Source organism: Chryseobacterium sp. JK1, from assembly GCF_050632815.1.
GTDB lineage: Bacteria > Bacteroidota > Bacteroidia > Flavobacteriales > Weeksellaceae > Chryseobacterium.
In genome coordinates, this window is sequence record NZ_JBODRU010000001.1 from 1,728,132 (window position 1) to 1,785,802 (window position 57,671).

Here is a 57,671-nt window from a genome sequence, read left to right on the forward strand (position 1 = left end):
AAGCTATTTTTTATTGATCCTCCACTATTATCATTAGACAGGTTTGATATTCCTAAACTGTATCTTGCATCAAAGAAAAGTCCATTTTCCAAAGCATATTCAACACCTAAGAAAGGTGCAAGGTTCAAGGTTTTAATAGACTTTTTAATATCACCATCTTTATAGTCACTATCTTCTGCTTCAAATTCTACATCAAAAAGATCAGATCCAATTACAGTCTTCTGTTTTGCTGTAAGAATAATTCCAACGTTAAGACCTGCAGCAACAGAGAATCCTTCAGTAATAAAGTATTTTGCAGAAACTGGCACTAGAATAGTTCCGAAAGTAACTTTAGTTTTCTCTCCAACAAATAATCCACCTGCGTTAACTCCGTCTATCTTTTCATTTGCTCCAAGTGGTGAATATAGCACCTCCCCCTGAATAGCAAAGTTATCGTTCAATTTATATTCAGCCATACCTCCTACATAGAACGTATATTTTGGATCCATTTTTCTTCCTTTTAAATCGTCCTGCTTATCATCTAATTTAATAGTTGACATAGCAAAACCAGCTTTTGGACCAAATCGAAATTCTTGTGCGTTGGCAGAGATTCCCATAACAGCGACTGCTGCAACAAGTAAAAGTTTTTTCATGTTTAATAGTTTTTTTTAATTAAATCGGTGGCAAAAATAGTGTTTTTTTTTAAATAAGGAAATTTGTGGTATGTTTTTATTCGCAGATTAAAGAAAATATAATATTATAAATGATTCAACTTAGAAACTTAACTTATTAAATTTAAAGCCTATTCCAATCTGAAGTGAGTTACTTTTCAATGTATTATAACCTTCTCCATTCATATTTTTTGCAATATTGGATACTCCAAAAATATAACGCCCGTCTATGAATATTTTTTTACTCAAATGAAATTCTACCCCAAAGAAAGGGTTTACTTCAAAGGTTTTTACGTTTTTCTTAATATCCTCAGACTCTCTCAATAAGTTGGTATATAATTCAAAACCGTCTTTGCCATTTGTTCTGTATTTGCTTTCTGCTGCTACAACAAAAGCCATATTGGCTCCGGCATTAATATTCAATTTTTCATTGAAATAATATTTAACCATCAAAGGAATATTGAGTTTTCCTAGAGAAATAGCATTGGTAACATCATAATTACGAAATTCATCTACCTGATAGTTCCAGCTATTTCTTCCGCCAGCTCTTGCAAATCCCAATTCTGTCTGTAAGGCAAGGTTTTCATTGAATTGATGTTCGAGAAAAACAGCAACGTGGGCAGTTATCATGCCTTTAGATGAAAAATCGAAATCAGAATCGGCATAGTCCGTCTTTAAAGTAGAACGTCCAACTCCGGCTCTGATTCCGACTGTATTTTTTTGAGCATGTAAACTCATTCCTATTAAAGAAATTACGGTGATCGACAAAAGTTTTTTCATGGTTATGTTTAAAATTTCCTACGAATATATTCCCAATTTTTCTAGGATTGATCCGTCATATTTTAAATTTCACCTAAATATAAACTTTTGGTAACAAAAAATTAATCGTTTCTCTGTCTCTTATCTTCGTCGTTATAGGCAAGAATAATTTTCTTTACCACAGGGTGTCGTACAACATCTTCTTCCGTTAAGTGCACAAATCCTATTTCTTTTACATCTTTCAGGATTCTCATAGCTTCTCTTAATCCGGATTGTTGTTTTGGTGGCAGATCGACCTGGGTAGGATCTCCTGTGATAATAAATTTCGCATTCATCCCCATTCTGGTTAAAAACATTTTCATCTGAGAATGGGTTGTATTTTGGGCTTCATCTAAAATTACAAAAGCATCATCCAGCGTTCTTCCTCTCATGAAAGCCAATGGTGCTACTTCAATTACTTTTTTCTCCATAAAACCTTCCAGTTTTTCATGAGGAATCATATCTCGAAGTGCGTCATATAAAGGTTGCAAATACGGATCCAGCTTTTCTTTAAGGTCACCAGGTAAAAACCCAAGGCTCTCCCCTGCCTCTACAGCAGGTCTTGTAAGAATAATTCTTTTTACTTCTTTATCTCTCAAAGCTCTTGCTGCCAAAGCAACACTGGTATATGTTTTTCCCGTTCCTGCAGGGCCAATGGCAAAAACCATATCTTTTTTCTCTGTTTCCTTAACCAGCTTTTTAAGATTGGTGGTTTTAGCTTTAATTATTTTACCGTTTACCCCTTTTACAATAATATCCTGGTCAAAGATCAGATGTTTCTCATTTTCATCCTTAATATTCAGGATATTTTCTACGTCTTTGAGCTCTATTGAGTTATTTTTAGAGATGAACTTTACGATATCATCCAGTTTTGTTTTCAATATGTCTAAAGCCTCCTGATTCCCCATGGCAAAGATAAAATGATCTCTTCCTGTAATTTTAATGGTTGGAAAGCTTGATTTTAGTAGGTTGAAATATTGGTTATTAACTCCATAGAAGATTTTTTTATCAAGATCTTCCAAATCATACGTTAATTCAAACATGTAGTATTTTTATTTTTAGATTTTAAAATTAAAGCTTTTTTTCAAATTTATATCAAATTCTTTTCAACAATCTTTCGGGCTTTCTTTTTATTTTAAATAACTTTGCAAGACTACACACTATTCTATAAATTGCTCATGTCAATTATTACCCTTACTTCGGATTTCGGAAATTTAGATTACAGAGTTGCCGCTGTGAAAGGCAAAATTCTGTCTCTAAACCCTGAGGTTAATATTATTGATATAACCCACGATATCCAGGCATTCAACCTTATACAGACTTCGTATATCGTAAGAAATGCTTATAAATATTTCCCCAAAGGAAGCATTCACATCCTTTCGGTAGACAGTTTTTACCACAAATCAAGAAGAAATATTCTTTATAAAGCCGACGGTTCTTACTTTCTGGCAGCAGATAACGGACTTATGAGTCTTATATTTTTTGATATTAAACCTGAAGCCATCTATGAGCTTACGCTGAACAACCGCTTTGATGATATCATTAATTTCACTTCCACAGATATTTTTGTTCCCGCCGCAGTACATCTTGCCAACGGAGGACTTCCGGAAGTAATAGGACGAAAAATAGAAACTACCAAACAGCTCATGTTCTCCAAACCCGTACACAACGAGTCTGAAGGGATGATTATTGGTGAAGTTACCTATATTGATAATTTCGGAAACATAATTTCAAATATCCATAAAGATTTCTTTGAGAATATAAGTAAAGGCTATGACGGTTTTACTATAAAATTCAGGAACCTGAGTCTTTCCCGGATATTTTCCAGCCATACAGAGGTGGTTTCGGACTGGGAAAGGGAGACGGAATTCCACGGACAGTCTGCTGCAATCTTCAATGATAGTCAGTTTTTGGAGCTTACTATTTACAAAGGAAGCAAGAAAAACGGGGCTAAAAGCCTGTTTGGACTGAATGTAGGTGAAAATATTTATATCGAATTCAGCTAAGATTATATATTTCATAAAAAAACCGATTTTTTTTATATATTTGTCAAAATCTAAAAATCAAAAATGGCAGAATACAAATTATTGCTTCCTTCCATGGGAGAAGGTGTTATGGAAGCGACAATTATCACTTGGTTGTTCAATGAAGGGGATACCGTAAAAGAGGATGACTCCGTAGTAGAAATTGCAACAGATAAAGTAGATTCAGACGTACCGACACCAGTTTCGGGGAAAATTGTAAAAATTTTAAAGCAAAAAGATGAAGTTGCAAAAGTAGGCGAAGCTATTGCGATTTTAGAAATTGAAGGAGAAAGCGCAGCTTCTGAGGACGCAGCAACAGAAATTCCTGCTGCTCCAGACACTGAAACTTTGAATGCTATTGAACAGCCTTTACAAGTAGCTGCTGCTTCCAATACAGAATTCTCAGGAGACCTTTATTTATCTCCACTTGTAAAATCAATTGCACAACAGGAAAATATTTCTGAAGCTGAACTGAAATCTATCAAAGGAAGCGGTTTAGAAGGAAGAATCACTAAAGAAGATATACTAGGATATGTTGCTAACAGAGGAAATCAGCCTGCTCAACAAGCAGCTCCTGTACAGCCAGCTTCTACTCCGAAACCTGCCGTTACAGCTCCTGCAGCTACAGTTCCGGTAAGTGCAGGTGATGAGATCATTCCTATGGACAGAATGAGAAAGATCATCGCTGAAAACATGGTGAAAGCAAAACAAATTGCTCCACACGTAACTTCTTTCATTGAAACTGACGTTACCAACGTTGTAAAATGGAGAAACAAAAACAAAGCGATCTTCGAAAAACGCGAAGGTGAAAAGCTTACTTTTATGCCTATTTTCGTAAAAGCTGTAGTGAAAGCTATTCAGGATTTCCCAATGATCAATGTTTCTATAAGTGGTGAAAATATCATCAAAAAGAAAAACATCAATATCGGTATGGCCACTGCCCTTCCGGACGGAAACCTTATCGTTCCTGTAATCAAAAATGCAGATCAGTTATCACTTTCAGGTCTTGCAAAAGCGATCAACGACTTAGCCTACAGAGCAAGAAACAAAAAACTGAGACCAGAAGACACACAGGGAGCAACCTATACTATTTCTAACGTAGGAAGCTTTGGAAACCTTATGGGAACCCCAATTATTCCTCAGCCTCAGGTTGCGATTTTAGCAATCGGAGCTATCGTTAAGAAGCCTGCAGTTCTTGAAACAGCAGACGGTGATGTGATTGCTATCAGAAACTTAATGTTCATGTCTCACTCTTACGACCATAGAGTTGTAGACGGCTCTTTAGGAGGAATGATGCTGAAGCACGTTCACGACTACCTTGAAAACTGGGATCTGAACACAGAAATATAAGTAATGAGTAACCAGCAATAAGTAGTTTGCTGATTTTAAATACTAAACCTTCGAATTTTCGGAGGTTTTTTTATTAGAAAAAACTGTAACCTTTTATACAAATATTCAACAGAACATGTAACAGAGCAGACTTCTCAATTGTTTTATATTAAAAAGTAATAACTTAGAATAACACCTCTATGAAAAACATCCTTCTGGCAGCACTTGCACTCTCTATTTCTACAGTAGCTTTTTCACAACAAACTCATCAGGTTAAAATGATTGACAGCTATGTAAAAGAGGCAATGAAAAATAATAAAATTCCTGGACTGGCCCTTGGAGTGATCAAAGACGGAAAAGTAATTTTTGAGCAATACTATGGAACGGAAAATCTGGAAGACTTAAAAAAAGTAAGCCCAACCTCAATGTTCAGAGTATACTCTACGTCAAAACTATTAACCAATGTTGGCATTTTTCAATTGATTGAACAGGGAAAATTATCTTTAGAAGACAAGGTCTCAAAGTATGTTGAAAATCTGCCCAAAGAATGGCAGGAGATAAAAGTAAAAAACCTGCTGACCCATTCTTCAGGAGCACCAGATGTTATAGCTTTTAATGATATTTCAACGGACGATTCTAATGCAAAAGTGATAGAGCGTCTGGGCAAAGAGAAAATGGATTTTACAACAGGAAATGAATTCAGATATAATCAAACGAATTATTTGCTCCTTACCATGATTATCGAAAAGATTACAGGACAGTCTTTTGATAATTACATTATTAACAATCAGATTTCTGATGTAAAAGATCAGGTCTATTTCTCTTCAAATCCTCTTGAAAAAATCCCCAACAGAGTTCAGAAATACAATTATAACAATTCAATAAAGCAATATGAAAAAATCACATTCAATGATGGCGTGAGGGCACATTCAGGAAATGGATTGGCTATTACTCTTCCCGCTTTTCTAAAATGGAGCAGTCATCTTAGCAATAATGATCTATTGACTCAGAAAACGAAAGAAATGATGTGGAAACCATTTGATTATGGAAACAAAAAAGATGTTTTTGCTTACGGTTGGGAGATTAATAAATCGAATGGCATTCTGTCTTATGGATTTTCCGGTGGAAACGTTAGTGCTTACAGAATTTTCCCACAGAATAACATGGCTATTATTATGATGTCAAACGGATATAATTTTTTCCCTGCACAGTACCATATGGTCAATCATATTGCTTCTATCATGGATAAAAATCTTACCGATGCTTATTCCATCGCCGAAGAATCCATTATTACGGACTTTGCTAAAGCCAACAATCCAAATGCTGAAAAAAATTACTTTGCGATCAGAGCGAAAAATCCAAAATGGGACTTTGAAGGGACATTAAATAATCTTGGCTATATTTTAATGAGAAACTCAAGAACTGACGATGCAATTAAAGTTTTTGAACTCAACGTGAAGGAACATCCACAATCCGGAAATGCCTTTGACAGCTTGGGTGAGAGTTATTTTTCCGCTAAAAACTATCCTTTAGCATTAAAAAATTATAAGAAATCTTTTGAACTGAATCCGGAAAACACGAATGCGTCCCATATGATTACTACAATTGAAAACCTGATGACTAAGAAAAATTAATTAAAAACTACATTCTCTATCTCAAAAATCCTGGCAAAAGTCAGGTTTTTTCATTCAACGTAAATCCTATATAAACTATTACAAACTGACAAAATTAAATTTTATAAATTAAAAATAATCTAAACAAAATATCAATACATTAAATAATTAATAATTCAATGAGATTCATTTTACATTATAATGACTTTCTTGGAAGTTTAAGTTATTAGTATTAATTTTAAAACAAACAATTTACTCCCATCAAACTTATAGTAAGATATGATAACCAAGCTTTTTGATTTTTCGAATGAAGAAGAGAAATTAATTTCCAAAGTGTATGATAAGCTCTTTGAAATGTATGATATTTCTGTGATTGATATTGAAAATTCCCCTTATAACCTGTTCAAATCCGAGCAGGATGATCTGTCTCCATTATTTACCCCTAAGATTTGTTATTTCATAACAGATAAAAATAAGGCTCATTCTTTTTATCTTTTTATTGTCAATAAAGGAGAAACCACTTTCAGAGGAGCGCGTGCAGACAACCAACTTGATATTCTTCAGATTTGGGGATTAAAAAAGCTGGAGGACGATTTTGGATTCATTTCTGTCAACAAAAAGAGTCTTGCAGATAAAGTTGCCGGTATTTTCAGTCATTTTAATGTTAATTTTAAGGAAAATAAAGATTTTAAAGATTTTTATGTACTGGGAAGTGATCCGTACAAAACCATGTCATTTTTAGACAATAGAAGAAAAGACCTGATAAAGTCCTTTCCTGATGAAGATTTTAAACTTAGCGTTAAAAACAATATTATCAGTTTCGGTTTGCCCAAAGAACTTACCGTTGAAAATGCTGAAATAGTCTCAAAGTTTCTGAAAGAAATATAAATACTGCAAAAATCACGTACTTTTACATCCCGAAATTAACAAATGCTGAAAATTTTCACCCTTATAAAAAAATCCCTCAAAAATTCCTTTGATAATATCCGGAATGAACAGCTTAAGAATAATCTTCTACAAGCTATTCCTTTTTGGATAGGATCTGTGATTACAGGTTTTTTTGCCGTTATGTATGCGCAGGTCTTTGCCTGGGGTGAGCATTTGATGAATTTTATTTTTGATTGGCACGCCTGGATGATTTTCATTATTGCACCTATCGGATTTGTAGTATCCTGGTGGCTGGTGAAAGAATTTGCGCCTAACGCTAAAGGAAGTGGTATTCCACAGGTGATGGCCGCGGTAGAACTCGCCAATCCAAAAGAACACCGAAAAATCCGGAGCCTTTTAAGCATTAAAATCATCTTTTTCAAAATTCTTTCTTCCGTTATTCTGGTCATTGGAGGTGGTGCTGTAGGACGGGAAGGTCCCACGATTCAGATTGCAGGTTCGGTTTTCAGAAAAGTGAATGAATATCTTCCTGAATGGTGGCCGAAGATTTCGAAGAAAAACATGATTATGACGGGTGCCGCCGCCGGACTTGCAGCAGCATTCAATACTCCGCTTGGGGGAATTGTTTTCGCTGTGGAGGAACTTTCAAAAACACATATCAATTATTTCAAAACAGCTTTGTTTACGGCTGTGATTATTGCGGGGTTAACAGCGCAGACTTTAGCCGGATCTTATTTATATTTAGGGTATCCCAAAACAAATGATGTTGCTTTAACGGTAATGTTTCCTATTATCCTTGTGGCTGGGGTGGCTGGTATTCTCGCCAGTCAGCTTTCTGTGATGATGCTCAAAATCAACAACTGGAAAAAGAAAACACTGAAAACAGATAGAGCAAACGTAGTATTCTTAGTGATTTGTGCTCTATTTATTGCTTCAATTGCTTACTTTATCAACAGAGAAATTCTGGGTTCCGGAAAGGAGATTATGGAACGAGTTCTTTTTACCAAAGATAAACATGAAGACTGGTATGTTCCTATCTTAAGAATGCTTGGTCCTGCCCTATCTTTTACTTCCGGAGGTGCAGGAGGTATCTTTGCTCCAGCTCTTACTGCAGGGGCCAGTATCGGTTCTGTGATTTCGGGAGCAATTCATTTAACGCCTCATGAAACCAATGTGGTGATTCTTGCCGGAATGGTCGCTTTTCTTACGGGCATTACCCGAGCTCCGTTTACCTCCGCCATTATTGTACTGGAAATGACAGACAGACATTCTCTGATATTTCATTTGATGCTTGCCGGGATGGTTTCTTCTATTGCTTCAATTCTGGTAAGCAGACATTCTTTGTATGACCTGCTGAAAGTGAATTTTTTGAAGGAAATAAGAGAAAAAGATCATTGATTGGTTATTCAGCGTTTACTCTTTTTTCAGCATAGTTTTCAAATCCTTCATGGCTTCCAGAATGGCTTCGGCAACCTCGTAATCTGTTATTTTAATGACCAATTTGCCTAGCTCTCTTTTAGAGGATGTGATTTTGTATGTTACAATATTCAAATACGCAATATTATCTTTTCTTTTCGAAATATTATGAAAAGCGACCACTTTGCTTAGATCCCACAGATCACCTTCATGAATAATCTTACCTTTTTTGTTCAAAGAATTGATCTTAATATCATCTCCTTCAAACGATGCGTCCAATGAAAGGTCATTTCTGTCCCTGTCAATTCCATACTCATTAAGCTTGGATATAATAAGAGCTTTGGCTTCATCAGCCGTTTTATATTTCCCCAACACTTCTGTCTTACCGTTATTATAGGTGATCTGATACACTTCAGATTTCTCAAGAGAATGCATTGGGCCATCAAGATTATCCAATTCTTTATAAGTTATATTGGAAGGTCCTATTTCTATCAGTTTAACTTCCAGCTCGGTTCCGTTTTTCTTTGAGATTTTATCCTGTGCATAATGAAATGTCCCCAACAGTAATAAGGGTACAATGTAGATTCCCGCTTTCATGATATTTACAATTATTTTCTATGAAAATTTCATCACGAAAGTACAAAAAACAACCGGTATCTTTCAAGTATTATCCCATAACTACTAACTATTTCACTCCATACTATTGCATATAAGAAATATATTCTCTACTTTTGCACCTCGAAATAATTAACAAATTCATTTAACATTATGAACAATTACGAAACTGTTTTCATTTTAACTCCCGTTCTATCTGAGTCACAGGTAGAGGAAGCAGTGAACAAGTATGTAGATCTTATCAAAGAAAAGAACTGCGAAATCGTTGCTAAAGAAAACTGGGGATTAAAAAAATTAGCTTACCCTATCCAATTGAAAAAGAATGGGTTCTACACTTTAATCGAATTCAAAGGTGAAGGTACTGTAGTAGCTGACTTAGAATTAGCATTTAAGCGTGACGAGAGAGTAATCCGTTACCTTACTACAAAACTTGACAAGCATGCTGTTGAGTACGCTGTAACTAGAAGAACTAAAGTAAAAGCGGCTAAAGCTTAATTAATTAACCCTATTTTTTAAAAAAGACAAGACATGGCAATAGATGAAATGGCTAAACAAGCCTCAGCTGGAGGAGAATCAGAAGTAAAATTCCTTACTCCGCTTGATATCAATACAAAATCTGAAAAGAAATATTGTAGATTCAAAAAATACGGAATTAAGCACGTTGATTACAAAGATGCTGATTTCTTATTACAGTTCGTTAACGAGCAAGGTAAAATCTTACCAAGAAGATACACTGGAACTTCTTTAAAATACCAAAGAAAAGTTTCTGCTGCTATCAAAAGAGCAAGACACCTTGCGTTACTACCTTACGTAGCTGACTTATTGAAATAAGACAAAAAATAAATAAAAGAAGAGGGCAACCTCTTCTTTTGTTGCTGAATACATTATTAATTCTAACTTGATTTTAGATCACAAAACTAAAATCTAAAAAAGGACAACAACAATGGAAATTATCCTAAAAAAAGACGTAGAAAACTTAGGACTTGAGTTTGATACAGTAAACGTAAAGCCAGGTTATGCTAGAAACTTCTTAATTCCTCAAGGAATTGCTCTTTTGGCTACACCTAAAAACAAAGCTGCTTTAGAAGCTACATTAGAAGCTAGAAAAGAAGAAGAAGCTAAATTAATCGCTACTGCTACTGCTGTAGTTGAGCAATTAAAGAAAACTTCTATCACGATCCCTGCAAAAGTAGGTAGCGGTGATAAATTATTCGGATCTATCAACAATGCTGATCTATCTGCTGCTTTAGAAAAAGCTGGAGTTTCTGTAGAGAAAAAATATATCAAAATTCCTGGTAACACTATCAAGAGAACTGGTAAATTTGCTGCTCTTATCAGACTTCACAGAAATGTTGAGTACAACTTCGAATTCGACATCGTTTCTGACGCTCCAGTTGTAGCTGCACCTGCTGCTAAAAAAGAGGAAGCTAAAACTGAAGAAGCTTAATAAGCGACTGAGAATTTCTCACAATATAAGAACCACTTCAATTCAATTTGAGGTGGTTTTTTTGTGGAATTCCTAACAATTGATAATGTTATTCTTAACTACCCCGTCTTTTTGCTTTCCAAAAATCCACCCCTTCAGAGAAGGGGAATGTAGGAAATCTTAACTATTATTAATTATTAAATGGCTTTTTCTTATCCTCATTTAGTTCGGAAGTAAAGTATATTAGAGAAATCTTATACAGCGTTATAAAAACCATCACCACCAAATCCGTAACCAGAATCAAGAATATCAAACCCTCTAACGCTCCAACCCAACTACCTATCCCCTCTCAATTTCTGCTGATATTCCGAAGGAGCTACTCCAATTACCTTTTTGAAAATATTACTGAAAGAAGACAGGCTGTTGTACCCTACCATCATTGCAATTTCGTACATATTGTATTTATCTTCAAGCATCAGTTCGAGAGAACGGGTAATTCTTAATGATCTTAGAAAACGGACGTAATTCATGCCCAAAATTTCTTTAAACTTCCTGGAAAGAGTTCTTGTACTCATTCCGAATTCTTTTGCCGTAGATTCAATTGTAAGCGGCCTTTCGAGGTTGGTATGAATGTATCGTGCAATCTTCAGTAAGGTTTCATCTTTCGGAAAAGGTTGCTGCACGGGAAACGCCAGCTGCTTGTCTCTTTTTTCAGGTAAAATACCTTTTAATGCTTTGAGAAAATAATATTTAGAACCGTCATTTTTTGTGATTTTCCCATCCCAGTCTTTTGTATGCAAAATCATCTCTCGCAGCAGATTATTGACCGAGTAAATATTAATTTCATCAAAAAAGCCACTTTCTCCTTCTTCTTTCTTGCAGTAAAAGTTGTATAAGTCAACCTTTGCACTGGTAGAAAAGATATAATGGGGAGTTCCGGCAGGAATCCACATAAAACATCTTGCAGGAAGATACCAATGCTTAAGATCCGTAAATATATGAACGATACCGCCTTCTGCATATACTAACTGTGCTGAACTGTGGTAATGTATTTCTGTTGTAATATTCCCGGTTAACACATGATAGATATAAAATTCGGCATCTTTCTCTTCTACCTCAATGAAATGATCGTTATTCATGAATTAAAGATATGAAGATTTTTTAAATTGGCGCAAATGAGCAAATCTTTTTCTGTTTTCAAAAATAGAATCCTATGCCACCCTTCGTAACTTTGCTGCATCAAAATCATTTTAGCAAAAATCCTTTAATTAATTTATGAATATCATATTGAACGCAGGCAGATCTCTGTGCATTGCGTTGTGCTTATTATTGAGCAGTTTTTTATACTCACAGATGATAGATTACCAGCATCTTGGCTTACAACAGGCTATAGAGATTGGTTTGAAAAGCAACAAAAACATACAGATCAGCCATTTAAAAAAAGAAATGTCCGTTACCAAAGAGAAAGATCTCAAAATGGAAAAACTGCCGGACATCGAGTTTCATACAAGCTACACACAGGTTACCAATCTTTTTCAGTATCAGGATGGAGTATTCAATAAAGCGACAAAATATGATGCTATCAACGGAATGTATGATTTTACCTTATCAGCTTCAATTCCCTTATACATGGGTGGAAAGATCAAAAATACGGAGAAAAAAGCCGCTATAGACACCGAAATTTCAGCGTTAAGAACCCATTTGGATGAGAGACAGCTTACGATGGAAATCATCACAGCATTCCTTCAGATTCATCATTTAAAAGAGCAGCAAAGCCTGATTAATGATAAAATGAAGGAAGATTCCGTGAACATCAAACAGGTAAAAGCTCTGAAAGCCAACGGAGTGGTTACAGTAAATGAAGTCCTGAGAACATCTTTACAACTTTCTAATCATACCATGAGCTGGACAGAACTGGACAATGATATACAGATTGCAGAACATCAACTAAAAACAATCCTTTCATTACCTGAAGATCAGGAAATGCATGTAAGCACAGAAGACCTGATCTCAGACAAGGCAGCCATCCCTTATATTGATGAGCTTACAGAAACAGCCTTAACTAAAAATGAATCTGTAGATATTACTCATAAAAATCTTTCATTAAAAGAACTAGACCAGAAGATTACAAAAGCTAATTATTTACCTAAAATTACTGCAGGTGGAGAATATTTTATAAAGTATCCGAATATGATGTTCTTCCCTCCGGAGCCGTATGCGTACCGTTTAGGAATGATTGGCGTAAATCTTACTTATCCAATAGAAAATCTGTACAAAAACAAATACAGAATGCAGGAAGCAAAGGAAAATATTGATCTTGCCAAGCTTCAGATTGAAGAGAATGAACAAAAGATCAGACATAATGTATATGAAGCTTATAAAAAATTCGAAGAAACCGATCAAAAAGTAAAAATTGCAGAAGAAGCAATTAATCAGGCTAAAGAAAACTACCGTATTGTAAGAACAAAATACGCCAATAAACTAAGTCTTATCACCGAACTGATAGATGCTGACAATACTTACCTGGAGGCTGAATCTAACCTTATTTCAGTAAAAATTAACCGACAACTAAAATACTATCAACTCCAATATACGATTGGAAACTTATAAAAACCATGGCACAGAAACAACTGACACAAAAGGAAAAAAGAATAAACAAAACGATTACTTTACTGGCCTGGATTCTCATCATCAGCGGAATCACGGGAATGGTAAGTTTTTATCTTTTTTCAAGAAGTAATGTCACCACTAATGATGCGCAGATCGAACAGTATATCACCCCGGTATCCAGTAAAGTCTCAGGGTTCATTAAAACCATACGATTTAATGAGAACCAATTTGTACATAAAGGCGATACGCTGATTGTTATAGACAACAGAGAATATGTAAACCAAGTACACATGGCCGAAGCCAGTCTTAATGCCAATACAGCAACCATTGCTACTATTGAAAGCGGGGTGAATACCAAAGAAAGCGATACCAAGATTATAGATGCTAAAATTGCCTCTGCAAGAATTGATATCTGGAGAACAGAGCAGGATTTCAAAAGATATAAAAACCTTCTTTCGGAAGACGCTGCTACAGAACAGGAATTTGAAAATATAAAAGCTTCTTATGAGCAGTCTAAAGCCAATCTTATGGCATTGGAACAGCAAAAAAATGCCGTAAAAGCAGGAGCCAGTGAACAGCATACGAAGGTTGCTCCGGTAAAAAGCCAGATTCAGCAAAGTTCTGCCAATCTGAACAATGCTAAACTCTTCCTTTCATATACGATTATTACAGCACCTTATGATGGCTGGGTAGGCAAAAAAACAATTCAGGAAGGTCAGTTGATCAAAGAAGGTCAGGCTTTGGTACAAATCGTAAGCAAAGAAAAATGGATCATTGCCAATTATAAAGAAACGCAACTGGGACAGATTGATCAGAAACAGGAGGTAACCATCACAGCAGATGCTTATCCGGGAACTGAATTTAAAGGAAAAATCCTTTCTGTTTCTCCCGCCTCAGGATCTCAGTTTTCATTGGTAAAACCAGATAACGCAACAGGAAACTTCGTGAAAATTGAACAGAGATTTCCCGTAAAAATTATTCTGGACAACAAGAAAGACAACGAAAAGCTGCTTTCCGGAATGAACGTTCTGGTGAGCGCCAAGAAGATATAAGTTTGAGGATGGGAAGGAATTTGGGTTTTAGAGTTTTAGAGTTTTAGAGTTTTAGAGTTTTAGAGTACAAAATTACCTTCAATCAACATGTTTCAGATTTTACGATTAAATTATTTTTTTAGCGAAAAGGCAAAACCGCAAAATAACAAATCTGCAGAATTTTTTCTTACGCACATTTGTCATTTTACCTTTTACATTTACACCTTTGCTCTTTTGTCTTTTCGCATTTTTTAAATTGAGCATGAACAAGAAACTGCTTGTCAGATTTCTTGGCTTAATGTTTACAACACTATGCAACACAATACAGTTTATCATAAATGGGTACCACAATGGCTGAAACTGCCGCTTCTTACGCTGGCTCTGTTTCCCCATTTGATGTTGTTGTCGCTTTTGCATTCAAACAGCGCCTTCACATCTTCTTTTATGGATGTAGATTCAGATGACATCCAATACTTAATGATTTTGATGTATGGGACATTTGTGGTTACCCTTTTAGTTTTACAGCGGTTTATGGCTTACTTCAGTGTGAAATATTATGTGCTGCTGATGGCTTCCGTCTCTGTAATTATCCTCTATATTCTGGCTGTTACCAACGATTATCATGTCATTTTGGTGATTCGGTTCTTAGAAGGTATTTTTGGATTGTTGGAAGGAGCAATCTTCCTGCCTTTAATCATAGCAGAACTCAAAACAAAGCATGCTAAGGTATTCTCTTATCTTCTTATGTATACAATTATGCTGACAGGAGGAACCATCACCACATCATTATTAAAATCCAGTATCGAAAATTATGATTTTCAGCACATGGTTCTAATGATGGTGTACTTTCATGTTTTTGTACTGATTATTGGGATTACCATTTTCAACAGAAACAGATTTTTCCCTAAAAAACCTTTGTATCAACTGGACATTACCAGTTGGTTCTTACTTTGGGTATGTCTTCAGGCAGGCGGCTATGCCATCATTTACGGTAAACGCCTGATGTGGCTCGAGTCTGATACTATTATCATGTGTCTTTTCGTCTTTCTTCTTTCCGGAGGATTATTTATGTTGAAGCAAAGGAATTCTAAAAGGCCCCTTTTTCACTTTGAAGTTTTCAGTTCTAAAAATGTGATCGCGGGAATGATTTTATTCTTTATTTTCTACCTGATCCGATCAGGACTGAACAACGTTTACAGCATCATGGCCACTGTATGGAAATGGCCATGGGATTATATTGTGAACATCCAGTACTGGAATGTTGCAGGAACTCTGTTAGGTATCTTTTTATCCGGAATATGCCTGGTGAAAGGAGTTTCTTCAAGAATTGTCTTTTTTACAGGATTTCTTTTACTGGCTATAGATTGTGCCTGGTTTACCTATACTTTCTATCCAGACACTACTCTTTCTACGATTTGCCCTCCTTTGTTTTTGCAGGGAGTAGCGCAAGGATTATTGTTTACACCATTGGTTTTCTTTCTGATTTCCGGAATGCCGGAAGAATATGTAGCCAATGCTACCGCTTTAGGAACCACAACCCGTTTCTGGACTACAGCCATCGGATATGCTCTAATGCAGAATCTTATGTTATTCTTAACCTTAAAACATTCCGATACTCTGAGTTTCAATCTTACGGATACCAATCCCGTTTTTTACAGCCAGTGGAACCAGATTTTTGGCGCGAGTATTTCAAAACTTCCCGTAAATGAATCATTATCAATAACGGCAGGCGCTTTTAAAGCTAAAATAACGGCACAGTCTATACTCCTTTCCAATATGGAAATCTTCACAGGTCTCTTTTGGTTAGCCTTGATTACTGCTCTTCTTTTATTACTTTATCACCCTGTAAAAATAGCGGTAAGAAATATTATGTAAGAATTATTCTCCCCAGAACGTCCAAACACTTCCATTAAAAACGACAAGTTGCTTTTTATTGGTATCATACACCATCATTCCTGCCGCAGGTGAAATAATGTTCAAATGAGGAGAAGCAACTTTAGGAAGAATCATGGCTTTGTTATTGTCTTCCAATACCAATATTCCAGGAACCGCTGATGGAGTGCCTACAGAAACTTTCGCATTAGGATTGTCTGCCAAAGCATCCTGAAGACTGGTATCTGCAACTCCCGACAAATCTATTGAAAGGTCTTTCCAAAGGTTATTCTGATATACTTTTACCTTTTTATCTGAGGTATCAAAAATCAAGGTTCCATTCACCGGATTCTGAACTCCCAAAGTATCTGTTACCCAAGGAAGAACAAAACCTCTGTTTCCGTTGCCGAATTCCAAAGATGAGGAAGATGATTCCAATACAGTCTTCCCTACTGCAACCTGAGCCCAAAAGCCGCCGGAAGCAACTACAGCTATTATTAAAACTATTTTTTTCATAATCTTTCAGTATAAATTAATCCGGACACGTTTGCGTATTGAAACACTTCCAACCCGTTGCTGTCCCATCAATATTCACTTGCAGACAGTTTTGTGTCGTATTATAGATCATCATTCCTTCCTTAAGATCTGCTGCCGGAATTCCTGCAACCTGAACATCAGTAAGCCTGTTGATCACAAAACCTTTCGTTTTGGATTCCACTACAGCCCATGCTCCTTTACGTACTCCCGGCCAGTTATTAGCTCCATTTTGAGCCCTTCCTAATGAGGTAATTCCAAAATCCGAAGAAAGTACCGTTCCTGAAGTAACAGCGGGTTTATAGCAAGGAACTGCTCCCTGAATCGTAACGGTTACTGTTGCCGTATCACAATTGGAAGGAGAAGCTGTCTGACAAATCTGATACACTAAAGTATAATTTCCCGGTGGCGTTCCTGGAGCCACTTGTATATGTCCGTCAGAAGTATTCAGTGTAATATTGGGGTTAGAAGTAGAAACCTGAGAGAGAATCACATTGGAAAGTGTAGCCTGTGGCCCGCCAAAGGTTTCAAAATCATTATCAAGAACGATTCCTGTGGAAGAACTTCCCGGCGCTATTGTGTAAGTATCATCTACAGCCATTGGAGGAAGATCTCCATTGATGGCAGCACAAAATCCAGGGTTGATTACCAGCGGAGCGCTACAAGTTCCTGTAGAAGCGCAATCATAAGTAACATTCGTCAGAAAAGTTGGGTTACTATTCATAAAAACTGTTCCTGCATCAGAAGCTCCCGAGGCTCTTCTTAAATCCAGGTTAGGGCCAATCGCCACATTACCTACCTGAATAGGGTTTTGCAATACAACATACCCTTTCTTGCTGGAAGAAGAAGGTCCCTGAATAGCTGCATTTCCACCCTGAAACTGGTTAATCGCCAGTTCTCCTTCATTATAAATTACAGCATCCGAAGGGGCATTATTCATATTCCCTGTAGACGTAAAAAGTCCATAATTATAAATCTCGCTGGTATTTCCTGAAAGATTGATATCGCCTCCCACTGTAAAGAAACCTGTATTGATAATTTTACCTCCATTGATATTAAATCCGCTCCCCGATACGATCGTTCCACAGTTTACATATACACTCTGCTCACTATTGGTGTAATTTCCAGTAATGGAAATAAGTCCTCCTCCTTCATTTTTAAATAAAGTAACCGCAGAACTGCTCATATTCAAATTTCCATTAATATTGAGGTTTCCGAAGTTATCAACTGTATTATTCGTATTATCTCCAAATTGTAAAACACCTACTTCAATAAGTCCTTCATTCACAATTTTATTCACCTGCCCATCAATTGTAATATTACCGTTACCACCTCCTACTGTTATATTTCCGGTATTGTAAACATGAATATCAAGATCCGCGACACTGGTTGTCGCCTGATTAAAATTAAGAGTCCCATGCACTTCAAAAAAGACCGGAGCATTATTCACCCCTCCTACATTATTCTGAAACTCAAGTGTAGCGCCAGAGGCAATACAAATTTTACTGTTCGACCCAAAAGTAGGATTATTAAGGACCGTGTTGGTTGTAAAACAAACCGTTGTATTGTCCGGAAAATGATAATTGGGATCTGTGGGATTTGTTACACCGCAATTCGTACATTGCGCATAGCTGAAATAGCAAAAGAATAAAGGAAATAAAGAAAGAAATTTTCTCATTCTCAAAAATTTTATACTATTAAAATTACAATATTTTTATCACCAAACAATGAATTTTACAATATTTTTCATCTTATTAATATACCACAACTTTATTGCCCTATAATTGATGCAATTGCATAGTTATTGTTAATAATTTTTTTAATACCAATATATTCTGAATATCAACGTTTAATACAAAATCTCATCTATGGAAATTGAAAGAATTGTACAGAGCCAGAAAGATTTCTTCAAAACCCAGCAAACCAAAAGCCTTACATTTCGTAAAATGTATCTTGAAAAGCTGAGAAATCTGATCATTGATCATGAGAACAAACTTTATGAAGCTATTCATAAAGATTTTGGAAAATCAAAGTTTGATACGCTTACAACAGAACTCTCTTTCGTTCTTCATGATATTGATTATTATTTAAAAAACTTAAAATCACTTTCAAAACCTAGAAAAGTTAGAACCAATCTTGTTAATTTGCCTGGGAAAAGCAGAATCTATCCAGAACCATTGGGTTGCACTCTGGTTATTGGAGCATGGAATTACCCTTATCAACTATCCCTGTCTCCTCTTATTGCGGCTATCGCTGCCGGAAACTGCTGCATTCTGAAACCCAGTGAAATTGCGGGGCATACAATGAAGGCCATGTCGGAAATGATCAACAGTCATTTTCCATCCGACTATGTTTATGTATATGAAGGCGGTATTGATGAGACCACAGAAATTTTAAAACTAAGATTTGATAAAATATTCTTCACCGGAAGTACAAAAGTTGGGAAAATTGTCTATAAAGCAGCAGCAGAACACCTCACTCCCGTAGTTCTTGAGCTGGGCGGAAAATCTCCGGCTATCGTCACCAAAGATGCCAATCTTGAGGTTGCAGCCAGGAGAATTGTATGGGGAAAATTTCTCAACGCCGGACAAACCTGTGTCGCTCCCGATTATTTACTGGTAGAAGAAACTGTACAGGAACAATTTCTGGAAATGCTCAGAAAATATATTCAGAATTTCAAATACGATCAGGATTCTGAACAATACACAAGAATCATCAACCAAAGAAATTTCCATCGTTTGACACAACGTATTGACACGGAAAAGATATATTTTGGAGGCAACAGTAATGAGGAAAAATTATATATAGAACCTACCATTCTTCACCATGTGGATTGGCAGGATTCTATTATGCAGGAGGAAATTTTTGGACCTATTCTCCCTGTTATCAGCTTTACAAATTATAATATCGCTTTAAATGCAGTTTTGGAACACGAAAAACCTCTTGCTGCCTATCTATTCACGAACAATTCCGAAGAAAAAGAAGCTTTCACCCAAAAACTTTCTTTTGGCGGCGGATGCATCAATGATACTATCATGCACTTAGGAAATGATAATCTTCCATTTGGCGGAGTTGGACACTCCGGAATGGGAAACTACCATGGTAAATATGGTTTTGAAGCTTTTTCGCACCTGAAACCAATTCACGAAAAAGCAACGTGGGGTGAACCTAACATTAAATATCCACCTTATTCTGAAAAAAAATTAAACTGGATTAAGAAGCTTATGTAATTAATCCCGAAATGGAGAATTTTAAAATTTATTTTGTAGTATTACAATTATTAATACAAAAAATTACATTATGAAAAATTTTAAAAAGTTATCTCGTGAAAATTTAAAATCAATTTCTGGAGGAAAATCTTGTACATCTTCTTGTTCTGATGGAGGTATAGTTTTTATAAGCTCTTGTTCTTCATGCATTCAATATTCTGGTGGAGCTGCATGTTATGATGCTAACGCAAAAGGAGGTATACGTGTTGAAAATTGTACATAATATTGTAAAAATAAGACCTTTCTTTATTTGGAAAGGTCCTATTTTTTAATCATATTTTTCCTTTTTGTAAGAATTCCTTTACTTTTTCTTTACTATATCCTTTCCCATCTTCTAAAATCTCACTTTGTTGAACATGGATCTTTTTACCATCTTTATCTAAAATAATAAAGAAAGGATAAGATTGCTGTTCTTTAACATTGATATATTGAGCAAAAACTTTCTCGTTTTTATTCTCAGGAGAAAAGTTCAGATGATAATATAAATAGTTTTTGTCTACAATTTCCTTCAATTCTGGGGTAGATTGTACAAAGTTATTAAAACGAAGACACCATATACACCAGTTTCCACCAGCCTGAATAATAATATTCTTGCCTTCCTTCTTTGCTTGGGCTACCAATTTATTGATATCTGCCTGAGCATCAGCTTTCGGATTATAAGGCTTAGGAAGCTTAGCTTTTTCCTCAGCAGCCTTTTTCTTTGCATCCAGCTCTGTCTGGTTAGTTGGTACTATTAAAGCTGTTTTCTTCTTTCCATTATCTGGCGCGTTCTTCACATTCTGAGAAAAAGCAAATGTACCTAGTCCCAGTAAAGCTAATATTGTCAATTTTTTCATAACATAAAAGTAAAAAAAATAATATATATCCCCCTGCAAAAATAGAACCATAATTTTATTATCACTAAATTTGCGTGTTTTATGAATTTCCTAATCAAAATATTATATCTGATCTCCAAGCTTCCGCTTAAAATATTGTATATTTTTTCGGATGTTATCTTCTTTCTGAACTACTATATTGTAGGATACAGAAAAGAGGTCATCACCCAAAACCTAAAAAACTCATTTCCAGACAAGTCGGAAGAAGAAATAAAAGAGATCAGAAAAAAATTCTATCTCAATTTTTCGGATTATCTGCTAGAAACCATCAAATCTTTCAGCATTTCTGAGAAGGAATCCAGAGTCAGGATGCAGCACATCAATCAGCATTTGTTTCACGAAGCCAAAGCAGAAGGTAAAAACATTATCTTACTTGCAGGACACGTTTTCAATTGGGAATGGATCAATGCCCTGGCTACAATTATACCTCAGGCACACTGCCACCCTGTATATAGAAAGGTAAATAATGATTTTTGGGAGAACCAGATGAAGAAAGTCCGAAATAAATTTGGAAATGAAGCTCTGGAAGCGAATGAAGTTATTTTAAATATTTTCAGATCTAAAAATAACGGCGATTCGGCTTATATGTTTGTGGCCGATCAGACTCCTCACTTTGCCCACGTCACGTACGGATTAGAGTTTTTGAACCAAAGAACTCCTGCTTTTATAGGATATGATAAGCTGGCGACAAGAATGGACCTTGTTTTCATCTATTGCGAAATGAAAAAGGTAAAAAGAGGGTATTATCAGGTCAATTATCACAGAATATATCCTGACGGTGAAAAGTTTGTAGAAAATGAAGTGGTAAGAAAGTTTCATAAGCTTCTGGAAAATACTCTACACAAACATCCGGACAACTACCTTTGGTCTCACAGAAAATGGAAGTACCAAAATTCTATCAAAAATTTTGATTCTGAAAAAAAATAGTTTTACATGCAGAAAAAACTGGCTGTCGCCATCTTAAACTGGAATGGGAAAAACTGGCTTGAAAAATTTCTTCCAAGTGTAGTTCAGTTTTCTCAGAATGCAGATATTTATGTCATAGACAATCTTTCTACCGATGATTCTGTAGCATTTATAGACAAAAACTTTCCCACGGTAAAAGTCATTAAAAACGATAAAAACTATGGATTTGCAGGAGGTTATAATGAAGGGTTAAAAAGCATAAATAATGAATATTACTGTCTTCTTAATTCTGATGTAGAAGTTACTGAAAACTGGATAGATCCTGTGATAGAGTTATTCGAAAAAAATAAAGATATTGTTGCCGTACAACCCAAAATCTTATCTTACGACCGGAAGAACTATTTTGAATTTGCAGGAGCAGCCGGTGGCTTGATTGATAATCTCGGATACCCTTACTGCCGTGGAAGAATTTTTGATGATCTGGAAGAAGATAAAGGGCAATATAATGATGAAACAGAAATATTCTGGGCATCAGGCTGCTGTTTTTTTATCCGTTCAAAAGATTTCAGGGAACAAAATGGTTTTGATGAACGTTTTTTTGCTCATCAGGAAGAAATTGATTTATGTTGGAGGCTGATCAATTCCGGAAAAAAGGTTTTCTATACCGGAAAATCGACAGTGTATCATGTAGGAGGCGGAACACTCAATAAACAGAGTGCACAGAAGACTTATTTAAACATCAGAAATAACCTTTCGATGATGCTTAAGAATCTTCCTTTCCCCCAACTGATCTGGCTGATCTTTTTCAGACTTTGCCTGGATGGGGTTGCAGGGATTTATTTCGGATTTAAAAACGGTTTCCCACACCTCTGGGCCGTAGTAAGAGCCCATTTCGGATTCTACGGACAACTTCCGGGAACATGGAAACGCCGTCAGAAAAATCAAAAAAAGGTTTTCTACCAATCTAAATGGTTAATATTTAAGCATTTTTTAGGAGGCAGGCAGTAGTCAGATAGCGGATAGTAGGTTGCAGGGATTAAGAAAAACGACAACTCTCTTTATTTATTATAGCCCAAGGCCTGTTAGAATAAATTTCATACTTCAATAAACCCTAGACTTAATCTGAAACAGTAAACCCAAGAACTCACAACAACTTATAATTTAAAACAATGGATTTCTGCGCAATAGATTTTGAAACGGCCACTCACGAGAAAAGTTCTGCGTGTGAGATGGGTATTTGTGTAGTACAGGATTCTAAAATTGTAGAAACAAAAACGTGGCTTATTAAACCTCCGAGTTTTCCTTATTTCAATAAGTTTAATATAGCTGTACATGGTATTCATCCTGAAGATGTGAAAGATGCACCCACTTTTGATGAAATATGGTATGAAGCTCAGGAAATGATGTACGGAAGCCTTATGATTGCCCACAATGCTGGTTTTGATGCTTCTGTATTGCGAGGATGTCTACAACATTATGGAATGTTTACACCCAATTTAAATTATTTGTGCAGTATTCAGCTGGCTAAAAAATCCTGGAATTATCTCCCAAAATATGGCTTAAAACCGCTTGCAGAATACCATCAGATAGAGTTCAATCATCACCGAGCCGGAGCCGATGCAGAAGTATGTGCCAAGATATCTTTGCTGGCATTTGAGAAACTCTTCCTCACCAGTAATGATGAAGTGCAGGAGTATATGAAAGCAAAAATCAAGAAGCTTTAATAGCACAGAATATTGAACCCGGGTTCTTTATTCTGTATCTATAATTTTATTCTCAATATTTTCCAAAATAAGTAATCGAAATCCTATATTTTTACTTTGTAGGAATATTAATTACTCAACACTTCAGACAGCAGGTTGAACTTCGGAATGTCTATTTCAAAAGTTTCCTGCGTTTCCATGTTTTTAACCAGGTATTTTCCGCTCATATTGCCAACGCCGGAGCGAAGCATTACATTAGAAAAGTAAGCGAAATTTTCATGGGTTCCTATTTCCGGGGTCAGGCCGATTACGCCATCACCAATAATCTCTGTATATCCAAATCCGACATCGAAGATTAACCATTTTCTTTTCAATACTTTTATAGGAAAGCTTCCGTCATTTTCTATAGTAATATTGTATTTAAAAACATAACGGTTTTCGGAAGGATAACTGTTTTTACTATCATATTCAGGTATAACTGAAACTTTGATATTGGAAGTCATTTTTGAAAACATCATTGTAGTATTTTCTTAATAGATACAAAAATCTCGCCTTTTTGAGGCGAGATTATATAATTATATTATAAATTTATTAAAATTATAATCCAAGGCCTTTTCTTTCGTCACCACCCATTAATACTTCAACAGGGTTGTCGATACCTTCTTTTACCGCTACAAGGAATCCTACAGACTCTTTTCCGTCGATAATTCTGTGGTCATAAGACATTGCAACATACATCATTGGTCTGATTACTACCTGTCCGTCAACTGCAACTGGTCTCTGGATAATGTTGTGCATTCCTAAGATAGCAGATTGTGGAGGGTTGATGATTGGTGTAGATAGCATAGATCCGAAAGTACCACCGTTTGTAATAGTGAAAGTACCACCAGTCATTTCATCAACAGTAATTTTACCGTCTCTTACTTTTATAGCAAGATCTTTGATGTTTGCTTCAACTGAACTGAAAGACATGTTTTCTGCATTTCTCAATACAGGAACCATTAATCCTTTAGGACCAGACACAGCGATTGAAATATCGCAGAAGTCATAGTTTATTTTGAAGTCTCCGTCGATAGATGCATTTACATCCGGATACATTGCTAATGCTCTTGTAACCGCTTTTGTAAAGAAAGACATGAAACCAAGTCCTACTCCGTGCTTCTGAGCAAATTCTTCTTTATATTGTTTTCTTAATCTGAAGATTTCAGACATATCCACTTCGTTGAAAGTAGTTAACATCGCAGTTTCGTTCTTTACAGAAACCAATCTTTGAGCGATTTTTCTTCTTAAAACTGAAAGTTTTGTTGTTGTTGTAGATCTTGAACCTGTTGCAGTAAGAGGGCTTCCACCTAGAGCAGGAACGGCAGCTAATTCAGCATCAGTTTTAGTGATTCTACCGTCTCTTCCTGTACCAGAAACCTGTCCTGCATCCATCCCTTTCTCGTCAAGGATTTTCTTAGCAGCCGGAGATGGAGCTCCTGTAGCGTAAGTTTGCGGAGCAGCAACCGGAGCCGCTGGTTTTGGAGCTTCCTGTTTTACTGGCTCAGCAGCTTTTGGAGCTTCTTCTTGTTTTGGAGCCTCAGCAGCAGGTGCAGCACCTTCTGGTTTTGCAGCATCCATATCAATTAAACAAACTACCTGACCTACTTGTACTACATCACCTTCTTCCGCTTTTAAAGTGATAATACCACTTTGTTCTGCTGGCAATTCAAGCGTTGCTTTATCTGAATCTACTTCAGCGATAGGTTGATCTTTTTCTACATAATCACCATCTTTTACAAGCCAAGTTGCGATTTCAACTTCTGTGATTGATTCGCCCGGTGAAGGAACTTTCATTTCTAAAACTGACATATCGAGTATTTTTTATTTTTTAACTGATTATTATTTAAATTAAGCTGTAACAGGTCTTTTTGCCGGAGCATCATCTCTGTCGAAAACTCTGTTGATTACTGCGTTCTGATTTTTTTCGAACATTTTATGGCTACCTGGAGCTGGAGCACCGCTTGGTACCGGAGCAACAACCTGAATTCCTGTATCTCTGAAGTTTCTTAGGATATAAGACCAAGCTCCCATGTTTTCAGGTTCTTCTTGAGCCCATACCAATTGTTTTTTGTTCTCATATTTGTTGAAGATCGCTTCAATAGCATCTGTCTGAAGCGGATACAACTGCTCGAATCTTACTAAAGCAATGTTTTCACAGTTTAATTCTTCTTTCTTCGCTAATAATTCGAAGTACAGTTTACCTGAACAAAGAACTAATTTTTCAACTTTTTTAGGATCTGCAGTAGGATCGTCTAAGATTGGCTGGAATGAACCTGTTGCAAAATCTTCAAGCGGAGAAACCACTTTAGGGTGTCTCAATAAAGATTTAGGGCTCATTACGATCAATGGTTTTCTGAATGCCCATTTCAACTGTCTTCTTAATAAGTGGAAATAGTTGGCTGGCGAAGTAATGTTCGCTACCACCATATTTTCATTCGCACAAAGAGTAAGGAATCTTTCCAGTCTTGCTGAAGAGTGCTCTGCTCCCTGTCCTTCTGAACCGTGAGGCAACAACATTACCAATCCGTTCTGGATTTTCCATTTTTCTTCTGCAGCCGCTAAATACTGGTCTACAATGATCTGAGCTCCGTTCACGAAATCTCCGAACTGAGCTTCCCAGATTGTTAATGTATTGGGAGAAGACATTGCGTATCCATAGTCGAAACCTAGAACACCATATTCTGAAAGGTGAGAGTTGAATACATCAAATCTGCTTTCTGATACATGTCTTAATGGGATATATTCTTCTTCTGTATCTTCTGTTTTTACCACAGCATGTCTGTGAGAGAAAGTTCCTCTTTCTACATCTTCCCCAGAGATTCTTACGTTGTGACCTTCTACAAGCAATGTAGCATAAGCCAACCACTCACCTAACGCCCAGTCTAATGAATTTCCTTCAATAGCTTTGATACGGTTTTCGAAAAGTCTTGTAATCTTGTTGATGAATTTTTTATCTGCAGGAAGCGTTGACATTTTAAGTGCTAACTCTTTCAACTTAGCAGTATCATATTTTGTATCAACAGGTAACTGAACAGCACCTCTTTTTCCAATCGGATAGTTGGTCCAGTCTTCAGACATGAACAGATCCATCACGTTTTTCTCAATTTCTTTAGAAGCATCAAAGTCTTTATCAAGAAGAGCTTTGAATTCTGTTTCCATTTTTGCAATTACATCATTGGAAGTAACGCTGTCCTTAAGCAATTTATCTTTATAAATTTCTCTTGGATTTTGGTGCTTAGAAATCGCTTTGTAAAGGTTTGGCTGAGTGAATCTTGGCTCATCACCTTCGTTGTGACCGTATTTTCTATATCCTAAAAGGTCGATATAAACATCTTTTCCGAATTTCGCTCTGAAATCAGCAGCAAAGTGGATCGCATGAACTACTGCTTCAGCATCGTCAGCATTTACGTGCATTACAGGAGATTCTGTAACTTTTGCGATATCTGTACAGTATGTTGATGACCTTGCATCCATATAGTTGGTTGTAAATGAAACCTGGTTGTTTACAACGATATGAACGGTACCTCCTGTTCTGTATCCTTCCAAAGTCATCATCTGAGCAACTTCGTAAGCAATACCCTGTCCTGCTATAGCTCCATCACCGTGAATGATGATTGGCAATACTTTAGAGTAATCTTTGTATTTATCGTCTACTTTTGCACGGCAAATTCCTTCTACAAGGGCTGCTACGGTTTCAAGGTGAGAGGGGTTTGGAGTAAGGTTAATGCAAACTTCTTCTCCTGAAGCTGTTTTGATTTTTTTAGATGATCCTAAGTGATATTTAACATCTCCTGAGAATACATCTTCTTCGAATTCTTTCCCTTCAAATTCTGAGAAGATCTGTTTGTAAGATTTTCCGAAAATATTGGTAAGAACATTCAGTCTTCCTCTGTGAGCCATTCCTAATACAACTTCATCTACTCCTAACTGAGAAGATCTAGAGATCAACTGATCTAAAGCTGGAATTAATGTTTCACCTCCTTCTAATGAGAATCTCTTCTGTCCTACAAATTTTGTATGAAGGTAGTTTTCAAAAGCAACTGCCTGGTTTAATTTTAATAAAATTTCTGTCTTTTCGTTGGCAGAAAGACTTGGATGGTTTTCGTTTACCTGAAGCCATCTTTTGATGAAATCTTTTTCTTCAACGTTGTTGATGTGCATATATTCTACCCCGATAGAATCGCAGTAGATATTTTCAAGGTGCGTGATTAAGTCTGCTAATGTAGCAGGCTCTTTCATTCCTGTTTCTACAGCACAGTTGAATTTTGTATTTAAATCTTCTTTAGAAAGACCGAAATTTTCGATATCTAAAGTAGGTGTATAGTGTCTTCTTTCTCTGATTGGGTTTGTTTTTGTAAACAGGTGCCCTCTTGTTCTGTAAGCCTCGATAAGGTTTACTACCTTAAATTCTTTCTTGATGTGCTCAGGAACCTCCCCGTTAGTTACTGCCTGAGAGATCTGCTGTACTGCCGGAGCAGCGTTGGCCGGAGCCTGAATAAATTGAATGTTATCGTCATCTCCGTAGTTCTCCAAAGCAAAATCGAAGCCTTGAAAGAAAGCTTTCCATGATGGTTCTAGGGAGTCTGGGAATTTTAAGTACTGTTGGTATAAATCCTCAATTAACTGAGAATGAGCTGCGTTTAGGAATGAAAATCTGTCCATTATTACAGTTTATCTATTTATTAAAATTTATTTGTAGAATTAATCTTCAAATTTAATAAAAAAAACCGAGTTAGAACAGTCTGAAACCGTTAAAAAAACTTAAGAAAAAAATAATTAAAAAAAAATCACTTATACACTGACAATGAGAGCTTAACATTCACGTCCTGCCCTTCCATGGGACGCTCTATAAAGGTCTGACGTATATCTCCGAAGCGCATCTCGTCTTTTTTGGCTTTCTGAATCAGTTGCTGAATTGCCCGAATTCGGCCCTCATAGCTTCCTTTGTAGTACATCACGTAATTTTGGGACGGATTTACGGACCTAAAACTGAAATTATTATCTGATACTCCAATTTTCTTGGAAAGTGGAATTCCGAGGAAGTAGGACACTTCTTTGTCTTTGTAATTATCGGCATCTGTCATCAGGATTGGATATCCAAATTCATCATCTCTTTTTCCTAAGTCCATCGTCACAAAGTTGTACACTTTGTTATAATTCATAACGATGTTTTTGTAAAGCGCATCTTTTTTATTGGAAGTACTCACATTGATTCCCAGCAGAAGCTTGTCTTCTTCATTTTCAACCATCAGACTGTCATACTTAATGGCGGCCATCTGATTGTCTTTTTCAACTTTATTACCAAGGGAATTTTTAAGATTAACCATACTTTTGTTGATATTTTCAGCAAAACGGTCTTCGGTCCAGAAATTTTCCACTCTCTTCCAAACGGCAAGTTTTGGGGTATGTACGTACCAGATAATTTTGGTTTTTTCTGCGGAAACAGGTTTAAATTTCACATCAACCAGAGTCGGATTTTCATTTTCGTCCTCGAAAAGCTGATATTTTAGGGTTTTATTCAGGTTTTCGTACCGGATAAACATTTCTCCATCGGTATCATTTTTAGGATCTACATAGCTGATGGAACTCCCCTGTCCTTCATAAGGCGTATAATAGTCGATGTCTATAGACGGAGAGCTGGTAAAGAAATTATTCCATCTTGTAAAATTCTGAAGGTTATTGAACTGAGCAAACACTTTATCTACGGGATAATCGATCTCTTTTTCAATGGTAAAGTTTTTACTTTCATCTACAAAATAATACATGGAAGCAGCATAAGCTCCACCCAGCAGTATTATAATTACCGTTAATATTTTAAAAATACGCATCGCACAAAAATAATACAAATAAAAAGAGTGAACAATATGCTGATCACTCTAGTTGTATGTTTAACAATAATTAACCAAGTTTCTATCCTATATGTGTTCCAGGGGCGATAACAGCACCTTTTTTCACGACTACAATTCCATCCTGCACCGAGTAGGTTCCGTAATCTCCGTCCGGGATATGTTTTCCGCCGATAATCTTTACATTATCTCCAATGTAACAGTTTTTATCCAAAATCGCTTTTTCTATGTAACAGTATTTCCCAATCCCCATATTAGGACGGCCTCCTCTGTCGTTTATTACTATTTCAGTAGTATTTTGATAGAAATCTGCTCCCATAACATACGAGTTGACAATGGTACTTCCTTTATCTATTCTGGTTCTGTTTCCGATCACCGAATTTTCTATTTTATCGGCCATAATGATACATCCGTCACCAAATACAGCTTTACTGACATAAGAGCCATTAATTTTTGATGGTGGAAGCATCCTTGCTCTTGTATAAATGGGAGAAGAAGAAAAAAGGTTGAATTGCGGGAGATCCAGGCACAGATCCAGATTGGCTTCGTAGAAAGATTCTATGGTACCGATATCCGTCCAATATCCTTCATACTGATAGCTGAGTGTTTTGTATTTCCCGATGGAATTTGGAATAATATCTTTTCCGAAATCGTCACCCGCCCCTTCATCGAACATCTTTTTAAGGATGGTTTTGGTAAAGATGTAGATTCCCATAGAAGCCAGATATTCTTTTTCCTTATGCTTATTCTCTTCAGAAACCTCGGATTTAAGACCTTCCAGCATGTCATAGTCTGGTTTTTCATAGAAAGAAGTTATATTTCCTTCATCATCTGATTTTAAGATACCAAATCCTGTTGCATCTTTGGCATTTACAGGGATCGTTGCAATGGTAAGGTCTCCTCCATTTTCGATATGAAAGTCTAACATTTCGCCAAAATCCATCTGATAAAGCTGATCACCAGAAAGAATTAAGATATAATCATAATCGTATTTTTCAAGATGTTTCATAGACTGGCGTACAGCATCCGCTGTTCCTTGGTACCAGCTTTCATTTTCTACATTCTGCTCAGCGGCCAAAATATCCACAAACCCTTTACTGAAGATATCAAAATGGTAAGAATTCTTGATATGTGAATTTAAAGAAGCTGAATTGAACTGTGTTAAAACCAAAATTTTATTCAGTCCTGAATTCAGACAATTTGAGATAGGGATGTCTACCAATCTGTATTTTCCTGCAATAGGTACAGCAGGTTTTGATCTTGTATACGTTAAAGGGAATAATCTTGTTCCTCTCCCTCCTCCCAATACAATTGAGATTACGTTTCTGTTCATAGATATATTGCGTTTTTTATTTTATTATGTTTACTTTTCTATTTTTGGTATCTACATGAAGTGTGCAGCAGTCTAATTTTTCACCCTTATGATTATACCCATATACAGCCACTTCATATACTTCTGAATTGTTGAGTAGCTTTATTTTTTTATCCACCCCGTCAATTTCTATATCGCATTTTTTAAGCTGCTCTCTGAAAGGTTTATTGATAATCATTACATCCATAATGTCTACTTGTTTCGTAGCTGCCTCGTCAATATCTTTTTCATATCTGACTTTCCAATCACTACCATATTTTTTTTCAATAGCATCATATGTTTTTTTATTCTTACGATCTATATCACTTATTAATTTCATATCGATAACGCAATCTGAAGCCGATTTATGTTTTATTTTCCATTTCTCAGAAATCATTTCCATAAGCTGCAGCCTATAGATATTAGGATAACCATAATGTAAAATAGTGTAATAGGAACCATTCCAGGAAACTTCATTTCCCTGCAAATAACCTATTGTACTATTATTTTTTGTTGCACAGGAAACAATACTTGCTACAGAGATCAAAAAAATAACATTCTTCATTCTATCAGCTATTGTATAAAGCTATGTATTTTTCTGCAGATTTCTCCCAGGCAAAATCAAAATTCATGTTCGCATGAATAAGATCTTCCATCATTCCTTTTTGATGGTAAATTCCAATTGCTCTGTTCATGGCATGAACAATATCATCTACCCCTGGATATGTAAAGTTTAATCCGGCTCCACCAGTTGAAATATCTTCTACAGTATCTCTAAGCCCTCCGGTATATCTCACAACAGGAACCGTACCATATCTCATGGAATACATCTGATTCAAACCACAGGGCTCTACTCTCGACGGCATCAGTAAAAAGTCTGCCGAAGCATAGATCTTATGAGAAAGATGTTCTTTGTATCCTAAATCCAATGCGAAATTGGTGTAGGTATAATCGTATTCTTTCAGCTTATTTTCAATATAAGCATTTCCTGAACCGAGAATCATAATATTTAAGGCACCATAACTTTGCTTAATACTTTTCCAGACTACATCAGGAAGGAGATCGGCTCCTTTTTCCGTAGCAAACCTGCCAATGAATGCAAACAAGGGAAGTTCAGGCTTTAAACCATATTCTTTACACAGTTTTTCTTTATTCTTTTTCTTTTGAGCTACAGCATTATCAATGGTAAAATTAAAATCAAGCATCGGATCGGTTACAGGATCCCATACTTCTGTATCAATTCCGTTGATAATCCCGTACGCTTTTCCGAATTCCTGCCTTACCAGACTTTCCAATCCTCTGAAACTTACAAAAAGTTCTTCAAGGTATCCTTCTGAAACAGTGGTAAAGGCATTGGCGCATTTAATCATGCTCGCTAATGGATTCATAAAACCGTTCCAATCCAGCAATCCCCATTTATAGGAATCAAAAGAAGGCATATAATGTGCCATACTCCAGCTCATCATTCCCTGATATTCTCCGTTGTGAATGGTTCCAATGGTTTTAACTCCCTGAAGAAATCCAAATTCCGGGCAATGTCTAACCATAAAAGGAACCAAGCCTGTATGATAATCGTGGCAGTGTAATACATCGGGTCTTATTTCCATGGCGCAAAGCCAATGTAAAACTCCATGCTGAAAGGCAAGAAACTGAAAGCTTTCATCCTGATATCCGTAAGGGTTATCTCTATCCAGCAATCCGGGAATTCTCACCATGTATAATTCAAATCCCAACACATCTGATTTTTCTTTCATCACCTGAACCTGCAGCATGTTGGGTCCCTGATGGATAAACCCGTCAAAAACCACATCAAATTCATGGTCAAAAACGAATGGTTTGTTGTACCAGGGCATTACAACCTTGGCTTCTATTCCTTTTATTTTATTCTGATATTTGGGTAATGCTCCCACTACATCTGCAAGTCCTCCTACTTTTGCTACGGGGTAACATTCTGTGCTTAAATGATAAATAACCATCCTTTATCTTTTATGTTTAATTCTGTGTAATTTATACTTTTTATCTTTTCTCTGTCTTAAAATAATCCCTGCCAATGGGGGCAGAGTAAGAAGCATGGTCTTCTGATGTCCTCTCCATTCTTCATATTTCTCTTCTATTACTTCAGACTCCACCCCGCTTCCGCTGTATTGATCATCATCGGAGTTTAAAATAACTTCCCAATGCGTTCCGGTAGGAATACCTACTTTATATTCAAATGTTTTTGGAGAAAGATTCAGAATAACCATAAGAATATCTTCTCTTCTTTTTCCCTTTCTGAGGTATACATAGACTGAGTTTTCAAGATCGTCAGCTTCCACCCATTCAAACCCGCTTTTATCAAACTGGTTTTCATAGAGACCTGTTTCTTCTCGATACATATGATTAAGGTCTTTCACAAGTTCCTGAAGTCCTTTATGAACCGGATATTTCAGCAAATGCCAATCCAGACTCCGGGTAAAGTTCCACTCACTGGTCTGCCCGAATTCATCTCCCATAAAGAGCAGCTTTGCTCCTGGATGAGTGTACATATAAACATATAAGGTACGCAAATTGGCAAACTTCTGCCATTCATCTCCTTTCATTTTATAGATAAGGCTTGCTTTTCCATGCACTACTTCATCATGCGATAAAGGCATCATATAATTTTCATTATACATATACATAGAAGCAAAGGTAAGTTTGTGATGATGGTATTTTCTGTTGGAAAAATCTTCTTTAAAATAATTCAGGGTATCATGCATCCATCCCATCATCCATTTCATTCCGAAACCAACTCCTCCATCGTGAACAGGCTTAGTAAGCATAGGAAAGTCTGAGCTTTCTTCTGCAATTGTCATGATACTGTTTCCAAATTCCTTGTAAACTGCGGTATTAAATTCCTGAAGAAAAGCTTTAGCTTCCAGATTTACATTTTCACCATAGATATTTGGTTCCCATTCTCCTTCTTTTCTTGAATAATCCAGGTGAAGCATTGAGGTTACAGCATCTACCCGTAATCCGTCAGCATGGTAGCGGTCCAGCCAGAACATGGCATTGGAGATCAAAAAAGACTTTACTTCATTTCTTCCGTAATTGAAAATATATGACTTCCAATCAGGATGAAATCCTTTTCTGGGATCTTCATGTTCGTATAAATAGGAACCGTCAAAACGGTGAAGGCCATTGGCGTCTCCGGGAAAATGAGAAGGAACCCAATCCAGAATGACTCCAATATTATTTTTATGAAGTTCATCAATCAGAAACATCAGATCCTGAGGAGATCCAAAGCGCGAGGTGGCAGCATAAAACCCTGTAATCTGATATCCCCAGCTTGGATCATACGGATATTCCATCACCGGCATAAATTCTACATGGGTAAAACCCATTTCCTGAACATACGGAACCAACTTTTTGGCGATATCCCGATAATTCAAATACTGATCCGGATCTTTTTCTTCTCTCACCCATGAGCCAAGATGTAATTCGTATACAGATATCGGGGCATCCAGGTTATTTTTCTTCCAGCGATTATTCATCCACTCTCTATCATTCCATTCATACCATGTTGTGGAAACCAAGGAAGCAGCCTGAATATTCTGTTCCCAGCTTAAAGCATAAGGATCGCTTTTTTCAAGGATTTCGCCTCTTGCTGTTTCAATGGCATATTTATACAGAGTTCCCCATTCTAATCCTTCAATAAACCCTTCCCAAATCCCCGATTCGTCCCATCTTGGGAATAAAATATGATCTTTGGGATTCCAGTTGTTGAAATCTCCTATTACAGAAACCTTCTTGGCATGAGGTGCCCATACTGAAAAATAAATTCCTTTTACCCCATCTTTTTCCGCGGAATGCGCTCCAAACTTACCATACAGCTTATAATGCCTACCTTCTTTAAAAAGATACACATCATGATCAGTGAAAAGCGTATAGGTTTTAACAGAATTCATCAAGATCAGATTATATTTATATTTTTTTTGAAACTACGAAAAATACTGATAACAGCGATGAATTATTCTTCAAATAATTGTCAAGTTAATTCTCCTTTTCGTATCTCTCTCAAATATATCATTTTTTACCCTAAAATTTTGTGATTTAAAAACAATCTTTTTTATAAATTTAACACATAATAATAGTAAACACATAGGATGATATTTGAACTTTATACAAAAGAAAAAGACAGCAGACCGGTATTTATTACCGGAAATTTTAATAATTGGAACCCAAAAGATTATCATTATCAACTTAAACAAAAAGATTCCTGTAATTATTTCATAGAGATCGAAAATGAAGTTCTTCCTAATCAAATAGAATATAAATTTTCAAAAGGAGGATGGGAAAATGTAGAACTGGACCAATATGGAAATATCACCCCCAACCGGAAAGTAAAAAAATCTGTAGGAAAAGCCTTTGATACAGTAGAAAAATGGAGACTGAACTGGGGACCTTTCAAAAAAGAATACTTCCCCATTGCCGAAGTTATTTCTGAAGAATTTTATATTCCTCAGCTTGACCGCTATCGCAAAATCTGGGCGGTGCTTCCGTATGATTATTATACTTCTGAAAAAAATTACCCGGTTCTTTACCTTCAGGACGCCCAAAACCTATTCAATGAAGGAAGTGGATTCGGAAACTGGGAAATAGACAAAAAACTTTCTATTCTCGCAGAATACGGACGTGGAGACATTATTGTAATTGCTATAGAACACGGAAGCGAAGACCGAATCAAAGAATATATTTTTGACAACGACAATATTGCCAACGGCTCTGAGGGAAAAAAATACATCCGCTTTATCACGGATACATTGAAACCTTTTGTAGATCAAAACTACCGTACGAAGAAAGATCGTGACAATACGGGTATTGGAGGCAGTTCATTAGGAGCATTAATCAGTATTTACAGCGGCTTTCTATATCCTGAAGTCTATTCGAAATTATTAATATTCTCTCCTTCTCTTTGGGTAGAACCGAACAATAACTTTCCGATGATGAACTTCAGAATTCCTTTTACAACAAAAATCTATTTATATGGTGGAGGCCAGGAAGGATCTAAAATGGTGAAAAGAATTCATATTTTTGAAGAATATCTGAAAAGATGGGAAAAGAAGAATCTTTTTGATTTTGAATTCAGGACCAATATTAATCCGGAAGGTACTCACAACGAATTTTACTGGTCGCAGGAGTTCCCCAGAGCTATTGAATGGCTGTTCTATGACAACACAGAAAATCCTATAGAAGTAAAACCCCAACAACAAAGCATTAAGAACTAAATTGTATGAAACTAATCAATAAAAAAAACAAAAACTACACCCAGGTCTTCCATATCTTCACTGAAGAAGAATGGGCCAAAACAAGCAAAAATTTCAATCAAAATATTTCCACTTTTTTCACGGGAAAGAAATATGAATTTTTTGTGAATGCCCACGAGGAAGGCATTACTTATTTCATTGGACTTGGTAACTCTACTTTACAAAATTTTGAAATCCAGCAAGTCGCTTTAAAGTTTTCCCAGACCCATAAAGAAAAGCTTCAGCCTGTCCCTACTTTGGCATTAGCAGACTTTATGAACGAAAAACAATTTGAAGAATTTGCCAAGGGTCTTTTAATAGGTACATACAACTATCCTTTCGAAAAGAAACACCCTTTTTGGAACACTAAATTCGAGCTTCATTTTGAAAATCTGAGTCAGAAGAAACTGGATCATATAGCCCAAAAAGCTGAAGCACTGAGCAATGGGCAAACAGTGTGTCAGGAATGGCTTAACAAACCTGCCAATTTTAAAAAGCCTGAAATATTTAGCACTTACCTTAAAAACCTGGCAAAAAAATATGATTTAAAATACACTGTTTTCAACAGAAAAAAATGTGAAGAACTTGGCTTGGGAGCTTATCTTGCGGTAAACCAAGGAAGTGCTTATGATGCTGCGTTTACAATTTTAGAATACAAAACATCAGTCAAAAACGCTAAAACCTATGGTTTGGTAGGTAAATGCGTTCTGTTCGACACAGGTGGTATATCCATAAAAAGCTCTGCCAATTTACATTATATGAAGTCTGACATGGGAGGTGCCACTGCAGTTTTAGGAACATTGATCTATGCCGCGGAAATGGAACTTCCGATTAATATCGTAGCCATCTTACCGATAACCGACAATGCGATTTCTGAAAAAGCGCTGCTTCCAAGCGATGTCATTACAGCATACAACGGAAAAACCATTGAAGTACTTGATACTGATGCAGAAGGCAGACTGATTTTGGCAGATTCACTCTCCTACCTTTCCAAAAACTATAAAACAGATTTACTTATTGATCTGGCCACATTAACAGGAAGTTCTGTAAGAATGTTCGGAGATACCTGCGCAGCGATGTTTTCCAATAATGAAGAGTTAAAAAACAACTTAATAAAAGCAGGCGATCACACCAACCAAAGGCTTTGGAATCTTCCTCTGTGGGACATCTGGAAAGATGACATTCAGTCCGATGTTGCCGACTTGAAAAACATATCTATGAAACCTGTAGGAGACTGTATTGTTGCTGCAAAATTCCTTGAGCAATTCATTGAAAATCATACCAAATGGGCCCATCTCGATATCGCCGGAGTAGCGTTTGGAAGTGTGGGATATGCGAAGGAAAAAGCTGCCACTGGTTTTGGCGTTCAACTGCTTGTGGATTTAATCGAAAATTATCATTAAAAATTAGTTTTTTAGAAAAATTCTCTGTATACTTGATTAGTGAATTTTCAAAAGTACATAATATTTGATTTTTTGATATTAATAAATTAACAAATAATTAATTTTATTTTTGATAATTCACTAAAAATTAAAAAACATTATATGGAGAAGAAAACCATTGTATGCATTTCGTGCTATTACAAAGGCTATGATTTTATGGATGAGATGAAGAAACTCGGCAATAAAATCATCTTAGTCACCTCAGAAAACCTTAAAGAGAAAAACTGGCCATGGGAAGCTATTGATGAGTTTTTTTATATGCCCGAAATAAAGCCCTCAATCTGGAATCTGGAACATCTTATTCAGGGATTTTCTCATCTTATGAAAACCCGTAAAGTAGATGCTGTAGTAGCCTTAGATGATTATGATGTAGAAAAAGCAGCATTAATCCGAGAAACATTCCGCATTCCCGGAATGGGGCAAACCACTCACCGTTATTTCAGAGATAAACTGGCCATGCGCCAAAAGGCAAAAGATTCAGGAATTAACGTTCCCGAATTCACTGCCGTTTTCAATGATGATGAGGTGAATGACTTTGTGAATAAAGTTCCTGCACCCTGGGTATTGAAGCCAAGATCCGAAGCTTCCGCCTCAGGAATAAAAAAAATAACATCCAGAGAACAGCTTCATAATGCTTTAGAAACTCTTGGAGAAGAACGACATCTATTTCTACTGGAAAGCTTCAAACCCGGAGATGTTTATCATGTCGACAGTCTTACTTTTAATAAAGAAATTGCATTCACTTCAGCCTCAAAATATCTCGCTCCTCCGATGCAGGTTTCCCATGAAGGCGGAGTATTTCGCTCCAAAACTTTAGGACGATATTCTGAGGAGTTCAAGGCCCTGGAAGAAATTAATGCCAGAGTACTTTCCAATTTCGGATTGATCAATGGGGCTACCCATACAGAATTTATCCGTGGAAAAGAAGATGGAAAATGGTATTTCCTTGAAACCTCGTCAAGAGTTGGAGGGGCTCATATTCCTGATCTGGTTGAAGCCTCAAGCGGAATCAATATCTGGAGGGAGTGGGCCCGGATTGAAGATGCTCTTCTACGGGAAAATCAATACACTATTTCTCCTCCTACAGACTATTATTCAGGATTGATTGTGGCTCTGATCAAAGATAAAGAACCCGATTACAGCCATTTTGAATGTGATGAGGTTATAAAGTTTCTGCCGATTGATTATCATATAGGCATTGTATACAAATCTAATGATGCAGACATCGTGCAAACCAGATTAGATACTGCTGCAGCAAAAATACATACAGAAATGCTGAATATCCTACCTCCTAAAAGCACTAAACTAAGCAGTTAAAACATACATCACCAACACAATAAAGAAGATCGCAATGCCTCATATAGAACATACAGAGTATTATTCAAATATATTGGGAATAAGTTTAAAGGTAGAAGTGACCGGGCATTATGGTCATCCTATCATCATGTTTCCAACCTCACAAGGGCAATATACCCAAAACCATGACTTTCATCTCAACGGAAGCATCAATTGGTTTATAGAACAGGGAAAAGTAAAGCTTTATAATATTCAGACCATTGATAGCTGGAGCTTCTATGATGAAAAAATATCTCCGCAACAAAGAATACGAAACTATGAACGCTATGTACAGTTTCTCATTCAGGAATTCGTGCCTTATATTCAGAAACTTCACAAAACCCATCGTGTGGCGGTTGCAGGTGCAAGTTTTGGAGGATATCATGCTGCCAATTTTGCATTCAGATTTCCGGATGTTGTTTCTCACTTAATTTGTCTTTCGGGAGCTTTCAGTATAAGAAATTTCATGAATGGCTATTCTGATGATTTAGTTTTTTTTAACTGCCCAAGAGAATTTGTAAGAAATGATGAAGCCTGGAAGTACAAACACATGCATATTGTATTGAGCACTTCTGATCAGGACATCTGTAAAGATAAAAATATTGAAATGGCCGAAATATTAAGACTCAAAAATATTGACTTCTGGTATGATGAACGAAAATGGATTGGGCATGACTGGCCGCTATGGAGAATGGTATTTCCTACCTTCATAGGAACCTATTTCTCTTAATATCATCTAAGGGATTAATAAGAATTCGTGAGTTATAGAAAATAAAATACAGCAATTTTAAAAAACAGAAATTATGACAAAAAAAGTTGGAATTCTATTCGGTATGGAAGATACATTTCCCTGGGCATTTATAGAAAAAGTAAATGAATTGGGAGGTGGAGATATCATCGCTGAACCGGTAACCATTGATAAACTGGAACAAGGTGCAGATTATGGATACGCCGTGATCATCGACAGAATTTCGCAGGACGTTCCCTTCTACAGAGCTTATCTTAAAAATGCAGCTTTGAACGGCACATATGTAATTAACAACCCCTTTTGGTGGAGCGCAGATGAAAAGTTCTTCAACAATGCCCTGATGTCTAAACTTGGCATTCCTCTTCCAAAGACCGTATTACTGCCATCTCACGAAAGACCGGACAACACTTCTGAAACGTCTTTCAGAAATCTGAAATTCCCTCATGACTGGGAGTACATCTTCGATTATGTTGGATTCCCGGCTTATATGAAACCCCATGACGGAGGCGGATGGAAAAATGTCTACAGAGTGGAAAACCCGGACGATCTTTGGAATAAACTGGGAGAAACGGAACAGCTGGTAATGATGGTACAGGAAGAAATTATTTTTGATGACTATTACAGAGTATACTGCTTGGGAAGAAAATATGTTCACATAATGCCTTACGAACCAAGAAATGCTCCTCATTTGAGATATGCAACCACTCATCAGACAGAAGGTAAAGAACTTGAAAAGCTACTGAAAACCATTCATGATTATACCATTACAATGAATGAAGCTTTAGGATATGATTTCAATACCGTGGAATTTGCAGTAAGAGACGGTATTCCTTACGCCATAGATTTCTGTAACCCGGCTCCGGATGCAGACAAAAACTCTGTAGGAGAAGAAAATTTTGCATGGATCATAGAACACTCTGCGAAACTGGCGGTTGAAAAAGCCAAAGAATATGTTCCGGGAAAACCTAATATTACCTGGGGAACCTTTGTGAAAGATTCCATAAAATAATCATCGAAAAAAATAAAAAACACAAGAAAAATGCATCAGTTTACTATTGGAATTGAAGAAGAGTATCAGATCATCGATGTTGAAAGCAGAGATCTTGTCTCTCACGTTTCTAAAATCATTGAAGGCGGAAAAGCGGTTTTAAGTGAAAACTTAAAGCACGAAATGCACGAATCTATGATTGAAATGGAAACAGGAATCTGTCAGAATATTCAGGAAGCCAGAACAGAATTAACCAATTTAAGAAGACATCTTATCAATATTGCTCATGAACAGGGACTTCGCGTTTCCGGAGGAGGTACACATCCCTTCTCTCACTGGTCTGAAAACAATATCACACAAGGAGAAAGATATATTAAAATTGTAGACGACATGGGAGATGTAGCCCGGGAAAATCTTATTTTCGGACTTCACGTACATATCGGCATCCCCAATCGTGAAGAAGGAGTTCGAATTCAGAATGTCATGCGCTACTTCCTGCCTCACGTATATGCTCTTTCCACCAATTCTCCATTTTGGATCGGAAGATATACAGGCTTTAAATCCTACAGACAGGAGATTTTTGTGAAATTCCCAAGAACCGGTATTCCCAGCTATTTTAACTCTCTTGCTGAATTTGACAGCTATGTTGATCTTCTTGTAAAAACCGGAACCATCGACAATGCCAAGAAAATCTGGTGGGATCTGCGCGTTCACCCATTCTATCCTACTATCGAATTCAGAATATGCGATATGCCGTTAAGGATTGACGAAACAGTGTGTCTTGCGGCCATTATGCAGTGTCTTGTTGCTAAGATCTATAAGCTTCACCAACAAAACCTGAGCTTCAGAAGCTACAGAAGACTGTTGCTGAATGAAAATAAATGGCGGGCCTCTAAAAGCGGTATCGAAGCTCATTTAATTGATTTTGGAAAAGAAGAATCTGTACCCTATCCTCATTTATTAAAAGAGCTTTTGGAGTTTATTGATGATGTTGTAGATGATCTGGGATGCCGACAAGAGGTTGAATATGCCTGGAAAATTCTTGAAAACGGAACTGGTGCAGACCGTCAGCTTCAGATCTTTAAAGAAACGGGAGACCTTACCAAAGTGGTTGATTATATGATCTCTGAAACGGAATACGGAATAACGCATGGAGAAACCGCTTCGTAATATTTTTGGTAACTTTACAAAAAATATGATGTAATGAAAGATATTCGAATTGCTCTGTTGGACATGAACAACAATCATGTCAATCAAGGCTTTAGAAACATTAAAGAAATTTCTGAGGCATTTCAGCAGAGCTCTGAAGAAAATGTGATCATCAAAACTTTTGATGTAAGATTTAAAGATGAAATGCCGGAAATTGGAGACTTTGATATCTTTATTTCTTCCGGAGGTCCAGGAAATCCACACAAAGAAGGCTTTGAATGGGAAAACAAATTTTCCGGTTTTTTAGATTCTGTGTTTGAACACAATCAATATAGTGATAATAAGAAATATCTCTTTCTAATCTGCCACTCATTCCAATTAGCAAGCATCCACTGGAAACTGGGAAATATCTGCAAAAGAAAATCATACTCTTTTGGGGTAATGCCCGTTCATAAAACCAAGGAAGGTAAAAGTGAGTTTTTGTTTGAAAATCTTCAGGATCCTTTCTACGCCGTTGATTCCAGAGCATACCAATTTATAGAACCCGATACCGATCGTTTCAAAGAACTAGGTATGGAAATCATGGCGATTGAAAAATTCCGTCCTCATATCAATCTGGAAAGAGCAGTTATGGCTGTTCGTTTTTCGGAAGAGATATTTGGAACCCAGTTTCATCCGGAAGCCAACCCCGAATCTCTTATTGAAAATCTGAAAGATGAAAAAAACAGAGAAGCCATGATTGAAAATTTCGGGATGGAAAAATACCTTGAAACCATGGACAGAATAGATGATGAAGATAAAATTATCCTCACCAGAAATCAGATTCTTCCCCGATTCCTTCAGTTTGCAGTAAAAAACATTTTGAAAGAAGCTGAATCTTTGATTTAAAAAGTTAAAAGCCAGAAGAAGGATGAGAGAAGCTATTATTCTAAATATCTTTTTATTTATGAACGATAAACAAATATTTTCGTACTAGAAAGCTTCCCTCTTCCAGCTTTTAGCTTCCTTATTATAACAATCGGGCAGAAATGCTCGATTTTTTTAACATCACACCAAAAATATGATCCCAAAATACAGAAAACAATTCAATCAGGAATTTTCACAGGAAAAATACCAACAACTTAAGAATATTTTAAAGCAGAAAGGAGGCGTAGAAACAACTTTTAGAATTTCAGAAAGCCCGTTATTTCTTACCAAAGAGTTTGAAAATAAGCTCATTGAAGCAAGTGAAAGCATCATTACCCAAATTAAAAATCTTCCTGCTGAAACTCTTCAAAAAGCAGTTCCCGAAAACTGCAGAGTTCCTAATGATACAGACAAACCTCATTTCTTCACCATAGATTTCGGTATCTGTAGAAGCGAAAACGGAGAAATAGAACCTCAGTTGATAGAGCTCCAGGCATTTCCTTCATTATATGCTTTTCAAAAAACATATGAAGAAACTTTCTGTGAAGTATATCCGTTCCTTGATGCTATCAAAAATCCTATGCCTTATGAGGCTTTTACAAATTATTTAAAGGAATTGATTATTGGTGATGAACATCCTGATCATGTCATTCTTCTTGAAATTTTTCCCGAAAAACAAAAAACAGCTATTGATTTTGCTTTAACTGAAAAATTATTGGGAATAAAAACTGTTTGCCTGACAAAAGTGAAAAAACAGGGCAAAAAACTTTTCTACGAACATGATGGAAAACTGATTGAGATTAAAAGAATTTATAACCGCGTCATATTTGATGAATTGGATAATATTCCAGATCTTATAACGGAGTTTGATTTCCGCGAGGAAGTTGATGTAAAGTGGATTACCCATCCCAACTGGTTCTTTAAAATTTCAAAGTTTCTTTTGCCGTTACTAAAACATCAATTTGTTCCGAAAAGTTATTTCCTTAACGAATTCCCAGAGCAGGAAAATCTTGACAATTTTGTATTGAAACCTTTATTTTCGTTTGCAGGAAGCGGGGTAAATCTAAATCCGACAAAAGAGATTACAGAGGCTATTCAGGATAAAGAAAATTACATCTTACAAAGAAAAGTAGCTTATGAACCTATTTTTGAAGATATTAAAGGAGAATTTTCAAAAGCTGAAATCCGTTTATTATATATTTGGAGAGAAAATGATGACCGCCCTATTCTACTGGAAAATTTAGGAAGAATGACCAAAGCAGCAATGGTAAATGTAGATTTTAATAAAAAAGATGCTATTTGGATCGGAAGTTCAAATGCTTTTTTTGCTGAAGGATAAGGTATGGTCATTACGTGTAAAAAAAATTTCTCTTTACTCTTGCATTAGCATTGCCAACATTTTATTTCACACAGGAAACACAGAAAGATAAAAAATGTGATTTGCCAACAAACTATCATGAACCTACGCCGAATAGAAAAATCCAATCTTTTTGAAAAAGGTAGATGCAACGATTTCTAACCTTAGAAAACACTTTTCGATAGATAATAACTGCGACGAAAGTGACGTTGTTTTCTTCCACATTTCAGAACAAAAAGGAAATGGAATTTATGATTTATGTGTGAATGGTAAACCCTAGAAATATAAAAGGATGGGTTCTGTTTTTATGAAGGGAAACCAAAACCCTTTTGATGTAGCAAAATGATTCTGCTTACTTCAAATACCTATTTCTGCGGAAATTATTTCCTACAATCAAGAGAAACTAGCAATTGGGACTATCTTTTATTAGTCTCATTTGTTGTTTTATATGCCGCTTTTTCTTATTGCTCTATGTATGCTCCGAAATGTATTATTGATAGGCTAAAAAATCACTTTCAAAATAAAAAGTAAGCAACCAATTAAAGAAACTATCTGATTAACAATCAATCGTAGTTTTATTACAATTTCAAAACTTTAGCAAAAACTAGTTCATTTGGTATGATATTTTTACCTAATTTTAGTGATACACTATCAAACACACACAAATGTTATGGAAAAGAAAACCTCTAACTCTGAGAGAATTTCAGAGAATCACCTATCTGGTATTAACCGTGTTGTAAAATTGAACATTGTTATTAATCGTAAAACAATAAAGGGCTTTAAACACTTTCATTTATGGCAAAGTGCACGGAGACACCACCAATTTGAACTTATTCTTGCTTATGATTCTTTAGAAGAAATCCAAAACTACAATCTCGAACAGGCAAAAAAGTTTCTAGGAACAAGAATCACGGTAACTTTCAATTATAAAGACCCTCAAAACGAAAGTCCTGAAAGAAGCTTTGTAGGAGTCGTGACCAATGTGGGATTCAGTCAGGAAGAAATGAGTCTTGGAAATCTCATATTCAATGGCTATAGCCCGACCATCCTGATGGACTCGGCACCCCACACTCAAAGTTTTGGAGGAAATGGACCTGTGAATACGGGTATCATTGCCAACAGTATTATTAAAGATACATTAGGAACAAGTAATTTTGATTTCAGAGTAGATGCCAAATTCAAAGGACGTATCCATTACAGCTCTCAATATTGTGAGACCCATTATAATTACCTTTCCAGACTAGCAGAAGCCTATGGAGAGCAGTTTTACTATGATGGTGAAATCCTTCATTTCGGAAATCTTCCATCACATGAAAAACGTATTCAGCTTACCGATAAAAGCAATGTGACTAATATACGGGTAGACTTAGAAGCTATCCACACAAAACCCGAATTCTTTGGGTACAATAGCAGCAGCCATGAAAAAATGGAAAGCTTTAATAATCCTATCAAACATTTAGGAGATTTATCTTCTCAAGCTTATGAGCTCAACAACAATATTTTCAAAACACGTTCACTTATCCCAAGCCCTATTAATCCCAATATGTATTTAGATGTGAATGATTCTCAGAAGAGTGCTATGGGAAGTGCTGCTGTAGAGGTTATGAAGGTCTCAGGATATACGAGTATTCCTTTCTTATACATAGGGTGTGTGGCAGATATAGCCATGAGGAAGCCTGACACTAATAAGAGTGAGCATTTCACTACTTTGATGATTACAGAGGCTTATCACGAAGTAGATGCCAGAGGCTATTACACAGGAAGTTTTGAAGGGATAGCAGAAGGAACAGGCTTTATGCCGAAACCAGATTTTATTATTCCCAAAGCAGAGCAACAAGTAGCCACAGTAATCTCTAACATAGACCCACTAAATCAAGGAAGAATACAGGTTCGGTTTGATTGGCAGGGAATAGCTGATTCTACCTATTTTATCAGAATGATGAGTCCTGATGCAGGAGGAAGTGGTTTAATCAGCCAGAACAGAGGTTTTGTGGCTATTCCAGAAGTTGGAGATCAAGTGATGGTTGGTTTTGAATATCATCATCCCGATTTTCCTTTTGCAATGGGTGCCATGTTTCATGGAAAGATAGGTTTAGGAGGAGGCAGTGGAAACCGTATTAGGTCTATCCAATCACCTGATGGACATCGATTAGTCTTAACAGAGGGTGAAAGTATCTTACTAGCCGATAAGAAAACCAATGAAATCAAGCTTGATACTGAAGGAGGGAATTTAAATATTACTTCTCCTGGCACTATTACGATAAAAGCTAAGAATCTGAAATTTGATATTGAAGAAGATATTGATACCAAAGCAGGTAAAAATATGGATACGAATGTTGGACAGAATATCAAAATTATTGCAAGACAAGAAATAAGCCAAGACAGTGGGAAGAAAACGATTATCAATGCTGGAACCAATACTGAAATATCAGCAAAATCTCACCTAGATTTATACGGTAAAGAGAAATTTATTGGTTACACAGATGGAAAGGCTGAGTTTGGAGCAAAAGACAGAATGCATGTGTACGGAGCTAATTCACTACTCACAGCCAAAGATAAGATTGAGTATAAAGCCCCACATATGAACAAATTACCTGAAAATGGAGAGTTTGAGTATACAAGAGAGAAACAGATAGCAGCAATGTATTGGGCTTATGATGATGAAGATATTCAACTCATGGATGATTCCAAATTTTTTGTAGATATGAACCTTGTTGTTAAAACAAGGAACTACGAAGAGGGAGAAAGTATTGATGTTACTGTAAAATCGGATGATGGAGAACCATTAGCAGAAGGACTTGATAAATTAAGTTTAACAGGTACAGTAGATAAAGAAGGGATGGTAATCTTTAAAGAACCTTTAAAAAATTATGATATAAAAATATTTACTGAAGAAAAATTAGAAAACATATAAAAATCATTATCATGAATATTAACAATTTTACACCAATATTATTAGAACAACGGAGGGGCATTGTTGCCACAACTGGAAGCGGGCAGACAAGACCTGTACAAATTAAAAGACCTAGTTGGAAAAAAGTTTATGAAGGATACCCTAGAAGTGGAAATAATGATAAACCTGCAAATCTAGTTTTTTCAGAAATATTAGGAGATAGTTATGACAAGAAAATATTTGGTAATGCTTGTGCTACAAGAGTTTCTTTAGGCTTGATAAATGGAGGCATGACAGTTAAAACCGCATTTAGAATAACTAATAAGAAACATGCTTTTTTCAATAAAGGATTTCAAACTAGTGTGAGTGGTTTGTATAATTGGTTATCAAAAAAAGAAATTTGGGGAGCTGCTGATATTAAAGTTACTGGACCATCTGACATTAACACTGTAGCAAACAAAATTAATGAGGGAAGGATTAAGAACGGAGTTTATATAATTTTAGGAGGTTTTGGAGATGGAATTTCTGGACACGCAACGTTGTGGATTGGAAGCCATAGAAATGTTATTGGAGGACATGATTATGTGAGTTATGGTGGGACAGTTTATTTTTGGGAATTAAAATAATTTATCATGAAAAAAGTAATAGTATTTATAGTTGTCTTTATAATAAATTTAATAGTTGCTCAAGATAATAAAACCTTTACATCAGCCATATCAAAGCTTAAAGATGATAAAAAATCGTTTGAACAATTTACTCAACTAGGACAAATTCATTGTAAAGAATTTCGTTCTTTAAGAAAAAGTGATTTATTTACTGATAAATATTTAGCATTATTTAATTCATTGTATCCTTTTCCCAGATTAATTGATGAATCAATTCTTAAAAAGACATATATAGCATTTGAAAATAAAAATATAAAAAGTAAATGCTCGGATATTTATTCAACCAAGAATAAAGAAATAAAGACAATTTATATAAAGATTGTAAAAGATAAAAAATCCTATCATAATAATGAAGAGTATTATTTAGAAGAAGATATGAAAGATTATTTAAAAAATTATATGATGAATCCAAATCGATTTAAATAAACATATCTTGTAAAAATTATTAAAATAATATTGCAATCTTCCCCAAAAAACTAAGCATTTAAAAATATAGTTTTTTTAAATTTGGAAGAGTATGAAAAAACAGTAAATTTTCAGAAGTTCAGATCATTAAGATTCTATCTGAACAAAATCAAGGTAAAACAGTGAATGAGATTTGCCGTGAACATGGCATCAGCCAGCCGACATTTTACAAATGGAAAAGCAAATATGGCGGATTGGATGTACAGCAACTCACCAAAATGAAGGAACTCGAAAACGAACTTTCGCAGTACAAAAAAATAGTGGCTGAACTTACGTTGGAAAATCTGGGAAGAATGACCAAAGCAGCAATGGTAAATGTAGATTTTAATAAAAAAGATGCTATTTGGATCGGAAGTTTAAATGCTTTTTTTACTGAAGGATAAGGTATGGTCATTACGTGTAAAAAAAATTTCTCTTTAAAAATGATAAAAAAATTATCTGTTTCTCTTTTGATCATCGTCATAAGTCATTTTTCACAGATCAATGCACAGGAAAAAATATACTCAAAAAATGATATTGATAAGTTTGAGGTTAACAAAAAATATTATTTAGGTAAAAAAGTTAAAGATGTATTGAGTGATTTAAAAGTAGATATTCAACAGATAATTCTGGGAGGAGGTACGGAAGCCAACAATATTATTTCTATCCGATTTATTGATAAAATCAGCAATCAGGAGATAAACTTTAAACCAGCCAGAATAAACCTGTTTATTAAGGAACGTGATAATGAAACCAATAGTTTATTTCGCACAGGTACCGGTTATAAAAAAATAATTAAAAGAGATAGCGTAAGATATAAGACCAATGAAGATATCCTAAAAGAATATGAAAATCTTACAATTATAGACATTTATGCCAGTTCTGAAAAAATGTAAACTGATATATCGTAACCGTAAATAAAAGCATTGGCGGAACCTTTGGTTCCGCCAATGCTTTTTATGATTATATATCTTTATAAATTCTTATTATCTTCCAGTAGCTCTCTTGCCTGATATTCCTGCACCAGATCAATGGCATTGGAAATCACATCGCTCAAAGCAGTGATGAAAGTTCCTTCTTCAGCCATTCCCATAGCATGTTTTAAGGCTTCGATTTCTTTAGGAATAATCTCGTAGCTGACATCTTTACCTGCATCATTAATTCCGTCGATGATCAGTCCGTTAATTTCTTCTTCTGTTCTTCCACGAAGATGCTTTTCATTTCGGATAATAATGTAGTCAAACATTCTTCCGGCAATCTTTCCACATTCTCGGATATCGTTGTCTCTTCTGTCTCCAACGCCGGATATAATACCTATTTTCTTGGTAGATTCAACATTTTTCAAATAATCCTCAATTGCTTCATATCCTGAAGGGTTGTGGGCAAAGTCGATCAGAACTTTAAAATTTTTAAATTTAAAAACATTCAGTCTTCCCGGTGTCAGCTGTGCACTTGGAATAAATGTTCTCAAAGAGTTTGAAATATCTTCAATTCCAAAACCATGAAGGTAACTCGCTAAACTGGCAGCCAGTACATTTTCAATCATAAACCTTGCTTTTCCTTCCATCGTAATAGGGAAATCTTTTGCTTTTCCTATTCTGATCTTCCAATCTCCTTTTTTAATGGTCACAAAGCCTTCTTCATACACACAGGTAGTTTTGCCTTCTTTTGCAAATTTGACAATATGAGGATTGTTTTCATCCATACTGAAAATGGCGACATTGGAATCCAGATCATTGACAATCTTCATGGAATATTCATTGTCGGCATTCAATACACTCCAACCGCTTTTCTTTACACTGTCCAGAACCACTCTTTTTACTTTGGCAAGGTCTTTTAATGTATGAATATCATTCATTCCCAAATGATCTTCTTCTATATTCGTCAGAACACCAATATCACATTGTGAAAACCCAAGGCCAGAGCGGAGAATTCCTCCTCGTGCCGTTTCAAGAACAGCAAATTCTACGGTAGGATCTTTCAGAATAAACTCTGCGGAAAGAGGCCCTGTAGTATCTCCTTTGGAAAGCATTGTATTTTGAATATAAATACCATCCGAAGTTGTGAATCCCACTCTATATCCATTACTTTTCACAATATGGGAGATCAGTCTGGTTGTCGTCGTTTTTCCATTAGTTCCCGTTACTGCAATAATAGGAATGGTAAATGGTTTTCCTTGCGGATAAAGCATATCTACTACCGGTGCAGCTACATTTCTTGGCAAACCTTCACTTGGAGCCAGGTGCATTCTGAACCCCGGAGCTGCATTTACTTCAATGATAGCACCTCCGCTTTCTTTCAAAGGCTGCGTCAGGTTTTCTGCCATAATATCAATACCACAGACATCCAAACCAATAATCTTGGAAATCCTTTCTGCCATCGTAATATTTTCAGGATGCACCATATCGGTAACATCAATGGAAGTTCCTCCCGTTGAAAGATTGGCAGTAGATTTCAGATAAACCACTTCTCCTCTTTGGGGAATGGTTTCAAGTGTATAATGAAGCTTATCAAGCAGTTCAAGAGTGTCTTTATCTACTTCAATCTCAGTAAGAACATTTTCATGTCCGTACCCCCTCCTTGGATCTTTATTTTCTTTTTCAATAAGCTGTTGAAGATTATGCTCTCCATCCCCTACAACATGAGCAGGAACCCTTCTTGCAGCGGCAACCATTTTATTATCAATCACCAAAACACGGAAGTCATAACCGGTAATATATTTTTCAACAATTACTTTTCTGGAGTACTTTTGTGCATGTTCCAGGCCTATTTTGGCAGATTCCCAATCATTAACATTAATGGAAGATCCTTTTCCATGATTCCCATCCAAAGGCTTCAATACAATAGGATAATTGATCTTCCTTATTACATTATTCAGATCTTCTTCATCTACCACAAGGTCGCCAATAGGAACCGGAATGGCAGCATCATGAAGCATTCTTTTGGTCAGTTCTTTATTACAGGCAATATCCACAGCAATGGAACTTGTTTTTCCGGTAATCGTAGCCTGAAACCTCTGCTGATTCACCCCATATCCAAGCTGTACCAACGAATTGGTTCCAAGTCTTATCCATGGAATTCTTCTGGAAGCCGCCTCTTCAACAATACTTCCTGTAGATGGTCCCAGACGAACACGTTCTCTGATTTCTTTTAATTTATGAATACAGGCATTTAAGTCATAATCTCTTTCCTCAATCAGTGCTTCTGCAATTTTGACTGATTCTTCAGCAGCATAAATCCCTGCATTTTCTTCAATATAATTAAACACTACATTATATACTCCCGGAGATTTTGTTTCACGAGTCCTTCCAAATCCTACATCCATTCCCGCCAGGGTCTGGATTTCTAAAGCAATATGCTCAATGACATGGCCCATCCAGGTTCCCGTTTCTACCCGGTGGAAAAAACCTCCTTCCACTCCTTCTGAACATCGATGGGTAATCAATGAAGGGATTAATTTTTCAATCCTTTCCCTGAATCCCTCGATTTTATTGGTAGGATAATTTTCCATTTCTTCAAGGTCTAATCTCATCTGTATCAGTTTCTTTCTTCTGATACTCCAGATATTAGGACCTCGTAGTGCCTGAATCTTTTCGATTTTCATAGTCTATTGGCATTTAAACAGTTAATAAAAACACATTGTATAGCCAAAGATAATGTAAAACCCTAAACAAAACCATACCACGTTTAAAGATTTATTAAAAAAATATTAATTTTTATTCACATTTATAAATGGTTAAAAATCAATGAAAGATGCCACAAAAATCGTCCAATAATGTTAATTATTTTTTAATTTTGTACCATGACAAAACCTGTTGGAAAATTAATAGTGATTGGAGGGGCTGTAAACAAGGGTAGTTTTGCAGAAACCGATTATGATCAGAATATAGAAAAGAATCTTAACTTTTTTGAGCGTGGGATCTTGCGAAAGATCATTAACGAATCGAAACATAAGGAAAACTCTGTGATTGAAATTGTAACAACAGCTTCTCAAATTCCACAAATTGTAGGTTCAGAATACAAAAAAGCATTTGAATTTCTGGGTGCTAAAAATGTCAACATTCTTGATATACACAATCGTGAGGAAGCGAACTCTGATGCCATGGTAGCCAGAGCCAACGCTGCTGATGTGATGATGTTTACCGGCGGAGACCAATTAAGGCTGACATCCATACTGGGAGGAACAAGGTTTCACGATACCATATTATTAAAGTATCAGGAACAGGATTTTATCTATTCCGGGACTTCTGCAGGTGCCGCGGCAGCTTCTGAGAATATGATTTACCAGGGAAGCAGTTCTGAAGCTCTTCTAAAAGGTGAAATCAAAACAACACAAGGCTTGGGTCTTATAGATAATGTAATTATAGATACCCATTTCGTACAGCGAGGCAGAATCGGTCGCCTTTTCCAAGCAGTGGTCAACAATCCAAGAACTCTTGGAATTGGTCTTGGAGAAGACACAGGACTTTTTATTCATAATGATGTGATGACTGCTGTAGGCTCAGGGCTTGTGATTCTGGTTGACGGAAGGTTTATAAAAGATACCAATCTAACAAACATTAATCTTGGGGAACCTATTTCTATTGATAATCTAACCGTTCACGTAATGTCTATGAATGATCATTATGACTTAACAACCAAAGTATTGACAATTGAAAATTCTCAATTTAATCCGATACCACAGGATAAATAATTTTTTGATCGTTTATAATTCAAAAATATCTTTTCTAACTATAAAAATGAAACTACGGTTTCATTTTTTTTGTTTAAAATAGTTGGCTATTTTTAAATAGAAATGTTAGAGTTAATTAAAATTTATCAATTACCTTCGTAAAGAATATCAATTATTATTTATTTTTATGAAAATCATCATCCACGGAGGCTTTTTCTCAGAAAGCGGCCAAAGCCATGAAATAAAAACGGCAAAACAAAATTCTTTACAAGAAATTGCTCAAAAAGCATTTGAATATCTCCAAACTCACTCTGCGTTTGAAACAGCAGCGTATGCAGTATCCCTTTTAGAAGACGATCCTTTATATAATGCCGGAATTGGTTCGCAAATCCAGAGTGACGGTGTCATTCGAATGAGTGCTGCTATTATGGATGGTGAAACCCAAAAGTTAAGTGGTGTCATTAATATTCAGGAGGTAAAGAACCCTGTCTTAGTGGCTAAAAACCTCATCAGTGAAGACGACAGAGTTCTGGGAGGACAGGGAGCCAAAAACTATGCGACAGACCATGGATTTGAAAATTTCTCTACCGAAATTCCACAAAGAAGAGATGAATACGAAGCCAAACTCCATAATGGAGGCAAAGGAACCGTAGGTTGTGTGGCAATGGATAAGGAAGGCAGACTAGCAGTAGCGACTTCTACAGGCGGAAAAGGCTTTGAGATTCCGGGAAGGATTTCAGATTCGGCTACCGTGGCAGGAAATTATGCCAATGCATTCTGTGCTGTCAGTTGTACAGGAGTGGGAGAAGATATTGTCAGCAATGCTACTGCTGCTAAAATTGTCACCAGAGTAACAGACGGAATGAGTCTTGAGAAAGCGTTTAATAAGACTTTTGAAGAGCTAAAAGTGATTGATGGGTTTGCCGGAGCCATCGCTATTGATAAAGAAGGAAATATGTATCATCAAGATTCCCATCCTACTATGGTCTTCGCCAGTTTTGACGGGGAAAATTTCGAGGTATTTTCTTAAATTTAACATTTTTTTATATTTCCATTCATTTTTTTGGCACGTATTTTACATATGTATTAATAACAAATTTTAATATTAATACCTTAAAAAAATAGAAATCATGGGAAACAAGACAAAAGGCTTATTGGCTTTATTAGGTTTAGGTGCTTTAGCATATTGGAAATATAAGAATTCAAGTGCTGAAGATCAGCAAGCAGTAAAAGATAAAATAAACACCGCAAAAGATAATTTGAACAAATGGGGAAACGATCTTAAAAGCAAGGCTAATGATGTCGCTTCTCAGGTTCAGAATAAAGTAGACGAAGTAAAGACAAAAGCTGAAGATTCTTTAAGCTAAATACAGACAGTTTTTTTTAACATTCATATATAGGAAAAGTCATCGTAATATTTACGATGACTTTTTTGATTTTCTATTTATTGTATTTAAAAAACAACTATTATTTGCCTGCAACCAGTCCGTAAACCAGTGGAATTTTATTTCCAAACTGCGGAATTCGCCATTTTCCCTTTTCAAATTCTTCTACATGTCTGAAAGATGGATATGGCGACCAGTCAAACTCCCGAAATATTTCCAGTTTCATTTCTTTTTTTATCAGATTATCAAGAACTTCAGCCAAGGAATGATTCCACATCACATATTCCTGCACAATAGGCGCAGACTGATCGGCATAGGTTCCTTCATACGTTTCCACGATAGGTTTTTCATTAAAATAATGATAGGCAACTTTTGTAAAATCATCATCAAATATCCAGACTACAGGGTGAAATTCAGCCATAATGAAACGTCCGCCGGGTTTTAGGAAATGATCGATCACTGCAGCCCATTTTTCAAGGTCCGGAAGCCAGCCGATTGTACCATAGCTTGTATAGACAATATCAAAATTCTGATCTAAAACATTGGGCAGATTATAGACGTCTGAACAGATAAATTCTGTGTCTGTGCTGCATTTTTGTGCCAAATCTCTAGCCGCTTCTATTGCTTTGTCGGAAAGATCTATTCCCGTAACTCTTGCTCCCATTCTTGAAAGTGAGATAGAATCCTGACCAAAATGACACTGTAAGTGCAGAATGCTCTTCCCTTTTATATCTCCTAACAACTCCAATTCTATGGAATTGAGTGAAGTTCTTCCTTTCAAAAACTCATCTACAAAGTAAAAATCTGACTTCAGATGGGGTTCTACCTTTGCGTTCCAGGAGTTTTTATTTATTTCCAGATAATTTTTCATTTTTGGGGTGTTTAAATAGTTTAATCTCCCTGAATAATATAATTTTTAGACATCAGTTTCCTTTCAGGTTGAGCAGAGTCATCCGGTTGAAACCAAACTTCAACACGACTTCCGTAATAATCTCCCCAACTTCCTTCTTTCACCGTAAAATCTTTCTCATCACTTGAAAATTCTCTCAGTTCATCATTAGGATTGAAAACTTCCCTTATGGATTGTTTCTTTATTTCATTTTCGGAAAGAATTCTATTGGTATTAAAATCATATACTTTTAAATAAACTTTCCCTTTTTCTATTTTGTTAAGAAAAACGTCGTATTTATAAGAACCGGGCTGTAAATAGTCATACAAAAGTATGTCCGGCTGGGTCACTTGAACCAACTGCTTATCACGATTCGGATATATCTTTAAAGGCATTGAAAACTTGGTATTGCTCGGATTCTTGATATCATTATTATAAGGCTTATAAGGACTTTTTGGCGGACAATAAACAAATAAAGCTCCCACTATAAAAAATACAACCACACTGAAGATACATTGTAAAATACCATTTTTGAATTCATCTTTCTGAAACAGTCTGGAAATCCCAAGAATAAAGCCCAAAGCAATGACTAAAAATGGGAGAATTGAGAAAAAATTCCATGTAAAACTACTGATGGGCAAAATAAGAATAAGCAACCAGCAGAAAAGGCCAAAAAATAATGCAATAAAGGATGTGAAATACCATCTCCAATTGAATGCTCTAAAAATTATTTCTTTTATCATAATGATCTATAGTTTTTTAGCTAATCTGTTGTTTTTATAGGTATTTCATATCATTTCCTATTAAAACTTTAAAAAAGTATTCTATCCTAATTGTTCCAGTAGTTTCTTTTTCTGTTCTGTAAATTCAGCATCTGTTAAAATACCATTTTCTCTTAATCTTCCTAATTGTTCAAGCTGTTCAAAGATATCTTCTGAGGTTTTGCCTTTTACCTCAACCCCTTGCTGCTTAATCTGAACTGCAGGAACATTATAAATTACTTTTATGATATCATAGAATTTTTCTGCATCTTCTTTATCCATATAACATTCAAACTCTACGACTCTTTCATCCAGGTGAAGCTTAATAATCGGAGACCTGGGATCTGTCACAAAACTTACCGATTTGATTGTTTCATTAGGATAAGTATTGATTTTTGCAGAGCCAAACATTGATTTTGATACAGAAAGCATTCTTAAAGGAGTTGCAATGAGTACTCCGGCATCTAAAGTATTCATAAACTGAGCGTCTGTGATGGCCAGTATTTTTTCATCTTCAGAAATTAAATAAGGAAGTTCTTTGATCTCTCCTTTGGTAAAAACTGAAAGACTGGCGTTCAGTTTTTCCAATTCATATTTTATTTTCCTTTTTCTGATTTTATAAACTTCATTTGAAATATTCCTTGATTCGAAGTTTACAGAAACAGGAAGATTCTCCTGCTCTTTTACCAAGTTCTGTTCAGGTTCCGTTTTTCCATTTTGCAGAAGATGGTGAATATCATCAATAGTGAAATTATTGAGATTATATAGCAATTCCTGATTGATATGACTTATTTTGTCTAAACATTTATTGCATAAAATATTTCCATCAGAGAGCTTATTTGCTCCCAAAAGTGTATCCATGGAGGTTAATTCCGCATTACATAACGAACAATTGTTATTCATCCTTTTTAGTATTATAATTTATCCAATAGTTTTTTTTTCTGTTCCGCAAACTCTTCATCGGTCAGAATACCGTTTTCTCTCAGTTTACCTAATTTTTCCAGCTTATCAAAAATAACTGACGGATCTTCTTTTTTTATGAAGACCTGTTGTGGCTTCTCAATGTCTTTTACATGGGAAATCTCCGGCTCTAGTCTCTCCTGATTCTGCAGACTGTATATATTGCCCTGTACTGCATCATAAAAAGTCTTCGCTGCATTTCTGTTATACAGTTTGAACTCCGCTTTTGAGCCATTCGTAAAAAGCTTTAATTCAGAGGAAAGCAGTCCGTTACTATGCTGTATAGAAGTAATTTCATGGTGCAGAAATTCATTTTCAGAAACGCCACCAAAAAACTTTTTATCTACAAAAACAATTCTGTTCTGCGTAGAAACCAAAATTCCTTCAAGATTGTTATACAAATATTTTCCTTCGGCAATGGCAATAATCTTTTCACTTTTTTCAAGCACATTAACGAGCTCTTTCACCTCGCTGTTTACAAAAATACTGAGGTTGGAGTCCAACGCGGCAATTTGCCCTTTGATCTCCTCAAGTCTGGTGGGTGTTTCTATAGTATAGCCGGCCTGAACACGCTGAGAAACCTCAGCAGCCAATCCAGGGGTCGGAATATCTGCTTCTGCAGGCTCTTCTTCCATACTGCCGTGTAATACAATATCTCTTATATGTACCAGACTATAACTGGCAAGATCTGATACCAATTCTTTATTTATATTAGTTGCTTTATTAAGACATTTATTGCACAAAGTCCCTCCATCGGAGAGTTTATTTTCTCCTAACAGCGTGTCCATTGACGTTAATGGCAATCCACATAGAGCACAATCTGTGTTCATTTTTAATTTTGTGTGTTTTTATTTTTTAAAGTTTTTCCAGCAGTTTTTTCTTTTGTTCGGAAAATTCTGTATCTGTCAGAATACCCATTTCTTTAAGTTTGCCAAGTTTTTCCAACTGTTCAAAAATTGTCGAAGGGTCTTCACTTCCTGTAGTGAAAACGTTTTCCTGAACCAAGTCTGGAATG

The 57,671-nt window shown here is 36.0% G+C and carries 54 protein-coding genes and 1 pseudogene (2 of these 55 cut by a window edge); 33 read left to right on the plus strand and 22 right to left on the minus strand.

The window, feature by feature from the left end; all coding sequences use genetic code 11:
- The 3 genes from ACQ76T_RS07820 to ACQ76T_RS07830 all read right to left on the minus strand — a co-directional run.
- A protein-coding gene (locus ACQ76T_RS07820; protein WP_431342752.1) for a porin family protein crosses the window boundary here: on the minus strand, nt 1-632 show its 5' portion. Its footprint begins 40 nt before the window's first position; 632 of the gene's 672 nt are visible here — the first part of the coding sequence; it begins with the start codon at nt 630-632; the stop codon falls past the left edge of the window.
- Between the two features lie 120 nt (nt 633-752).
- The gene (locus ACQ76T_RS07825; protein WP_431342753.1) at nt 753-1,430 is read right to left on the minus strand and encodes a porin family protein; all 678 of its coding nucleotides are present in this window, start codon (nt 1,428-1,430) and stop codon (nt 753-755) included.
- A gap of 101 nt (nt 1,431-1,531) precedes the next feature.
- Nucleotides 1,532-2,491, minus strand: coding sequence for a PhoH family protein (locus ACQ76T_RS07830; protein ID WP_431342754.1), 960 nt, complete (start codon nt 2,489-2,491; stop codon nt 1,532-1,534).
- A gap of 135 nt (nt 2,492-2,626) precedes the next feature.
- On the opposite strand from ACQ76T_RS07830, the gene ACQ76T_RS07835 reads away from it, so the two are divergent.
- The 5 genes from ACQ76T_RS07835 to ACQ76T_RS07855 all read left to right on the plus strand — a co-directional run bounded on the left by ACQ76T_RS07835 (nt 2,627) and on the right by ACQ76T_RS07855 (nt 8,700).
- On the plus strand, nt 2,627-3,454 hold the full coding sequence (locus ACQ76T_RS07835) for an SAM hydrolase/SAM-dependent halogenase family protein (RefSeq protein ID WP_431342755.1): 828 nt from the start codon (nt 2,627-2,629) through the stop codon (nt 3,452-3,454).
- A 63-nt stretch (nt 3,455-3,517) separates the two neighbouring features.
- Nucleotides 3,518-4,822, plus strand: a complete 1,305-nt coding sequence (locus tag ACQ76T_RS07840) for a dihydrolipoamide acetyltransferase family protein (RefSeq protein WP_431342756.1) — start codon at nt 3,518-3,520, stop codon at nt 4,820-4,822.
- Nucleotides 4,823-5,001: 179 nt separating this feature from the next.
- Nucleotides 5,002-6,435, plus strand: a complete 1,434-nt coding sequence (locus ACQ76T_RS07845; protein ID WP_431342757.1) for a serine hydrolase — start codon at nt 5,002-5,004, stop codon at nt 6,433-6,435.
- Between the two features lie 258 nt (nt 6,436-6,693).
- On the plus strand, nt 6,694-7,302 hold the full coding sequence (locus tag ACQ76T_RS07850) for a hypothetical protein (RefSeq protein WP_431342758.1): 609 nt from the start codon (nt 6,694-6,696) through the stop codon (nt 7,300-7,302).
- A 42-nt stretch (nt 7,303-7,344) separates the two neighbouring features.
- Nucleotides 7,345-8,700 carry a chloride channel protein gene (locus tag ACQ76T_RS07855; RefSeq protein ID WP_431342759.1) on the plus strand — a complete coding sequence of 452 codons (1,356 nt, stop codon included), beginning with the start codon at nt 7,345-7,347 and terminating at the stop codon, nt 8,698-8,700.
- A gap of 15 nt (nt 8,701-8,715) precedes the next feature.
- Here the strand turns inward: ACQ76T_RS07855 and ACQ76T_RS07860 are convergent, their stop codons facing one another.
- The gene (locus ACQ76T_RS07860) at nt 8,716-9,315 is read right to left on the minus strand and encodes a hypothetical protein (protein WP_431342760.1); all 600 of its coding nucleotides are present in this window, start codon (nt 9,313-9,315) and stop codon (nt 8,716-8,718) included.
- 171 nt (nt 9,316-9,486) lie between these two features.
- Between ACQ76T_RS07860 and rpsF the strand changes: the two genes are divergently transcribed.
- From rpsF to rplI, 3 genes are all read left to right on the plus strand, one after another.
- Nucleotides 9,487-9,828 carry a 30S ribosomal protein S6 gene (gene rpsF, locus ACQ76T_RS07865; RefSeq protein ID WP_047429790.1) on the plus strand — a complete coding sequence of 114 codons (342 nt, stop codon included), beginning with the start codon at nt 9,487-9,489 and terminating at the stop codon, nt 9,826-9,828.
- A 33-nt stretch (nt 9,829-9,861) separates the two neighbouring features.
- Complete coding sequence (gene rpsR, locus ACQ76T_RS07870) at nt 9,862-10,164, plus strand: 30S ribosomal protein S18 (protein ID WP_002979091.1); 303 nt, start codon at nt 9,862-9,864, stop codon at nt 10,162-10,164.
- Nucleotides 10,165-10,276: 112 nt separating this feature from the next.
- Nucleotides 10,277-10,780 (plus strand): 50S ribosomal protein L9, encoded by a 504-nt coding sequence (rplI, locus tag ACQ76T_RS07875; protein WP_431342761.1) that lies wholly within the window; start codon nt 10,277-10,279, stop codon nt 10,778-10,780.
- A 314-nt stretch (nt 10,781-11,094) separates the two neighbouring features.
- On the opposite strand, the gene ACQ76T_RS07880 is transcribed toward rplI, so the two are convergent.
- The gene (locus tag ACQ76T_RS07880) at nt 11,095-11,898 is read right to left on the minus strand and encodes a helix-turn-helix domain-containing protein (protein ID WP_431342762.1); all 804 of its coding nucleotides are present in this window, start codon (nt 11,896-11,898) and stop codon (nt 11,095-11,097) included.
- A gap of 136 nt (nt 11,899-12,034) precedes the next feature.
- Between ACQ76T_RS07880 and ACQ76T_RS07885 the strand changes: the two genes are divergently transcribed.
- From ACQ76T_RS07885 to ACQ76T_RS07895, 3 genes are all read left to right on the plus strand, one after another.
- A complete protein-coding gene (locus ACQ76T_RS07885; protein WP_431342763.1) occupies nt 12,035-13,369 on the plus strand; it encodes a TolC family protein in 1,335 nt (444 codons plus the stop codon).
- Between the two features lie 5 nt (nt 13,370-13,374).
- Nucleotides 13,375-14,421 carry an HlyD family secretion protein gene (locus ACQ76T_RS07890; RefSeq protein WP_431342764.1) on the plus strand — a complete coding sequence of 349 codons (1,047 nt, stop codon included), beginning with the start codon at nt 13,375-13,377 and terminating at the stop codon, nt 14,419-14,421.
- Nucleotides 14,422-14,712: 291 nt separating this feature from the next.
- On the plus strand, nt 14,713-16,275 hold the full coding sequence (locus ACQ76T_RS07895) for an MFS transporter (protein ID WP_431342765.1): 1,563 nt from the start codon (nt 14,713-14,715) through the stop codon (nt 16,273-16,275).
- 3 nt (nt 16,276-16,278) lie between these two features.
- On the opposite strand, the gene ACQ76T_RS07900 is transcribed toward ACQ76T_RS07895, so the two are convergent.
- Together ACQ76T_RS07900 and ACQ76T_RS07905 are read right to left on the minus strand one after the other, a co-directional pair.
- Entirely contained in the window at nt 16,279-16,788 is a 510-nt protein-coding gene (locus tag ACQ76T_RS07900; RefSeq protein ID WP_431342766.1) for a hypothetical protein, read from the minus strand.
- 16 nt (nt 16,789-16,804) lie between these two features.
- The gene (locus tag ACQ76T_RS07905; RefSeq protein WP_431342767.1) at nt 16,805-18,484 is read right to left on the minus strand and encodes an Ig-like domain-containing protein; all 1,680 of its coding nucleotides are present in this window, start codon (nt 18,482-18,484) and stop codon (nt 16,805-16,807) included.
- A 190-nt stretch (nt 18,485-18,674) separates the two neighbouring features.
- Here ACQ76T_RS07905 and ACQ76T_RS07910 point away from each other — a divergent pair, with 190 nt between their 5' ends.
- Both ACQ76T_RS07910 and ACQ76T_RS07915 read left to right on the plus strand, forming a co-directional pair.
- Entirely contained in the window at nt 18,675-20,036 is a 1,362-nt protein-coding gene (locus ACQ76T_RS07910; RefSeq protein WP_431342768.1) for an aldehyde dehydrogenase, read from the plus strand.
- 70 nt (nt 20,037-20,106) lie between these two features.
- Nucleotides 20,107-20,298 carry a bacteriocin-like protein gene (locus ACQ76T_RS07915; protein WP_431342769.1) on the plus strand — a complete coding sequence of 64 codons (192 nt, stop codon included), beginning with the start codon at nt 20,107-20,109 and terminating at the stop codon, nt 20,296-20,298.
- A 49-nt stretch (nt 20,299-20,347) separates the two neighbouring features.
- Here the strand turns inward: ACQ76T_RS07915 and ACQ76T_RS07920 are convergent, their stop codons facing one another.
- Nucleotides 20,348-20,911, minus strand: coding sequence for a thioredoxin family protein (locus ACQ76T_RS07920; protein WP_431342770.1), 564 nt, complete (start codon nt 20,909-20,911; stop codon nt 20,348-20,350).
- Nucleotides 20,912-20,992: 81 nt separating this feature from the next.
- Between ACQ76T_RS07920 and ACQ76T_RS07925 the strand changes: the two genes are divergently transcribed.
- From ACQ76T_RS07925 to ACQ76T_RS07935, 3 genes are all read left to right on the plus strand, one after another.
- Complete coding sequence (locus ACQ76T_RS07925; RefSeq protein ID WP_431342771.1) at nt 20,993-21,877, plus strand: lysophospholipid acyltransferase family protein; 885 nt, start codon at nt 20,993-20,995, stop codon at nt 21,875-21,877.
- A 6-nt stretch (nt 21,878-21,883) separates the two neighbouring features.
- The gene (locus tag ACQ76T_RS07930) at nt 21,884-22,864 is read left to right on the plus strand and encodes a glycosyltransferase family 2 protein (protein ID WP_431342772.1); all 981 of its coding nucleotides are present in this window, start codon (nt 21,884-21,886) and stop codon (nt 22,862-22,864) included.
- Between the two features lie 161 nt (nt 22,865-23,025).
- Nucleotides 23,026-23,580, plus strand: a complete 555-nt coding sequence (locus tag ACQ76T_RS07935; protein WP_431342773.1) for a 3'-5' exonuclease — start codon at nt 23,026-23,028, stop codon at nt 23,578-23,580.
- A gap of 107 nt (nt 23,581-23,687) precedes the next feature.
- Here ACQ76T_RS07935 and apaG read toward each other — a convergent pair whose 3' ends face one another.
- The 8 genes from apaG to glgB form a co-directional block, all read right to left on the minus strand.
- The gene (gene apaG / locus ACQ76T_RS07940; RefSeq protein ID WP_422692566.1) at nt 23,688-24,077 is read right to left on the minus strand and encodes a Co2+/Mg2+ efflux protein ApaG; all 390 of its coding nucleotides are present in this window, start codon (nt 24,075-24,077) and stop codon (nt 23,688-23,690) included.
- Nucleotides 24,078-24,156: 79 nt separating this feature from the next.
- Nucleotides 24,157-25,410 carry a 2-oxoglutarate dehydrogenase complex dihydrolipoyllysine-residue succinyltransferase gene (gene odhB / locus ACQ76T_RS07945; protein WP_431342774.1) on the minus strand — a complete coding sequence of 418 codons (1,254 nt, stop codon included), beginning with the start codon at nt 25,408-25,410 and terminating at the stop codon, nt 24,157-24,159.
- A gap of 39 nt (nt 25,411-25,449) precedes the next feature.
- Complete coding sequence (locus tag ACQ76T_RS07950) at nt 25,450-28,263, minus strand: 2-oxoglutarate dehydrogenase E1 component (RefSeq protein ID WP_431342775.1); 2,814 nt, start codon at nt 28,261-28,263, stop codon at nt 25,450-25,452.
- Nucleotides 28,264-28,388: 125 nt separating this feature from the next.
- Entirely contained in the window at nt 28,389-29,429 is a 1,041-nt protein-coding gene (locus ACQ76T_RS07955) for an SRPBCC domain-containing protein (protein ID WP_422692569.1), read from the minus strand.
- Between the two features lie 82 nt (nt 29,430-29,511).
- A complete protein-coding gene (locus tag ACQ76T_RS07960; RefSeq protein WP_431342776.1) occupies nt 29,512-30,780 on the minus strand; it encodes a glucose-1-phosphate adenylyltransferase in 1,269 nt (422 codons plus the stop codon).
- Between the two features lie 16 nt (nt 30,781-30,796).
- Complete coding sequence (locus tag ACQ76T_RS07965) at nt 30,797-31,363, minus strand: hypothetical protein (protein WP_431342777.1); 567 nt, start codon at nt 31,361-31,363, stop codon at nt 30,797-30,799.
- Between the two features lie 4 nt (nt 31,364-31,367).
- The gene (locus ACQ76T_RS07970) at nt 31,368-32,774 is read right to left on the minus strand and encodes a glycogen synthase (RefSeq protein WP_431342778.1); all 1,407 of its coding nucleotides are present in this window, start codon (nt 32,772-32,774) and stop codon (nt 31,368-31,370) included.
- A gap of 3 nt (nt 32,775-32,777) precedes the next feature.
- A complete protein-coding gene (glgB, locus tag ACQ76T_RS07975; protein WP_431342779.1) occupies nt 32,778-34,724 on the minus strand; it encodes a 1,4-alpha-glucan branching protein GlgB in 1,947 nt (648 codons plus the stop codon).
- 198 nt (nt 34,725-34,922) lie between these two features.
- Between glgB and ACQ76T_RS07980 the strand changes: the two genes are divergently transcribed.
- The 14 genes and pseudogenes from ACQ76T_RS07980 (at nt 34,923) to ACQ76T_RS08045 (ending at nt 48,885) form a co-directional block, all read left to right on the plus strand.
- Nucleotides 34,923-36,044 carry an alpha/beta hydrolase gene (locus tag ACQ76T_RS07980; RefSeq protein WP_431342780.1) on the plus strand — a complete coding sequence of 374 codons (1,122 nt, stop codon included), beginning with the start codon at nt 34,923-34,925 and terminating at the stop codon, nt 36,042-36,044.
- Nucleotides 36,045-36,049: 5 nt separating this feature from the next.
- Entirely contained in the window at nt 36,050-37,465 is a 1,416-nt protein-coding gene (locus ACQ76T_RS07985; protein WP_431342781.1) for a M17 family metallopeptidase, read from the plus strand.
- Between the two features lie 141 nt (nt 37,466-37,606).
- Nucleotides 37,607-38,821, plus strand: coding sequence for an ATP-grasp domain-containing protein (locus ACQ76T_RS07990; RefSeq protein WP_431342782.1), 1,215 nt, complete (start codon nt 37,607-37,609; stop codon nt 38,819-38,821).
- A gap of 34 nt (nt 38,822-38,855) precedes the next feature.
- Nucleotides 38,856-39,569 carry an alpha/beta hydrolase-fold protein gene (locus ACQ76T_RS07995; protein ID WP_431342783.1) on the plus strand — a complete coding sequence of 238 codons (714 nt, stop codon included), beginning with the start codon at nt 38,856-38,858 and terminating at the stop codon, nt 39,567-39,569.
- Nucleotides 39,570-39,642: 73 nt separating this feature from the next.
- Nucleotides 39,643-40,596, plus strand: a complete 954-nt coding sequence (locus ACQ76T_RS08000; protein ID WP_431342784.1) for an ATP-grasp domain-containing protein — start codon at nt 39,643-39,645, stop codon at nt 40,594-40,596.
- Between the two features lie 30 nt (nt 40,597-40,626).
- Nucleotides 40,627-41,745 (plus strand): carboxylate-amine ligase, encoded by a 1,119-nt coding sequence (locus tag ACQ76T_RS08005; protein ID WP_431342785.1) that lies wholly within the window; start codon nt 40,627-40,629, stop codon nt 41,743-41,745.
- A gap of 33 nt (nt 41,746-41,778) precedes the next feature.
- Nucleotides 41,779-42,612 (plus strand): type 1 glutamine amidotransferase, encoded by an 834-nt coding sequence (locus tag ACQ76T_RS08010; RefSeq protein ID WP_431342786.1) that lies wholly within the window; start codon nt 41,779-41,781, stop codon nt 42,610-42,612.
- A gap of 172 nt (nt 42,613-42,784) precedes the next feature.
- The gene (locus ACQ76T_RS08015; protein WP_431342787.1) at nt 42,785-43,969 is read left to right on the plus strand and encodes a hypothetical protein; all 1,185 of its coding nucleotides are present in this window, start codon (nt 42,785-42,787) and stop codon (nt 43,967-43,969) included.
- Between the two features lie 151 nt (nt 43,970-44,120).
- Entirely contained in the window at nt 44,121-44,267 is a 147-nt protein-coding gene (locus ACQ76T_RS08020) for a hypothetical protein (protein ID WP_431342788.1), read from the plus strand.
- Nucleotides 44,268-44,657: 390 nt separating this feature from the next.
- Nucleotides 44,658-46,901: a phage baseplate assembly protein V gene (locus ACQ76T_RS08025; protein ID WP_431342789.1), complete on the plus strand. Its 2,244-nt coding sequence runs from the start codon at nt 44,658-44,660 to the stop codon at nt 46,899-46,901.
- Between the two features lie 11 nt (nt 46,902-46,912).
- A complete protein-coding gene (locus ACQ76T_RS08030; RefSeq protein WP_431342790.1) occupies nt 46,913-47,506 on the plus strand; it encodes a T6SS effector amidase Tae4 family protein in 594 nt (197 codons plus the stop codon).
- 6 nt (nt 47,507-47,512) lie between these two features.
- Entirely contained in the window at nt 47,513-47,971 is a 459-nt protein-coding gene (locus tag ACQ76T_RS08035; RefSeq protein ID WP_431342791.1) for a hypothetical protein, read from the plus strand.
- A gap of 107 nt (nt 47,972-48,078) precedes the next feature.
- A pseudogene (locus tag ACQ76T_RS08040) lies at nt 48,079-48,393 on the plus strand (transposase); the annotation flags it as partial.
- Between the two features lie 39 nt (nt 48,394-48,432).
- Nucleotides 48,433-48,885 carry a hypothetical protein gene (locus ACQ76T_RS08045; RefSeq protein ID WP_431342792.1) on the plus strand — a complete coding sequence of 151 codons (453 nt, stop codon included), beginning with the start codon at nt 48,433-48,435 and terminating at the stop codon, nt 48,883-48,885.
- Between the two features lie 77 nt (nt 48,886-48,962).
- On the opposite strand, the gene cphA is transcribed toward ACQ76T_RS08045, so the two are convergent.
- Entirely contained in the window at nt 48,963-51,593 is a 2,631-nt protein-coding gene (cphA, locus tag ACQ76T_RS08050; protein WP_431342793.1) for a cyanophycin synthetase, read from the minus strand.
- Nucleotides 51,594-51,791: 198 nt separating this feature from the next.
- Between cphA and ACQ76T_RS08055 the strand changes: the two genes are divergently transcribed.
- From ACQ76T_RS08055 to ACQ76T_RS08065, 3 genes are all read left to right on the plus strand, one after another.
- Nucleotides 51,792-52,682, plus strand: a complete 891-nt coding sequence (locus ACQ76T_RS08055; protein WP_431342794.1) for a cyanophycinase — start codon at nt 51,792-51,794, stop codon at nt 52,680-52,682.
- 166 nt (nt 52,683-52,848) lie between these two features.
- Nucleotides 52,849-53,691 carry an isoaspartyl peptidase/L-asparaginase gene (locus tag ACQ76T_RS08060; protein ID WP_431342795.1) on the plus strand — a complete coding sequence of 281 codons (843 nt, stop codon included), beginning with the start codon at nt 52,849-52,851 and terminating at the stop codon, nt 53,689-53,691.
- A gap of 100 nt (nt 53,692-53,791) precedes the next feature.
- Nucleotides 53,792-54,028 (plus strand): YtxH domain-containing protein, encoded by a 237-nt coding sequence (locus tag ACQ76T_RS08065; protein ID WP_431342796.1) that lies wholly within the window; start codon nt 53,792-53,794, stop codon nt 54,026-54,028.
- Between the two features lie 100 nt (nt 54,029-54,128).
- Here ACQ76T_RS08065 and ACQ76T_RS08070 read toward each other — a convergent pair whose 3' ends face one another.
- The 5 genes from ACQ76T_RS08070 to ACQ76T_RS08090 form a co-directional block, all read right to left on the minus strand.
- On the minus strand, nt 54,129-54,917 hold the full coding sequence (locus ACQ76T_RS08070) for a class I SAM-dependent methyltransferase (protein WP_431342797.1): 789 nt from the start codon (nt 54,915-54,917) through the stop codon (nt 54,129-54,131).
- A gap of 20 nt (nt 54,918-54,937) precedes the next feature.
- Nucleotides 54,938-55,678: a hypothetical protein gene (locus ACQ76T_RS08075; RefSeq protein WP_431342798.1), complete on the minus strand. Its 741-nt coding sequence runs from the start codon at nt 55,676-55,678 to the stop codon at nt 54,938-54,940.
- Nucleotides 55,679-55,759: 81 nt separating this feature from the next.
- Nucleotides 55,760-56,599, minus strand: a complete 840-nt coding sequence (locus ACQ76T_RS08080) for a PH domain-containing protein (RefSeq protein ID WP_431342799.1) — start codon at nt 56,597-56,599, stop codon at nt 55,760-55,762.
- A gap of 11 nt (nt 56,600-56,610) precedes the next feature.
- Complete coding sequence (locus ACQ76T_RS08085) at nt 56,611-57,486, minus strand: PH domain-containing protein (RefSeq protein ID WP_431342800.1); 876 nt, start codon at nt 57,484-57,486, stop codon at nt 56,611-56,613.
- A gap of 25 nt (nt 57,487-57,511) precedes the next feature.
- Nucleotides 57,512-57,671, minus strand: partial view of a PH domain-containing protein gene (locus ACQ76T_RS08090; RefSeq protein ID WP_431342801.1) — the end only. Its footprint extends 701 nt past the window's final position; the window shows 160 of its 861 coding nt (coding positions 702-861); its start codon lies off the right edge, out of view; the stop codon is at nt 57,512-57,514.

Bases quoted from the DNA above. Each gene is read 5' to 3' on its own strand.
- ACQ76T_RS07825 (WP_431342753.1), bottom strand. From the start codon at position 1,430: ATGAAAAAACTTTTGTCGATCACCGTAATTTCTTTAATAGGAATGAGT.
- ACQ76T_RS07830 (WP_431342754.1), bottom strand. From the start codon at position 2,491: ATGTTTGAATTAACGTATGATTTGGAAGATCTTGATAAAAAAATCTTC.
- ACQ76T_RS07835 (WP_431342755.1), top strand. From the start codon at position 2,627: ATGTCAATTATTACCCTTACTTCGGATTTCGGAAATTTAGATTACAGA.
- ACQ76T_RS07840 (WP_431342756.1), top strand. From the start codon at position 3,518: ATGGCAGAATACAAATTATTGCTTCCTTCCATGGGAGAAGGTGTTATG.
- ACQ76T_RS07845 (WP_431342757.1), top strand. From the start codon at position 5,002: ATGAAAAACATCCTTCTGGCAGCACTTGCACTCTCTATTTCTACAGTA.
- ACQ76T_RS07850 (WP_431342758.1), top strand. From the start codon at position 6,694: ATGATAACCAAGCTTTTTGATTTTTCGAATGAAGAAGAGAAATTAATT.
- ACQ76T_RS07855 (WP_431342759.1), top strand. From the start codon at position 7,345: ATGCTGAAAATTTTCACCCTTATAAAAAAATCCCTCAAAAATTCCTTT.
- ACQ76T_RS07860 (WP_431342760.1), bottom strand. From the start codon at position 9,315: ATGAAAGCGGGAATCTACATTGTACCCTTATTACTGTTGGGGACATTT.
- rpsF (WP_047429790.1), top strand. From the start codon at position 9,487: ATGAACAATTACGAAACTGTTTTCATTTTAACTCCCGTTCTATCTGAG.
- rpsR (WP_002979091.1), top strand. From the start codon at position 9,862: ATGGCAATAGATGAAATGGCTAAACAAGCCTCAGCTGGAGGAGAATCA.
- rplI (WP_431342761.1), top strand. From the start codon at position 10,277: ATGGAAATTATCCTAAAAAAAGACGTAGAAAACTTAGGACTTGAGTTT.
- ACQ76T_RS07880 (WP_431342762.1), bottom strand. From the start codon at position 11,898: ATGAATAACGATCATTTCATTGAGGTAGAAGAGAAAGATGCCGAATTT.
- ACQ76T_RS07885 (WP_431342763.1), top strand. From the start codon at position 12,035: ATGAATATCATATTGAACGCAGGCAGATCTCTGTGCATTGCGTTGTGC.
- ACQ76T_RS07890 (WP_431342764.1), top strand. From the start codon at position 13,375: ATGGCACAGAAACAACTGACACAAAAGGAAAAAAGAATAAACAAAACG.
- ACQ76T_RS07895 (WP_431342765.1), top strand. From the start codon at position 14,713: ATGCAACACAATACAGTTTATCATAAATGGGTACCACAATGGCTGAAA.
- ACQ76T_RS07900 (WP_431342766.1), bottom strand. From the start codon at position 16,788: ATGAAAAAAATAGTTTTAATAATAGCTGTAGTTGCTTCCGGCGGCTTT.
- ACQ76T_RS07905 (WP_431342767.1), bottom strand. From the start codon at position 18,484: ATGAGAAAATTTCTTTCTTTATTTCCTTTATTCTTTTGCTATTTCAGC.
- ACQ76T_RS07910 (WP_431342768.1), top strand. From the start codon at position 18,675: ATGGAAATTGAAAGAATTGTACAGAGCCAGAAAGATTTCTTCAAAACC.
- ACQ76T_RS07915 (WP_431342769.1), top strand. From the start codon at position 20,107: ATGAAAAATTTTAAAAAGTTATCTCGTGAAAATTTAAAATCAATTTCT.
- ACQ76T_RS07920 (WP_431342770.1), bottom strand. From the start codon at position 20,911: ATGAAAAAATTGACAATATTAGCTTTACTGGGACTAGGTACATTTGCT.
- ACQ76T_RS07925 (WP_431342771.1), top strand. From the start codon at position 20,993: ATGAATTTCCTAATCAAAATATTATATCTGATCTCCAAGCTTCCGCTT.
- ACQ76T_RS07930 (WP_431342772.1), top strand. From the start codon at position 21,884: ATGCAGAAAAAACTGGCTGTCGCCATCTTAAACTGGAATGGGAAAAAC.
- ACQ76T_RS07935 (WP_431342773.1), top strand. From the start codon at position 23,026: ATGGATTTCTGCGCAATAGATTTTGAAACGGCCACTCACGAGAAAAGT.
- apaG (WP_422692566.1), bottom strand. From the start codon at position 24,077: ATGATGTTTTCAAAAATGACTTCCAATATCAAAGTTTCAGTTATACCT.
- odhB (WP_431342774.1), bottom strand. From the start codon at position 25,410: ATGTCAGTTTTAGAAATGAAAGTTCCTTCACCGGGCGAATCAATCACA.
- ACQ76T_RS07950 (WP_431342775.1), bottom strand. From the start codon at position 28,263: ATGGACAGATTTTCATTCCTAAACGCAGCTCATTCTCAGTTAATTGAG.
- ACQ76T_RS07955 (WP_422692569.1), bottom strand. From the start codon at position 29,429: ATGCGTATTTTTAAAATATTAACGGTAATTATAATACTGCTGGGTGGA.
- ACQ76T_RS07960 (WP_431342776.1), bottom strand. From the start codon at position 30,780: ATGAACAGAAACGTAATCTCAATTGTATTGGGAGGAGGGAGAGGAACA.
- ACQ76T_RS07965 (WP_431342777.1), bottom strand. From the start codon at position 31,363: ATGAAGAATGTTATTTTTTTGATCTCTGTAGCAAGTATTGTTTCCTGT.
- ACQ76T_RS07970 (WP_431342778.1), bottom strand. From the start codon at position 32,774: ATGGTTATTTATCATTTAAGCACAGAATGTTACCCCGTAGCAAAAGTA.
- glgB (WP_431342779.1), bottom strand. From the start codon at position 34,724: ATGAATTCTGTTAAAACCTATACGCTTTTCACTGATCATGATGTGTAT.
- ACQ76T_RS07980 (WP_431342780.1), top strand. From the start codon at position 34,923: ATGATATTTGAACTTTATACAAAAGAAAAAGACAGCAGACCGGTATTT.
- ACQ76T_RS07985 (WP_431342781.1), top strand. From the start codon at position 36,050: ATGAAACTAATCAATAAAAAAAACAAAAACTACACCCAGGTCTTCCAT.
- ACQ76T_RS07990 (WP_431342782.1), top strand. From the start codon at position 37,607: ATGGAGAAGAAAACCATTGTATGCATTTCGTGCTATTACAAAGGCTAT.
- ACQ76T_RS07995 (WP_431342783.1), top strand. From the start codon at position 38,856: ATGCCTCATATAGAACATACAGAGTATTATTCAAATATATTGGGAATA.
- ACQ76T_RS08000 (WP_431342784.1), top strand. From the start codon at position 39,643: ATGACAAAAAAAGTTGGAATTCTATTCGGTATGGAAGATACATTTCCC.
- ACQ76T_RS08005 (WP_431342785.1), top strand. From the start codon at position 40,627: ATGCATCAGTTTACTATTGGAATTGAAGAAGAGTATCAGATCATCGAT.
- ACQ76T_RS08010 (WP_431342786.1), top strand. From the start codon at position 41,779: ATGAAAGATATTCGAATTGCTCTGTTGGACATGAACAACAATCATGTC.
- ACQ76T_RS08015 (WP_431342787.1), top strand. From the start codon at position 42,785: ATGATCCCAAAATACAGAAAACAATTCAATCAGGAATTTTCACAGGAA.
- ACQ76T_RS08025 (WP_431342789.1), top strand. From the start codon at position 44,658: ATGGAAAAGAAAACCTCTAACTCTGAGAGAATTTCAGAGAATCACCTA.
- ACQ76T_RS08030 (WP_431342790.1), top strand. From the start codon at position 46,913: ATGAATATTAACAATTTTACACCAATATTATTAGAACAACGGAGGGGC.
- ACQ76T_RS08035 (WP_431342791.1), top strand. From the start codon at position 47,513: ATGAAAAAAGTAATAGTATTTATAGTTGTCTTTATAATAAATTTAATA.
- ACQ76T_RS08045 (WP_431342792.1), top strand. From the start codon at position 48,433: ATGATAAAAAAATTATCTGTTTCTCTTTTGATCATCGTCATAAGTCAT.
- cphA (WP_431342793.1), bottom strand. From the start codon at position 51,593: ATGAAAATCGAAAAGATTCAGGCACTACGAGGTCCTAATATCTGGAGT.
- ACQ76T_RS08055 (WP_431342794.1), top strand. From the start codon at position 51,792: ATGACAAAACCTGTTGGAAAATTAATAGTGATTGGAGGGGCTGTAAAC.
- ACQ76T_RS08060 (WP_431342795.1), top strand. From the start codon at position 52,849: ATGAAAATCATCATCCACGGAGGCTTTTTCTCAGAAAGCGGCCAAAGC.
- ACQ76T_RS08065 (WP_431342796.1), top strand. From the start codon at position 53,792: ATGGGAAACAAGACAAAAGGCTTATTGGCTTTATTAGGTTTAGGTGCT.
- ACQ76T_RS08070 (WP_431342797.1), bottom strand. From the start codon at position 54,917: ATGAAAAATTATCTGGAAATAAATAAAAACTCCTGGAACGCAAAGGTA.
- ACQ76T_RS08075 (WP_431342798.1), bottom strand. From the start codon at position 55,678: ATGATAAAAGAAATAATTTTTAGAGCATTCAATTGGAGATGGTATTTC.
- ACQ76T_RS08080 (WP_431342799.1), bottom strand. From the start codon at position 56,599: ATGAATAACAATTGTTCGTTATGTAATGCGGAATTAACCTCCATGGAT.
- ACQ76T_RS08085 (WP_431342800.1), bottom strand. From the start codon at position 57,486: ATGAACACAGATTGTGCTCTATGTGGATTGCCATTAACGTCAATGGAC.